Raw genomic sequence first — 55201 nt, 5'->3', positions numbered from 1 at the left:
TCAACCGGATCCGCGAGTGGGCGGTGCGGCAGACCTCCTGAGGCTCGCACTGCCATAGTGGGCACGTGGCGACCGAGACCTCGCAGACGCTCGACCGTGGCCTGCGGGTGCTCGAGGTCCTGGCCGAGAGCCCCGAGGGGCTGACCGTCACCGAGCTCTCCCACCGGCTCGAGGTCAACCGCACGGTCGTCTACCGGCTGATCAGCACCCTCGAGCAGCACGGCCTCGTGCGCCGCGACGCGCGCTCGCGGCTCTTCATCGGCCTGGGCGTGCTCCACCTCGCCAGCGGCGTGCAGCCGCTGCTGCGCGACCTCGCGCTGCCCGAGCTGCGCCGGCTCGCGGAGGCGCTCGGCGCGACCGCCCACCTCACGGTCGCCGACGGCGAGGAGGCGCTCGCGCTGGCCGTCGTCGAGCCGACCTGGACCGACTTCCACGTCTCCTACCGCGTCGGCGCCCGACACCCCCTGACCCAGGGCGCGGCCGGCAAGGCCATCGCGCTGGCCGACGTCGACGAGCCGGCGTACGCCGTGACCAGCGGCGAGCTGCAGACCGGCGCCCGCGGGCTCGCGGCGCCCGTGCGCGGCGTCGAGGGGCTGCGGGCGAGCGTGGGCATCGTGACGCTCGACGGCGCCATCGACGAGGCCGCCGTCGCGCCGCAGGTGATCGCCGCCGCGGCTGCGGTCGCCCGACGGCTCGGGTGACGCGGGCGCCCTAGGGGGTCGGCGGCTCCGGGGTCGGCCGCACGGCGGCCCGGGCCAGAGGCACCACCCGGTGGGAGATCTGCGTCGCCAGCGCGATCACCGTCGTCGAGCGGTCGATGCCGGGCTCGGTGAGCACGAGGTCGATCACCCGCTGGAGGTCGGAGTTGGAGCGGGCGACGACGCGCGCCCACATGTCGCCGGCGCCGGTGATCGTGTAGGCCTCCAGCACCTCGGGGATGCCCGCCAGGTGCGCGGCGACGGCCTCGTGGCCGCCGCGGTCGGCCGAGCCCTGGCGGATCTCCAGGGTCAGGAAGGCCGTGACGGGGTAGCCGAGCGCCTCGGGGGAGAGGTCGGGACCCCACCCGGTGATCACGCCGGCGGCGGCCAGCTTGTCCAGGCGCGCCTGCACGGTGCCGCGGGCGATGCCGAGGCGGCGACTCGCCTCGAGCACCCCCAGCCGCGGCTCCCCGGCGAACAGATCGATCACCTTGCCGTCGATCTCGTCCATCAGGCTCCCTTGGTTGGGCAGTCTGCTCGATGTTTCGGCGTACTGTTGCACATTGTGCCGTCGGTGGGCAGGGTTCGGACCATGACGACTGACATCGCCTCGACCGGCGGCGCCCTGACCGTGGACGAGATGAAGGCCGACCTCTCCCTCGAGCAGCTGCGCCAGCTCGTCGGCCTCGTGGAGTACGACGCCGACGCCGACCCGTTCCCGGTGACCGGGTGGGACGCGATCTGCTTCGTGGTCGGCAACGCCACCCAGGCCGCGCACTACTACGCCTCGGCCTGGGGCATGGACCTCATCGCCTACTCCGGCCCGGAGAACGGCAACCGCGACCACAAGTCCTACGTCTTGAAGTCGGGCTCGATCAAGTTCGTGCTGAGCGGCGCCGTCGCGCCCGACAGCGACCTCATCGCCCACCACGCCCGGCACGGCGACGGCGTCGTCGACATCGCCCTCGAGGTGCCCGACGTCGACCAGTGCATCGCCCAGGCCCGCCGGGCCGGCGCGACGGTGCTCGTGGAGCCGCAGACCGTGGCCGACGAGCACGGCAAGGTCCGCGTCGCCGCGATCGCGACCTACGGCGAGACCCGCCACACGCTCGTGCAGCGCACCGTCGACGGCGAGACCTACGCCGGCCCCTACCTCCCCGGCTACGTTCCCGTCGCGCCGCGCTGGGAGAAGAAGCCCGACCAGCCCAAGCGCCTGTTCCAGGCCCTCGACCACATCGTCGGCAACGTCGAGCTCGGGCGGATGGACGAGTGGGTCACCTTCTACAACAAGGTGATGGGCTTCGTGAACATGGCCGAGTTCATCGGCGACGACATCGCCACCGACTACTCCGCGCTGATGTCGAAGGTCGTCGCCAACGGCAACCACCGGGTGAAGTTCCCCCTCAACGAGCCGGCGATCGCCAAGAAGAAGTCGCAGATCGACGAGTACCTCGAGTTCTACAACGGCCCCGGCGCCCAGCACCTCGCGCTCGCCACCGGTGACATCCTCACCACCGTCGACGCCCTGCGTGCCAACGGCGTGGAGTTCCTCAACACCCCGGACTCCTACTACGAGGACCCCGAGCTGCGCGCGCGCATCGGCGAGGTGCGGGTGCCGATCGAGGAGCTGCAGAAGCGCGGCATCCTCGTCGACCGCGACGAGGACGGCTACCTGCTCCAGATCTTCACCAAGCCCCTCGGCGACCGGCCCACGGTGTTCTTCGAGCTCATCGAGCGCCACGGCTCGCTCGGCTTCGGCAAGGGCAACTTCAAGGCGCTCTTCGAGGCCATCGAGCGCGAGCAGGACGCCCGCGGCAACCTCTGACCGCGCCCGGCGCGCGGGGCGGGCGCTGGAGACGGCGCGGCCGCCGGTGGGAGACTCGGCGCCATGATGATCCGACCGGCCGAGCTGGCCGCGATCAAGGCCGGGACCGTGGACCTGGCGTTCCGTCGCTGGGCCCGGCCCCGCGTGGTGGTCGGCACCCGGATGCGCACGGCCGTCGGGGTCGTCGAGGTGACCTCCGTCGAGGAGGTCAGCGTGTCGAGCCTGCGCGCCGAGGACGCCCGCCGCGCCGGAGCACAGTCGCTCGCGGCGCTGAAGCAGGCGCTGGCGGCGCGCCCGGACGACCCGGCGTGGCGCATCGGGCTGGCGTACGCCGGTCCGGACCCCCGTGAGACGCTGCGCTCCACCGTGCCGGACGCCGACGAGATCGCGGCCATCAACGCCCGCCTCGACCGCCTCGACGCCGCCTCGTCCACCGGGCCGTGGACGCGCGAGACCCTCGACCTGATCGACCTCAACCCGACGGTGCGCGCCCCCGACCTCGCGGCCCGGGTCGGCCGCGAGACGGCCGACTTCAAGAAGGACGTGCGCAAGCTCAAGGAGCTCGGCCTCACCGAGTCGCTGGCGATCGGCTACCTGCTGTCCCCGCGAGGCGAGGCGGTGGTCGACGCCGGGCTGCCGGCACCGCGCGAGCGCGCCCCCCGCGAGGAGGGCACGCCGCTGCCGAGGAGCATCGGGGCGCCCGCGACCCGGGCGCTGCGCGGGGCGGGGCTGACCACGCTCGAGCAGGTGGCCACCCGCAGCGCTGACGAGCTGGCCGCGATGCACGGCGTCGGCCCGATGGCGATCACCCGTCTCGCGGAGGCGCTGGCCGAGCGCGACCTGGCGTTCGCCGACCGATAGGGGTCAGTGCGCGAGCAGCCCCACGCCGAGGGCGCCCATGACCACCGCGATCGTCGAGTCCAGCACGCGCCAGGCGGCCGGGCGGGCGAACAGGCCGCGCAGCAGCCGTGCCCCGTAGCCCAGTCCGAAGAACCACAGCAGGCTCGCGACGAGGGTGCCGGCGAGGAACCACCAGCGGTCGGTGCCGAAGCTGTTGGCCACCGTGCCCAGCATCAGCACCGCGTCGAGGTAGAAGTGCGGGTTGAGCCAGGTCAGCGCGAGCGTCAGGAGCACAGCGCGGCCCGGGGTGAGTGCGGTGCCCTCGCCCGCCTCGAGCCCCTTCGGCCGCCACGCGCGCATCGCGGCGTGCAGGCCGAAGGCGATCAGGTAGAGCCCGCCGAGCAGCTGGGCGAACGGCAGCACGCCCGGCCACCGCTCGAGGACGACGCCCAGGCCGGCCACTCCCGCCGTGATCGCCACGACGTCGGAGAGCAGGCAGGTCAGCACGATCGGCAGCACGTGCTGACCGCGGATCCCCTGGCGCAGGAGGAACGCGTTCTGCGCGCCGATGGCGACGATGAGAGCGAGTCCGGTCAGCAGACCGGCGAGAGCAACCTGGAACACGTGGTCAACGGTAGGTCGCGTGCGTGGTGCAATCCAGCGAACTATTCTGAGGAATCATTAGGATGTCTTGTTATGAAAGACATCACCCAGCTCGACCCTGTGGCTCTCCGCACACTCGCCGTCGCGGTGCGCCTCGGCACCTTCGAGGCGACCGCTCGCGAGCTGCACGTCACGCCGTCGGCGGTGAGCCAGCGCATCAAGGCGCTGGAGACCCGGATCGGCCGGGTGCTGCTCCACCGCGTCAAGCCGTTGGAGCCCACGGAGGCGGGCCAGGTGCTGGTGCGGCTGGCCACCCAGACCGAGCTGCTCGAGCGCGAGGCCGTCGCCGAGCTGGTGGAGGAGACCGGCGGCGGCACGACGTCGTACGCCTCGCTCCCGATCGCCGTCAACGCCGACGCGCTCTACGGCTGGTTCGTCGACGCGCTCGCCGAGGTGCAGTCGCGCCACCGGGTCGTCTTCGAGGTGGTCCGCGAGGACCACACCCGCACCGCCGAGCGGCTGCGGCGCGGCGAGGTCGTGGCGGCGATCACCGGTGAGCCCAAGCCGGTGCCGGGCTGCCGGGTGGTGCGCCTGGGCCGGCTCCGCTACGCCGCCGTCTCCACCCGCGACTTCCACGCCGCCCACTTCGCCGACGGCGTCGCCTCGGGCTCGCTGGGCGAGGCGCCGATCGTGGCGTTCGACCGCAACGACTCGCTCCAGCACGACTTCATCCGCCGCGTCACGCGGCGCCACCTCGCGCCGCCGGTGACCTACGTGCCGTCGGTGCGCGAGTTCGACCGGGCCATCCGGGTCGGCATGGGGTGGGGCCTGCTGCCCGAGTCGGACGTCGTCGACGAGCTCGACCGCGGCGACCTCGTCGAGCTCGTGCCGGGCCGCCGGCCCGAGGTGCCGCTGTTCTGGCAGCACTGGCGCCTCGGCTCCGCGCTGGTCGACGACCTGACCGACGCCGTGGTCGGCGCCGCCCGCGGGTGGATGGCCGGTTGAGGGCCGCACTCGATCGGATCCGGGATTCGGCTGACAGGCGACGGTGCCGGACCTAGGCTCCGAGCCAGATCGAGCACGGAGCTCATCACCGACCTGATCGGGGAAGGCCAGTGACACGTCGTCGAGCCGCAGGGCGTGCCGTCGCCGCCTGCGCGGGCCTCCTGCTCACCCTCGCCGCGTGCGGGGGATCGGGCGAGACCGCCGCGACCGACGGCGCCGAGGGCGTGCTGCTGGAGGACGAGCAGCTCGACGCGATCAAGGGCCAGGTCGACAAGATGGGCATCGTCGAGTGGCACGGCCAGCTGCTGACGAAGAACCCGGACAACGGCGGCAAGCGGATCTTCGACCTTGACGGCCGCTACAGCCCGTCCACCGGCTACAGCGAGCTCTCGATGGACTCCGCGATCGACGGCAACCGCCAGCAGGTCGACTACCTCGTCGTCGCCGGCCGCACCTACTTCAACAGCGAGGTCTGGGGCCCCAACGCCTCCGACTGCTGGGCCGACATCACCGGCGACGAGTCCCGCAGCTGGGGCCTGCCGACCGACCTCGACCCGACCTGGCCGGTCGTCGCGGCCCGGGCGATCCGGCTCGCCGGCGACGGCGTCGCGGTGGGCGTGCCGGCGCGCACGGTGATCACCGGGATGCCGCGCGGTCTCTTCCCGTCCGTGCCTCCCGCGCTCGACAAGATCGAGGCCGGCGCGGTCGTCACGCCGCACGGCCACCTGATCGAGGTCGGCGTCGACGTCGTGAACATGTGGAACGACGTCCCCGCCGCCGCGCGCTCCGCCATCGAGACCCGCAAGGCCGGCTGGTGGGCGATGACGATGAAGGAGTCGCAGAACGATGCGAACATCACGCCGCCCAAGCACGTCTTCGACCCGGTCGTGACGCCGCCCAGCCAGTGCAAGCGCGGCTGACCCCACGCCGGTTCGGGGGGATACTCCCGGCATGCCCACCTACATCGCCTTCCTGCGCGCGATCAACCTCGGCGCGAAGCGGAAGTTCCCCAAGGACGCGATCCGCGCCGCGACGGAGGCGGCCGGCGGCACCGACGTGGAGACCTACATCAACACCGGCAACGTCCGGCTGACGCACCCGGCCCGCTCGGTGGCCAAGGTGCAGGCGGTGCTGGAGCAGGCGTACGCCGCCGAGGCCGGCTTCGAGGTGCCGACCGTGGTGTTCACCGCACCAGACCTCGCCGCGCTCACTGCCCGGGGGGAGGAGCTGCACGCCCGCCACGACCCCGCGGGCCAGCACTACGTGTCGTTGTACGCCGACCCGCCGCCCGCAGCGGCCGTCGACGCGGTCCACGCCCTGGCTCACGCCGGCGAGACCGTGGTCGTCGACGGCCGCGCCGCCTACGTGCTGCTCGACGGCGACATCCACACCTCGAGGGTGATGGCGGCGAAGGAGCTCGCCGCGCTCGGCCGAGGGACCGCCCGCACCATCAAGGTGCTCCGCACGGTCACCCAGAAGTGGTGCTGAGACCGCTCGCGGAGCCGGTCAGGCGATCTCCACCCCGGCGCGCGCCAGCTCGGTGATCGCCGCGGCCGTGGACTCCTCGGCGACCCCGGCGCACAGCGCGGTGAGCACCCGGGTGGTGAACCCCTCGGCGATGGCGTCGAGCGCCGTCGCGCGGACGCAGTGGTCGGTGGCGATGCCGCACACGTCGACCTCGTCGACCTGCCGGGCCCGCAGCCACTCGGCCAACGGCTCGCCCGACGACGTACGCCCCTCGAAGCCGCTGTAGGCGGCCGCGTGCTCGCCCTTGTAGAAGACCTCGTCGAAGGGCTGGGGGTCGAGGTTGGGGTGGAACGCCGCGCCCTCCGTGCCGACCTTGCAGTGCACCGGCCACGAGTCGGTGAAGTCGGGCTTGGCCGACCAGTGCGGCCCGGGGTCGACGTGGTGGTCCTTCGTGGCGAGCACGGCGTCGTAGGCCGGGGCGTCCTCGGCCCGCGCGTGCCAGCGGTGGAGCAGGTCGTTGATGCCGGCCGCCACGTGGGCGCCGCCCGTGACGGGAAGCGAGCCGCCCTCGCAGAAGTCGTTCTGGACGTCGACGACGATCAGGGCTCGGGCCATGCCACGAGGCTAGCGGTCCCCGTCGTGGGAGCAGCCCTCCCGCCTCGCGGCAGGAGGGCTGCTCGCGGCCTCGGTCCCCACGGCCGGGCCGGCGCGACAGGGCGCATCCCTGTCCGCGTCGTTCAGCGGCGGGTGGCCGTGACGAGGCGGTACTCCCAGTCGCACACCAGGTGGCCGGACCCCTCGCGGCGGTCGTGCGACTCGGCGAGCGCGACCAGGTCGGCCCGGAGCGCGGCGCGCCCCTGGTCGTCCAGCCGGCTCGCCGCCGCGAACGTGGGCCCGTAGTAGGTGAGGAACAGGTCGGCGAAGGCTCCGGCGTCGGTGAAGCGCTGGGTCACCGTGGCGGTCTGCGACCGCAGGTCTCCCACCCCCTCGCCGAGCAGGCCGGCGACGACCTCCTCCGTGCCCCAGCGGGTCGCGGGCCGGGCGCCGGGCGGCGGCGCGGCGTGCGCCCCGACAGTGCGCAGCATGCCGCCCACGAACCCCTCCGGGGTCCAGCTCGCGAGCCCGATCCGCCCGCCGGGGCGGGTCACCCGGACGAGCTCGCGCCCGGCGGCGTCGGGGTCGGCGGCGAACATGACGCCGATCGCCGACAGCACGACGTCGAAGGACGCGTCGTCGTGCGGCAGGTGCTCGGCGTCGGCCTCGGTGAGGTCGACGGCGACGTCCTCCGCGGCGGCCCGGCGCCGGGCGATCTCGAGCAGCGCCGGGACGTAGTCGATGCCGACCGCCTCGGCGCCGCGGCGCGCGGCGGCCAGGGCGACGTGCCCCGTGCCGGTGGCGACGTCGAGCACCCGGTCGGCCGGGCCGACGCCGACGTGGTCGACGAGGTGCTCCGACACCGGGACGGTCAGGGCGGCGATCTTGTTGTAGTCACCGCTGCTCCAGACCTTCTGCTGCTTGTCGCGCAGCTCGGTGAGGTCCGGGCCGGGACTCGAGGTGCCGGTGCCGGTGGTGCTGCTGGTGCTGGTCATGCGGGTTCCTTTCGTGGTGCCGACCGGCGTCTCGGGAACGCCGGCGACGGACGTGGTGGCCGCCGAGACGTGCTCGAGCCGGAGCCCGGCCCGTCGCACCGCCTCGGCGACCAGGTGGGCCGAGTCGGCCTCGTAGAGCAGGAAGCACGTCTCGTCCTCGGGGACGAAGATCGACCTCAGGCAGCGCACGGCCCGGCCCTCCCGGGACAGGTCGGCGCCGGCCCGCTCCGCCAGCGCGACCTGATGCCGCGCGGCGGCGTGGTCGCCCTGAGCGACGTAGAGCTCGACGAGGTACTCGGCCATGTCTCCACCGTGCGCCCCCATGAGGGTCCGCGAAACTGTGGATGACCCGAGGAAATGGCCGGAGAGGAACCCCAGTCGACACGACCGACCGGCGCTGGTCGGCTCACTCCGGTCGGGTCACTCCGGTCGGGTCACGCCGGCGTCGAGCTCGGCGAGGCGGGGCGCGAGCTCCATCCGGGAGCGGATCTCGAGCTTGGTGTAGGTGTTGCGGAGGTGGAACTCCACGGTGCTGACGGTGACGACGAGGGCCCGGGCGATCTCCTTGTTGGCCAGTCCCTGCGCCGCGAGGTCCGCCACCCGGCGCTCGGCGGTCGTCAACCGGCCGGGGGAGCCCGGGCGCCTGGCGCCGACGCGCTCCAGCTCGCCGCGCGCGGCGTCGGCCCAGCCGGGGGCGTGCTGCGCCTCGAAGAGGCCGACCGCGCACTCCAGGGACGCGCGGGCCGCGCCCCACTTGCGCGAGCGGCGCTGCGCCCGGCCAAGGGCGAGCCAGGTGCGGGCGGCGTCGGCGACCAGCCCGCGGTCGTCGTAGCCCGACGCGATGCCGGCCAGTGCGGCGGCGTCGGCGTCCGACCACGCCCGGGCCAGCGCGATGGTCGCCGAGCCGCGGGCCGCGGCCTGCCGGGCCCAGTCGTGGTCCTGCAGGTCGGCGGCGTCGGCCAGCGCGTCGACGACCTGGCGCGCCTCGTCGAGGGACTCGGTGCTGCCGACCTCGGCGAGGGCCTCGACGAGGTCGGGGGCGGCCGGGAAGGCGCCGGGGTCGAGCACGCCCGCGTCGCGTGTGTGCGCCCACACCGCGCGCAGCCGGCTGGCGGCCTCGTCGGGCCGGTGGTCGAGCAGGTCGGCCACGCCCGCCGCCCGGGTGGCCTCCAGCCAGTCCCACTGGACGCCCGTGTCCTCCGCCTGGGCGACGGCGCGCTGGGCCCAGTCGCGCGCCGCCGCGGGGTCGCCGCGGCCGGCGGCGAGCAGGCTGCGGCAGCGCTCGTACATCGGCCAGTGCAACAGGCTGCTGTCGGTCGAGGCCGCCCACTCGTCGAGCAGCGCCTCGGCGGCGTCCCACCCGCCCAGGCGCAGCTCGAGCTCGCACAGGTGGAGCCGGGCGAGCGCGTAGGAGTTGGGCTCGCCGCGCTCGGCGGCGAGCCCGCGGAACGCCTCGAAGCGCTCGCGGGCCGGGCCCGGCTCGCCGCGCCACACGTGCTGCTGGCCGGCCACCCGGCCCGGGGTGCGGGCCAGGTAGGTCGACCGGCTGGCCAGCGCCTCGTAGCGCTCGAGGAGGTCGTCGAGCGGCCGCCCGCGCAGGGCCGAGGTCCACACCCGCGTGTAGAGCGCGAGGCGCTGGTCGCCGCCGGTGCCGGTCGCGGAGGCCTCGACGGCCTGGGCGGCGCGCGCGTCGGCGAGCGCGACGTGGCGCACCGCGATGACGGCCTCGTTCTCGGCGAGGTGGCACAGGACGCGCAGGCGCAGGTCGTGGTCGTCGCCGGCCTCGTCGAGGGCCTGTTGGAGCAGCGCGCGGATGTCGGCGTTGCCGCGCACCACGCCGCCGGTGAGCAGGACGTAGGCCCGGACCCGGTCGGCGCGGTCGGGCAGCGTCGCCGCGCGGGAGCCGAGCAGCGCGGTGAGGCGCTGCTTCTCCCCGGCCATGTGCAGCACCTTGGCCAGCACCATCACGCGTGCCGCGTCGGGCTCGCCGGCCGGTGTCAGGCGCAGGGCGTGGGTCGCGAGGTCGGCGGCGAGCCGGATCGAGCCGCGGGCGATGGCCCGCGTGGCGGCACCGTCGAGCCGCTCGGCGAGGAGGGCGTCGGGCTCGGTGGCGGCGAGGGCGAGGTGCTGCAGCATCCGGCAGGGGTCGTCGGCGACGACCGCGGCGAGGTCGGCGTGCAGCCCGCGCACCTCGTCGGGCGACGCCGCCCGCCGCGCCGCCTGCGCGAGGAGGGGGTGCGCCGAACGCACCCGCTCGCCGTCGAGGTCGACGACCCCTGCGGCGGCGGCCTGCTGGAGCGCGTCGGGCCCGAACAGCGCCTGCAGCCGGGGCGCGCGCAGGTCGGCGTCGAGGGCGAGCGCGAGCAGCAGCCGGCGCGTGGTGGGGTCGAGGTCGGCGACCCGCAGGCCGAGGAGGTCCTCGACCGCGTCGGGCACCGGGAGCTCGTCGCCCAGCGTCGCCGGGTCGCGCCGGGCCAGCAGCCGGCCCACCTCGAGGGCGAACAGCGGGTTGCCCAACGTGGTGTCGTAGACGCGACGGAGCAGGTGGTGCGGCAGCCGGAGCCCGAGCCGGGTCGCGAGGATCTGGCGGGTGCCGCCGAGCGTGGTGGCGCGCACGACGAGGTGCTCGACCCGGCCCTCGCGGAACGCCCGCTCGACCGCGGTCGGCGCTCCGGGGCGGCGGGAGAGCACGACGGTCACGTCGTCGGGGAGGCGGCGCGCGACGTAGGCGAGCGCGGTCAGGGAGGAGGCGTCGAGCCACTGCAGGTCGTCGACGGCGACGAGCAGCCGCTGGTGGCGGGCCAGCGTCCGCAGCGCGGACAGCAGGGCGAGCGAGACGACCTGCTCCGTGGGCGGCTGCTCGCCGGGGTCGGCACGGTAGAGCGCCACCGCGAGGGCGTGCAGCTGGGGCGCCGGCATCTCCAGCTCCTCGACCCCGACCTCGTCGAGCAGGTCGATGAGCCCCGCGAACGGCAGCTCCGTCTCGGACGCACTGGCCCGCGCCGCCAGCACGCGCAGGCCGCGGTCGCGCCCGCCGGCCAGCGCCTGCTCCCAGAGGCTGGTCTTGCCCACGCCCGGCTCGCCCTCGAGCACCAGGGCCCGCACCGGGGTCGGCTCCTGGTCGAGCACCCCGGCGATGACTGCGAGCTCGGCGGCGCGCGCGACGAGACCCATGGGGGCATGATCGCAGCCGTCGGCCCCGAGGGCATCGACAATTCGGGGCAGGTGGGGCGCTACCCGCCGAGGTGGACCGTGGGGATGACCGGCTCGCCCGCCGACATCATCGTGACGGCGCGCGGGAGCTCGGCGACCGACGCGCGGTGCCGGGCCCGGGCCTCGTCGAGCGTGGTCCGCCCGACGACCTCGCCGTCGCGCACCAGGGGGACGAGCAGCGGGCGGTCGTCCCCGTCGTCCCCCGGGACCTCGTCGATCCCGACGACCTCCGCCTGGGCGACGCCCGAGGGTCCGCGGCGGCGCAGGGCGTGCTTGCGGCCGCCGATGGACAGCTTGTCGGTCGACCGCTTGGCCACCGACACCAGCTCGCCGTCGGTCCCCTCACGCGCGACGAGCTTGTAGACGAAGCCGCACGTCGGGTGCCCGGAGCCGGTGACCAGCTGCGTCCCGACGCCGTAGGCGTCGACGGGGGCCGCGGCGAGCGCCGCGATGGCGTACTCGTCGAGGTCGCTCGTCACCACGATCCGGGTGTCGTGGGCGCCGAGGCCGTCGAGCTGGGCGCGCACCTCGCGGGCCAGGTCGCCGAGGTCGCCCGAGTCGAGCCGCACCGCACCGAGCCCGGTGCCGGCCACCTCGACGGCGAGTCGCACCGCCTCGGCGACGTCGTAGGTGTCGACCAGCAGCGTGGTGCCCACGCCGAGCGTCTCGACCTGCGCGCGGAACGCGTCGGCCTCGGCGTCGTGCAGCAGCGTGAACGAGTGGGCCGCGGTGCCGGTGGAGGGTACGCCGTAGCGGGCCCGGGCCGCGAGGTTGCTCGTGGCGTCGAAGCCGGCGACGTACGCCGCCCGGGCGGCCGCGACCGCCGCGTCCTCGTGGGTGCGGCGCGCGCCCATCTCGATGCACGGGCGGCCGTGGGCGGCCAGCACCATCCTCGACGCGGCCGAGGCGATGGCGGAGTCGTGGTTGTAGATCGACAGCAGGACCGTCTCGAGGAGCACGGCCTCGGCGAAGGTGCCCTCGACGACCATCAGGGGTGAGTGGGGGAAGTAGGCCTCGCCCTCGGCGTAGCCCCACACGTCACCGGTGAAGCGGTAGGAGGCGAGCCAGTCGAGCATGCCCGGGTCGACGATGCCCTCGAGCGCGGTGAGCGCCGCCGCGTCGAAGCTGAAGTCCTCGATCGCGTCGAGCGCCCGGCCGACCCCGGCGACCACGCCGTAGCGCCGGCCCTCCGGCAGCCGCCGGGGGAACAGCTCGAAGACCGCCCGGCGCTCGGCCGTGCCGGCCTGGCGCGCGGCCTGCACCATGGTCAGCTCGTAGTGGTCGGTCAGGAGCGCGGTCGACGCACGGGGGGAGCTGGTCACGACCCACACTGTGCCACGATGGGACCCGTGTCAGCCGCCAGTCCCGTAGAGGTCGAGCCGACCATCACCCCTGACGAGATCACCTTCCTGGCCAAGCCGTGGGTGACCCTCGTCTGGGACGATCCGGTCAACTTGATGTCCTACGTCTCCTACGTGTTCCAGAAGTACTTCGGCTACGACAAGGCCAAGGCCGAGAAGCTCATGCTCGAGGTGCACACCGACGGCAAGTCGGTCGTCTCGACCGGCACGCGTGAGGAGATGGAGCGCGACGTGCAGGCGATGCACGAGTACGGCCTCTGGGCGACGATGGAGAAGGCGTCGTAGTGCACCGGTCCCGCATCTCCGTGGTCATGATCGACCACCCCGAGGAGACCTACGACCCCGCGGCCGCGTTCTGGGCCGCCGCGCGGGGCGGTCGTCGTACGACCAACGAGGAACCCGCCTTCGAGTCGCTGGAGCGGCTGCCGGGCAACGTCGCGCTCGAGCTCCAGCGCACCGGCAGCGGCACCCCACCGCGCGTGCACCTCGACCTCGAGACCGACGACGTGGACGCCGAGGTGGCCCGCCTCGAAGCGCTCGGCGCCACCGTGCAGAGCCGACACGACACCTGGGCGGTGCTCACCGACCCGGGCGGGCTGGTGTTCTGCGTGGTCCCCGTGTGGACCGACCAGGCCGACTTCGACCGCCACGCGACCACGTGGGGGGGCCTGACGTGAGCGGCTTCGAGCGACACCGCAGGTCCGGGCGCGTCATCGCCACGTTCACCGGCTTCGAGGCCGACCTCCTGCGGTCACTGGCCTCGCAGATGGTCGAGCTGCTGCGCAACGAGCGCGCCGAGCCCGCCGCCCCGAGCGCCGACCCGTTCGACGCGATGATGGCAGAGTTCTCCGGCGCCACGACGATCCCCGACGACCCGGTGCTCGCCCGGCTCTTCCCCACCGCCTATCCCGACGACGAGGAGGCGGCCGCCGACTTCCGCCGCTTCACCGAGGGCGGCCTGCGCGACGGCAAGGCGGCCACGGCCGGCTCGATCATCGACACCCTGGAGGAGGCCGGGCTGCCGTCCGAGCTGGACCAGGACGGCCTTGTCATCGACGTCGAGCTCACCGACGCCGAGGCCGAGACGTGGATGCGCGCCTTCACCGACATCCGGCTCGCGCTGGCCACCCGGCTCGGCGTCGAGGCCGGCGACGAGCACTACTGGCACTCGCTGCCCGACGACGACCCGCGGGCGCAGGCCCACGACATCTACGAGTGGGTGGGCTACCTCCAGGAGACCGTGGTCGAGGCGCTCACCTCGTGAGCGGACGGTGAGCCGCCCGTGAGCCCGGTGCCCGACTTCGTCCTGGCGCTGCGCGAGAAGATCGGGCACGACCCGCTCTGGCTCCCCGGGGTCACCGCGGTCGTCCGCCGCGGCGACCAGGTGCTGCTGGTCAAGCGCGCCGACAACGGCCACTGGACGCCCGTCACCGGGATCCCCGAGCCGGGGGAGGAGCCGGCCGAGGCCGCCGCCCGGGAGGCGCGGGAGGAGACCGGCGTCCGGATCCGGGTGGACCGGCTGGCCTCCACCGGCGTGCACGGCGAGATCGTGCACGCCAACGGCGACCGCGCGTCCTACCTCGACCTCACCTTCGCCTGCACCTGGGTCGAGGGCGAGGCCCACGTGGCCGACGACGAGTCGAGCGAGGTGCGGTGGTGGCCCGTCGGTGCGCTGCCGCCGATGTCGGAGCTGATGACCGCCCGCATCGAGGCCGCCCTCGACGACGACCCCGAGGCACGGTTCGTGCGGCCGCCGGGCCAGCACGACGTCGAGCCGCCGCCGGTCCTCGCACCGCCGGTGCCCGTCCTCGGCGTCGACGCCTGCCCGGCCGGCTGGGTGGGGGTGGTGCTCGACACCGGGCTGCGCGCCTCCGTCTACGTCGCACCCGACATCGCCGGGCTCGTCGACCTGGTCCGCGAGCAGCACGACGTCGCGGTCGCGGCCGTCGACATCCCGATCGGACTGCCCGACGCGGGCGGCCGGAAGGCGGACGCGGAGGCCCGGCGCGCGCTGGTGGGGAAGGCGTCCTCGGTGTTCTCCACGCCGGTGCGGGCCGCGCTCGAGGCGGAGACCTACGAGCTGGCGCGCGCGGCCAACCTCGCCGCGACCGACGGGCGCACCAGCGTGAGCGCCCAGGCCTACGCGCTGCGGGAGAAGGTGCTGCAGGTCGACGCGTGGGTGCGCGGGCGGCCAGGCGTCCTCGTGATCGAGGTGCACCCCGAGCTGAGCTTCGCCCGGATGGCGGGCGCGCCCGTGCGGGCGCGCAAGAAGGACGCCGACGGCGTCCGCGCCCGGCGCGAGGCGCTCGCCGCCCACGGGGTCGTGGCGCCGGCGTGGTTCCACGGCGCGGGCTTCGGCGAGGACGACCTGCTCGACGCCTGCGCGGCCGCGTGGACGGCCGTGCGCCACGCGCACGGGGTCGCGGAGTCGTACCCCGAGGAGCCCGAGGTGTTCTCCGACGGGGTCCCGGCCGCGATCTGGGCCTGAGCGGCGTACGCCCACCCTGCCCGGGGCGCTGCTCAGCCCGAGTGGGTCAGCACGCCGTAGCGCTCGCGTGAGGCGAGGGCCCAGCGCGAGACGGGCACCGACACCAGCGCCACCGCGAGCATCAGCGCGGCCAGCACCAGCCAGCCGGTCTCGCCCATCTCGACGCAGAGCAGGGTCACCACGGGCGGGCCGACGACGGCGATCACGCTGAACCCCAGCCCGGCGAACCCCTGGTACTGGCCCTGCTTCTCGTGCGGTGCGAGACCCATCTGGAGCCCCCACTGGCCGCCGGAGCCGATCATCTCGCCGACGACGTGGACCAGCGAGCCGACGACCAGCACGACCACCGCGAAGGTGGCGTCGCCCCGGTCGGCCAGGGCGACGATGGCGAAGCCGGCGGCGATCCACACCGCGCCGCGCACCAGCGCGCGGGCGCCCGCCTCGACCGAGTCGGCGCGCCGGGACAGCCGGACCTGGAAGAGCGCGACGCAGGCGGTGTTGACGATGAGCAGGATCGCGACCATGACCGGCGGCGCGGAGGTGCGCTCGGAGATGTAGAGCGCCAGGCCGAGCTCCATCACGAAGAAGTGCAGCGAGAACAGCCCGGTCAGCGCCACCACGACGACGTAGGGCCAGTCGCGCAGCACCGCCAGGCGCGGCTCGCCCTCGACGCGGACGTAGGCCGGCAGGTCGGGCAGCCGCGTGGTGTTCCACGCCGCGAAGCCGGTGAAGACCGCGTTGAGGACGAACACCGAGATGTAGGCCCACGGCTCGTCCACGACGAGGGCCGCGCCGCCGAAGACCGAGCCGAGGCCGATCGCGGTGTTGGTCACCGCCCGGAGGTAGGCCTTGAACTGCACGCCGCGCCCACCCGTGGCGAGCTGGGCGATGACGCCCTGCTGCACGGACCCGGCCGAGCGCTCGAAGAACGTGAGGAGCGCCAGCAGCAGCGCGAGCTGCCACGGCGTGCGGGCCAGCACCGGGAGCGCGCTGGTGAGGGCGGCGCCGACCATGAACGCGGTCAGCACCCGCCGCGGCCCCCGGCTGTCGGCGAGCTGGCCGGCCGGCACCTGCACCACGATCCCCACCACGGCCGCGACGGCCATCGCGAAGGCGACCTCGGCGGCGGAGAAGCCGACCTGCCGGGTGAAGTAGAGCGCGCTGGTGGTCATCACGGCGCCGGCCCCGAACCGGTTGGCGAACGAGCCGAGAGCCAGCACCCGCAGGTCCCGCTCGAGCGGGATCCCCCTCCGGGTCAGCGGTGCGGGCGCGTGCGACGACGACATGACTCTCCTCGACAAAGTATCTCGACGTCGAGACTATGTCGTGAGACGCGGGCCGGCCGCATCGGCCTCGTGCCTACGCTTGGCTGCGTGCTGACCTTGGACCAGGAGATCTACGACGCGATCGTGGCGCACGCGCGCCGCGACCACCCCGACGAGGCCTGCGGAGTCGTCGCGGGTCCCGAGGGCAGCGACCGTCCCGAGCGGTTCGTCCCGATGGTCAACGCGGCCGGCAGCCCGACGTTCTACGAGTTCGACTCCAGCGAGCTGCTCGCGCTCTACAAGGAGATGGACGCCCGCGACGAGGAGCCGGTGGTGATCTACCACTCCCACACCGCCACCGAGGCCTACCCCAGCCGCACCGACATCAACCTGGCCAGCGAGCCCCACGCCCACTACGTGCTCGTCAGCACACGCGAGCACGGGAATAGTGAGGGCCCGGTGGAGTTCAGGTCCTACAGGATCGTCGACGGGGTCGTGACCGAGGAGGACGTCACGGTCGCACCGACGACAGAGACGCCAGAGACACCCGAGCAGACCGAGGAAGCGAGCACCCCCTGATGGCCATCGAGGTCCGGATCCCCACCATCCTGCGCACCTACACCGACGGCGCCAAGGCCGTCGAGGGATCGGGCGGCACGCTGTCCGCGCTGATCGACGACCTCGAGGGGAGCCACCCCGGCATCAAGGACCGCCTCGTCGAGGAGAAGGCCGGCTCGGTCGACCTGCGCCGCTTCGTCAACATCTACATCAACGACGAGGACGTCCGCTTCATCGGTGGCCTCGACGCCGAGCTCTCCGACGGCGACCAGGTCGTCGTGCTGCCCGCCGTCGCGGGCGGCTGCTGAGCCAGAGCGCTCAGCCCAGGATCCCGCGCTCGTAGGCCCTCGCCACCGCGGCGGCGCGGTCGCTGACGCCGAGCTTGTCGTAGGCGTGCACGAGGTGGGTCTTCACCGTCGCCTCGCTGACGAACAGCTCCTCGGCGATCAGCCGGTTGGAGCGCCCCCGCGCCACCAGCGTGAGCACCTCCCGCTCGCGCGCGCTCAGCACGCCCGACGCGGCCGGGCGGCGTACGTGCGAGGCCAGCCGCGCCGCCACGGCCGGGGACAGCACGGTCTCCCCGGCGGCCGTGGCGCGCACCGCGTCGAAGAGCGTCTCGGCGGGGGTGTCCTTGAGGAGGTAGCCCGTCGCCCCGGCCTCGATCGCCGCGACGGTGTCGCTGTCGGTGTCGTAGGTCGTCAGCACCAGGACCGCGGCCCGCGAGCCGCGCTCGCGCAGGGCGCGGACCGCGTCGACGCCGCCACCGCCGGGCATCCGCAGGTCCATCACGACCACGTCGGGGTCGGTCGCGACGACCCGCTCGACCGCCTCGGGACCGCTCGCCGCCTCGCCGACGACCTCGAAGCCGTCGACGCCGGCGAGCATGCTGCGCACGCCGTCGCGGACGACGGGGTGGTCGTCGACCACCACGATGCGCACCGTCATGCCGCCTCCCTCGCCAGGGCGGGGAGGCGGGCGGAGACCGCGGTGCCGCGACCCCGCTCCGACTCCAGCGCCAGGGCGCCTGCCAGCCGCGCGACGCGCTGGCGCATCCCGCGCAGGCCGAACGAGCTCGACGCCGTCGGGGCGGCGACGTCGAAGCCGACCCCGTCGTCGCGCACGTCGAGCACGACCTCGTCGCCGTCGTAGGACAGCGTCACCCCGACCCGGGTCGCCTCGGCGTGCTTGGCGACGTTGGCCAGCGACTCCTGCGCGATGCGCAGCACGGTCGCCTCCACCTCGGGGTGCAGCGGCACGGCGTCGCCGACGACGACCGCGTCCGCGCGCACCTCGTGCTCGGCGGACCACGAGGCCACCACGCCCGCCAGGGCCTCGGCCAGGGTGGTGCCGTCGAGGTCGCCGGGGGACAGGTCGAGCATCGAGCGGCGCGCCTCCGCCAGCGCCTGGCGGGCCAGGCCGAGGGCGCGCTGCTGGCGCTCGCCGCCGACCGACGCCTCGAGCTGGGTGACGATGCCCGCCAGGCTCTGGGCGATGGTGTCGTGGATCTCGCCGGCCAGCCGGGCGCGCTCCTCCTGCACGCCGGCCTCGCGCGCCTGGGCGACCAGCTGCTCGTGCAGGCTGCGGTTCTCCGCCAGCGCCTCCTCGAGCCCGGCGTTGAGGCGCTCGAGCTCGGCGGTGCGCTGCTCGGTGCGCAGCGACACCTTCATGAAGGCGGTGGCCAGACCGGCGTTGAGCAGGATGAGGGCGCCGAAGACGGATGCCTGGGCGGGATCCTGTGGGGGGAAGCCGCCGGACTGCGAGCCCGCCTGGGTGATCCCGACGACCACCATGCCGGCGTAGATCCAGCGTCCCTTGAGCGACTCGAAGGCGTCGAAGAAGCCGGCGACGCCGAAGATGCCGTAGAACGGGTTGAGCCAGCAGAGCACGAAGGCCAGCGCGGTGCGCCCCGCGTAGTGGATCGCGCTGGGTCTGGGCGTCGCGATCATCCACGCGGCGGTGAGGGCCGAGAGGGCGAGCGTCCAGCGGACGTCGGCCGCGCCCTCCCCGAGCGCCGGGGCGGCCGCGGTCGCGACGACGGTGGCGAGCCCGAGCAGTCCGAACGGCAGCCAGCGCAGCCACCGCTCGTCACTGCACTGCTCGTGCGCGAGGGCAGCGGCCCACCCGCCGCTCTGCCCGCGCGCCCCCTCGCTCACGGGGGTCATCCTTGCAGTCCCGGCGTCCCGGCTCACTCCCATCGGAAGAGTCGCACCGCGACGAGCGACAGGACGACGGTCCACCCGCCCACCACCGCGAGGTCGGCGACGTCGGGCGCGAGGCCCTGCAGCGCGTCGTTCAGCACCTCCGAGGCCGCGCCGAGGGGCGTGGCGACCACGAGGTCGCGGAGCCAGCCGCCCATGCTCTGGACGGGCAGCCAGACCCCGGCGGTGAACATCATCGGGAACAGCACGACCGTGCCCAGGGTCTGCGCGACCCGAGTGCTTCGCGAGACGGCGGTGACCACGGCGCCGATGGAGAACGACGCCGCGATCGCGAGCAGCAGCGCGACGACGTACCACCCCGGGGCTTGCGGCAGCGGCACGTCGTGCACGACCCGGGCGGCGCCGAGGGCGAGGACGACGGCGACGAGGACCGCGCCGGCGTGCAGGCCGATCTGCGCGCCCAGCAGCGCCCCGGGGTGCACGGGAGTGGTGCGCAGTCGCCGCAGCACCCCGCCCTCCCGGTAGGCCGTGATCACCGACGGCATCGCCATGATCGCCGCCATGATCATCGCCAGGACCACGCACACCGACGCGTAGAGGTCGATCACCCGCTGCCCACCGAGGGCGGGGTCGGGCTCGCCGTAGTCGGGGACCAGCCCGATGATCACGAGCAGGATCGTCGGGAACAGCAGGATCCAGAACAGCGAGCCCAGCTCGCGGCCGAACAGCACCGCCTCGGTGCGTACGACGGCCGCCGTGGCAGACGTGGCCGACGTGCGCGCCGGGCGGGTCGTCCCGGTGGTGGTGTCCGGCGTGGTGGAGGTGCTCATGCGGGGCTCTCCTCGAGGGTCTCGGTGAGCTGGAGGTAGGCGGTGTCGAGGGTGCCGTCGACGACGCGCAGGCCGTGCGGCGTCACGTGCTGGCCGGACAGGAGGTCGAGGACCTCGAGCGCGGCGCCGTCTCGCCCCTCCACGACGATCCGGTCCGACTCGGTCCGGACCGCGGAGACCGACGCGAGCTCGCGGAGCGACTCGAGGTCGAGCGGGTGGTCGGTGGTGAAGGAGGTGACCGTGGCGGCGCTCGCTCCGGCGATGAGCGCGTCGGGGGTGTCGAGCGCCCGGATCCGGCCGCCGTCGATGATGGCGATCCGGTCGCACAGCTGCTGCGCCTCCTCCATCGAGTGCGTCACGAGCAGCACGGTGACCCCGTCGGCGCGCAGGTCGCGCACGATCTGCCACACGTCGCGCCGCGCGCGGGGGTCGAGGCCGGTGCTGAGCTCGTCGAGGATGACCACGCGCGGCCGGCCCACCAGGGCCAGGACGATCGACAGGCGCTGCTGCTGGCCTCCGCTCAGGTCGCGGAACCTCGTGCGCAGCTGCTCCTCGAGCCCGAGCCTGCCGAGGAGGTCGCCCGACGGCAGCGGGTCGTCGTAGAGCGCGGACCACAGCCGCAGCGCCTCGTCGACGGTGATCTTCGGCTGTAGCCGGCTCTCCTGCAGCTGGACGCCGAGCAGCCGGGTGAGCGCGGCGCGCTCCGTGCGCGGGTCGAGGCCCGCGACGCGCACGGTGCCCGCGTCGGGCACCCGCAGCCCGGCGACGCACTCGACGGTGGTGGTCTTGCCGGCCCCGTTGGGGCCGAGGACGCCGAGCACCTCGCCCTCGGCGACCTCGAGGGAGACGTCGTCGACGGCGAGGGTGTCGCCGTAGGCCTTGCGCAGGTGCGAGATCGAGATCATGGCCCCAGCCTCGTCGTCGGCGCCGTCTCGCACATCGGGCAACCGGCGCCTCCGGCCATCCACCGATCGGTGGATGTCATGCTGGACGCATGCGCTTCGACAGCCTCCTGGAGTCGGTCGGCGGCACGCCCCTCGTCGGGCTGCCCCGGCTCTCGCCGAGCCCGGACGTCCGGATCTGGGCCAAGCTGGAGGACCGCAACCCGACCGGCTCCATCAAGGACCGGCCGGCGCTGAGGATGATCGAGCAGGCGGAGAAGGACGGCACGCTGCGGCCGGGGTGCACGATCCTCGAGCCGACCAGCGGCAACACCGGCATCTCCCTGGCGATGGCCGCCAAGCTCAAGGGCTACCGCATCGTGTGCGTCATGCCGGAGAACACCTCCGAGGAGCGGCGCCAGCTGCTGCGCATGTGGGGTGCGGAGATCGTCTCCTCGCCCGCTGCCGGCGGGTCCAACGAGGCCGTGCGCGTCGCCAAGCAGGTCGCGGGGGAGCACCCCGACTGGGTCATGCTCTACCAGTACGGCAACGAGGCCAACGCGCTCGCGCACGAGGAGGGCACCGGCCCCGAGCTGCTCGCCGACCTCCCCGAGATCACCCACTTCGTCGCCGGCCTCGGCACCACCGGCACCCTGATGGGGGTCTCCCGCTTCTTCCGCCGCGCCAAGCCCGACGTGCGCATCGTCGCCGCCGAGCCGCGCTACGGCGAGCTGGTCTACGGACTGCGCAACCTCGACGAGGGCTTCGTCCCCGAGCTCTACGACGCCTCGCTCATCGACTCGCGCTTCAGCGTCGGCCCGCGCGACGCCGTACGCCGGGTGCGCGAGCTGCTCGAGCTGGAGGGCATCTTCGCCGGCATCTCCACCGGTGCGATCCTGCACGCCGCGCTCGGGCAGGCAGCCCGCGCGGTCAAGGCGGGGGAGCGCGCCGAGATCGCGTTCGTGGTGTGCGACGGCGGCTGGAAGTACCTGTCGACCGGCGCCTACGAGGGCACCGTCGACGAGGCCGAGGACCGCCTCGACGGCCAGCTCTGGGCCTAGGAGCACGCTCCCGCATCGCCGCCCGGCCCGTGACGGAGGCCTCTGGTGGCTACCGGCTCCCCTCCTTACCGTCAGGGCATGAACGCGCCCGCCCACCTCTCGGGACGCTCCGTCGAGCCCCCCGGCCGCACCGCGTCGCCCAAGAGCCACAAGCGCGACAGCCGTCCCGCCCGCGCGAAGGGCAGCCCGATGCTGATCGTGCTGATGATGATCGTGGTGCTTCCCTCGGTGCTGCTCGCCGACCACTGGGGCGCCGGCGCGGCGGGGATCATCGGCGGCCTGACGGGCATGTTCTCGCTCGTGGCGTTCATGGGCGGTCCGCTCCGACCCGACCTGCGGGTCGCTGCGGTGCTGGGCCCGCTGCTCGTCGTCGCCGCGGCCGTCCCCCGGCTGGTCGCGGAGGCGTCCCGCCCGGCGGCGATCGCCCTCGTGGTGCTGCTGACGTTCGTCGCGGCGCTGCTGCCCCTGGTCGGTGCCCGCTTCGCCAACGCGGGGATGGGCCTCGGGATGACCACCATGTTCGGCTACGGCTACGCGCCGATGGGCGGGGCCGACCATCGGCAGGTCTTCGCCGCCGCCATCGCGGGTGTCGTCGTCGCCCTCCTGCTGCGCATCCTCATGGGCATCGCCGACCCGTCCAAGCCGACGCGCGAGCAGGTGGCCGCGGTGCTGGTCGCCGACGACGTCGCGGGCGCCACCGCCACGGCGTTCAGCACCTGGCTCAGCGACGGCAGGCAGCGCTGGCTCGCCGACTCCCTCGAGGCGGCCTCCGACTACCGGCTCGCGGTGCGCGCCGCCCAGGTGGACGGGCTGGCTGCCGACGATGTGGCCGGGCTCCGGGCCCGGGCCGAGGAGCTCGCGGGGGAGCTGCGGGCCAAGCCGGGTCGTGACAAGGGCGGCACGGCCGACACGTCGGGCGAGGACGCCGCGACCGCAGCCGTCGGGGCGCCGGCGCCGCGGCCGGTGCCGTCCGCCACGGACGGGCCCCTCGCCGACGCCGTCCGGGCGCTCGACACCATCGAGCGGGCCGTGCGCGAGCGCGACACTACGCCCGTCGAGCTCGAGCGCACCCGGCGCCACGAGCTCCAGGACGCACTGCTGCACCCCTCGGCCAGGCTGACCTCGATCCAGCTCCGCCACGCGCTCCGCACGGCGCTCGCCGTGCTGCTGATGCTGATCATCACCTCGGGCCTCGAGCGCGGCGACCCGCTGGTCTCGACCTCGCTGCTTGCCACCTTCAGCATCCTCCAGGCCAGCTGGAGTGACACGGCGACCAAGACCCGCAACAAGATCGTCGGCGTGGTCGCCGGCTCGCTCACGGTCGCGGTGGTGCTGCTGGTCGTGCCGTCCGACCTGCTCGTCGCCGTCGCGGCGATCTCCCTGTGCCTGGGGCTGTGGTACGTCGTGACCCGCCCGGCGCTCGGCAACGCCTTCATGGTCGTGGTCAGCGTCGGGTTCAACTCGGTCAGCCGCGACCTCGACCCCGTCGCCCTCCTCGTGCAGTACGTCGGGCTCACCGCCAGTGCCGTGCTGGTCGGGGTCGTCCTGGGGTTCACCGTCATCCCGCGCTTCCGGCCCGCGCCGCTGCGGCGACGCATCGAGACAGCCGCCGAGGCCACCGCGACCGCCCTCCGGGCCTCGTCGGACGGCTCCCGGCCGATGGGAGCGGAGGTGATCACGCTGTTCCGCGACGCTGCCCGTACGCAGGACGACCTGGTGCCCGACCGCGAGGACCTCGACGAGCGGCAGCGCGCCGAGCTCGACACGCTCCGCACCGTGCTGGGCGACCTGACCGTCCTCGCCGGCGCCACCGACCTCGCCCGCGACGAGGTCGACCGGGTGGTGCGCGCGCTGAGCCCCGAGGGGACAGCGGCCCCGGGTGCGCCGACAGTGTCGCTCCCGGGCGACGAGCGGACCTCGCCCACCCCGGCATCCTCGACCCTGTGGGAGCTGGCCCAGCAGGCCGGCTCGGCCGAGCGCTACCTCCTCGAGACGCTGCCGGCCGGCGCCTGAGCCCGACGGCGCTGATCGTGGCGGACGTCAGCGGGTGTTGGCCGCGATGGCCACGACGGCCGTCGCGGGCGAGCCGACCACGAGGTCGGATGAGGCGCCCGTGAGCCCGACCTGCACCGTCTCGCGGGCCTCGGTCTCGCGGTCGTCGAGGATCCGGACGGGCACGCGCTGCTCCACCTGCCCGGCGGCGAAGTCGAGCTGACCCTGCGCGGCCAGGAAGTCCTCGCCCGCGGTGGCCGTGCCGGCCTGGACGGCGTAGGTCACGCGCACCGGCGTGCTCGGCGCCGACTGCAGCCGCACGGGCACCCACACCGTACGCGCGCGCTCGGTGGCGCGGTGCCGGATGCCGCCGAGGCGCACCTCGTTGAGGCTCAGCCACTGGATGCGCCGGGTGAGCCAGTCGCGGAGGAAGTCGACCTCGGCCTGGCGGTCGAGCCCGCGGTGGGTCCAGTCCAGGTCGCCCGTGGCGTGCCACCGGTCCCAGTCGGCCTCGGCGGCGGGAGCCAGCGTCGCCGCCGCGGCGGAGATCTGGGAGACGACTTCGCGCACCCCCGGCTTGAGCCGGGCCCAGCGGCTCTTGACCCGCTCCGAGAACGCCGGGTCCTGGAGCATCCGCGTGATCCAGTGCCGCCCGAGCCGGGTGTGCCAGGTGTCGGGCTCGCTCGAGGCGCGCCACCGCGTCCCAGCGCTGAGGTCGAAGTCCCAGACGGGGCCGAAGACGAAGCGCTTGCCCGGCACCCAGCTGAAGTGCACGCTCGACTGGAAGTTGGAGTCCTGGTTGGCGAAGAGCTCCTGCACGATGTACCAGTCGATCATCCTGCCGACGTCGACGTGGGCGGCGTACCCACGCTCGGGGTCGGCGAAGTCGGGACCGTAGAGGACGTCCTCGAAGCGCGACACCGCGCGCCGGACCTCGCGGCGCTGTCGCTTGGTGACCTCGTCGGGGTCCTTGAACGCCACGGGCGTCCCGCGCCGGGTGCGGAAGCCGGGCTCGTCGTCGCGCAGGTAGCGCTGGTTGACCTCGAGCAGGTAGCCGTCGTCGGGCAGGTCCACGCGACCCGCGCCGGCCTCGACCTGCTCGGTGAGCAGGTAGAGGCCCTGGGGCTGGCCGTTGAGGACGACCTCGACGAAGCGGAACTGCGGCGTCCACCGCAGCCGCGTCTGCGCGGCTACGGCGAACGCGGCGGCCGTGCGCAGCGAGCTGCGGTCGCCGTAGCCCGCCAGCAGCACCCACTCGTCGAAGGCGCGCGTGCCGACGAGCGCGGCGTCCTGCTCGAGCTTGAGCTTGTAGGGCTTCTTCGCCCAGCCCCAGGTCGAGTTGCCGCGCCCGCGGACCTCGGTGACCCGCGTGACGCCGTCCAGCGTCACCGTGCCCGGCACGTAGTCCTCACGACCGACGGCGACCCCGCCGGTGTCGATGACCAGCTGCGAGGGGGCGGCCGGCGGCCAGCCGACCGCGGCGGCGGTGCCGTCCGGACCTGCGGCCCGGGCGGACGCCGGTGTGAGCGCCAGCGTCGACGCCGTGACGGCGAGAGCGACCACCGTGGAGAGCTTCTTCAGGACGGACACGACGTCTCCTCTGCCCGGTGCGCGGGCGGTCAGTGGTCAGGCAGGTGGACGTGAGACGTCGAGGTCGAGGCGCAGGTTGTGCTCGCTTCCCGGCACGGCGCCGAGGTCGAGCAGGTCGAGCGCGAGGTTGGCGAGGTCGCCGTTGCGGACGGGCTGGACGGACTGCCGGTAGGTGGTGCGCCGCATGCCCGGGTCGAGGTAGTCGTCGGCGTTGAGCTCGTAGAGGTCCGCCCCGGCCTCGACGCCCGGACCGGCCACCATGAAGGGCACCCGATAGTTGGCGAGCCGGCGGGGGTCGGAGTGGCTCGCGCCGAGTCCGCCGTGGTCGCTGGTCAGGATGATGGCGGTGCGGCCGACGAGCTCGGGGTCGGACCGCACGGCACCGACGATGACCCCGAGCAGCCCGTCGACCTTCTCGACGGCCCGCAGGTAGCGCGAGGACATGAAGCCGTGGTCGTGACCCGCCGAGTCGGGGAGCGAGAGGTGCACGAACCGGAAGGCGCGCTCGTGGTCGCGCAGGTCGCGCCGGACCGACCGGGCGAGCCGGGTGTTGTCGAGCTGGATGCGGGTGGTGTCGATGCTCCGCGGCCAGCTGCGCTTCCACAGGGAGAACTTCGTCTTGCTCGCGAAGAGCGCCGTCGAGCCCCCTGCGGCCTTGACCTGGGTGAAGACCGACTCGACCCGCTGCCCGGCCGCCGACTGGACGGTCGCCGGGCGGCGCCGGTCGTCGTTCCACGTCACGCCGTGCCCGCCCGTGCTGGCCTCGACCCGGCGGCCGGTCACCATGCCGGTGTGGTTGGGCAGCGTGATGGTGAGCTCGCGCTCGGTGCGGGCGTTGAGCGTCGAGGCGCCGGAGTCCATCAGGTCGTGCAGGTGCGGGGTGCGCTCTCGCCCCAGCTTGGCGAGGGCGTCGGTGTTGAGCCCGTCGACCGAGATGGCGACCACGGAGTCGATGGCGTCGTCGGCCGACACCCGCGGCGTGGGCGGCGGCAGCTCGCCGTCGGGGACCGCGGCCGGGGCCGACGCCGGGCACACCGCGAGGGCGGTGCAGGCGAGCAGGGAGGCGAGCACGGAGCGCAGGGTCACCGGGCGACCCTAACCCGGAGGGAGGGGGTGTGACGGGGCCGACGCACGTGATCGCGTGACCGACGCCAGCCCGAGCGCCTAGCCTGCTGCCTGTGCCGACGCCCCCCGCGAGAGAGACCGCAGACGCCCCCATCGGCATCTTCGACTCCGGCTTCGGCGGGCTCACCGTCGCCCGCTCGGTGATCGACCAGCTCCCGCACGAGTCGGTCACCTACCTCGGCGACACCGCCCGGCAGCCCTACGGCCAGAAGCCCATCGGCGAGGTCCGCGAGTATGCCCTCGAGTGCCTCGACCACCTCTACGAGCAGGGCGTCAAGGCACTGGTCATCGCGTGCAACTCAGCCAGCGCGGCGATGCTCCGTGACGCCCGCGAGCGCTACGACGTCCCGGTCGTCGAGGTGATCCTGCCGGCGGCGCGACGGGCCGCGGCCGCCACCCGCAACCAGCGGGTGGGCGTCATCTGCACCCGGGCGACCGCGAGCTCGATGGCCTACGACGACGCGTTCGCCGCCGCTCCCCACCTGGACCTCCACATCCGGGCCTGCCCGCGGTTCGTCGACTTCGTCGAGCAGGGCGTCACCGGCGGCGACGAGCTCCTCGCCGCCGCGCACGACTACCTCGACCCGCTCGCGGACGCCGGCGTGGACACGCTCATCCTCGGCTGCACCCACTACCCGCTGCTCACCGGCGTCATCTCCTACGTGATGGGCGACGAGGTCACGCTCGTGAGCTCGGCGGAGGAGTGCGCCAAGGACGTCTACAAGATGCTGGCCGGCACGGGCCTGATGCGGCCCGACGGGGAGCCGACCTACACGTTCTCGACCACCGGCAGCCCCGACGACTTCGCCACGGTCGGGCGCCGCTTCCTCGGCTCCGAGCTGCTCGGGGCGACGCAGTTCGCCGGAGGTCGGGCGTGAGCCCGCACCCGCTGCGGCTCACCGTCGTGGGCTGCTCGGGCTCCTATCCCGGTCCCGAGTCGGCCGCGAGCTGCTACCTGCTCGAGGCCGAGCAGGACGGCCGCACGTGGCGGATCCTCCTCGACCTGGGCAACGGCGCGCTCGGCCAGCTCCACCGCTACGTCGACCCGCTGAGCATCGACGCGGTGTTCCTCAGCCACCTCCACGCCGACCACTGCCTCGACCTGTGCGGCTACTACGTGATGCGCAAGTACCACCCGACCGGTGCACAGCCGTCGATCCCGGTGTGGGGCCCCGACGGCACGGCCGCGCGGATGGCACGCGCCTACGACCTGCCCCTCGAGCCGGGCATGACCGAGGAGTTCGACTTCCGCGTCTACGGCGACCGCGACGACGGTGACCGCGCCGAGGTCGAGCTGGGCCCGTTCCGGGTCGAGGCTCGCCGGGTGGTCCACCCGGTCGCCGCCTACGCACTCCGCGTCACCGCCGGAGGCCGCACACTCGTCTACTCCGGCGACACCGCTCCGTGCGCCGAGCTCGACGAGATCGCAGCCGGCACCGACCTGCTGCTCGCCGAGGCGTCGTTCCGCACCGGGGACCCCAATCCCGCCGACCTCCACCTCACCGGCGCCGACTGCGCCCGCACCGCCGCACGTGCCGGCGCCGAGCGGCTCGTGCTCACCCACGTCCCGCCGTGGCACGACCCGGCCGACGCCGAGGCCGAGGCCCGCGCCGCGTGGGACGGCCCGGTCGAGCTGGCCCGCGCCGGGGCGACGTACGACGTCTAGACGAGGCCCGCGTCGTGCACGACCATCGCCACCTGCACGCGGTTGGTGCACTCGAGCTTGGTGAGCAGGCGTGAGACGTGCGACTTGACGGTCGGGATCGACAGGTAGAGCTCCGAGGCGATCTCGGAGTTGCTGAGCCCGCGGCCCACGCACACGGCGACCTCGAGCTCACGCTCGGTCAGCACCGTCAGCCGGTCGGCGGCGGTGGAGGTGCGCGCGCTCGGCGAGCTCCCGCGCAGCCGCGAGACCAGGCTGCGGGTGGCGGACGGTGACAGCATCGCGTCGCCCGCCGCCACGGTGCGGATGGCGCCGACGATGTCGGCGGGCGCGGTGTCCTTGAGCAGGAAGCCGTCGGCGCCCGCCGCCACGGCGCGCAGGACGTGGTCGTCGGCGTCGAAGGTGGTCAGCACGACCACGGCCGGCGGCGACGGACGCGAGTGGAGCACCTGCGTGGCCTCCAGGCCGTCCATCACCGGCATCCGGATGTCCATGAGCACCACGTCGGGCTCGTGCTGGGCGACCTGCGCCAGGCCCTCCTCGCCGTCGGCGGCCTCGCCCACGACCTCGAGGTCCGACTGGCCCCCGAGCATGAGGGTGAGCGCAGAGCGCACGAGCGGGTCGTCGTCGACGAGCAGCACGCGGATCACGGCGCCCACGGTAACCAAGCCTCCAGGACGAACGTCGCCCCCTCCGTGCGCTTCTCGAGCCGGCCGCCGCGCAGCTCGGTGCGCTCGCGCAGCCCGACGAGCCCGAGGCCGGCCCCCGGCGCCGCGCTGGGACGCTCGCCCAACGGGTTGCTCACCACCACCGTGATGCCGCGCTCCTCGTCGCCCGCGGAGCGGATCCGCACCTGCGCGCCGGGCGCGTGCTTGCGCACGTTGGTGATGCCCTCCTGCACGATCCGGTAGACCGTGCGACCGGTGGCGGGCGGGACCGCGGCGGTCGTGTCCACCTCGTCGTCCCAGTCGACCTCGAGGCCGAGTGAGCGCGCCTCGTCGATGAGCGCGGGGACGTCGTCGTACGTCGGCTGCGGGCGGGCGGTGGGCGGACTCGGGTCGTCCTGGCGCAGCACGCCCAGCACCCCGCGCAGCTCGTGGAGCGCGTCGTTGGCCTGGCGCTGGATCTCGCCGAGGCCCTCGCGGAGCTGGTCGGCGTGGAGGTCGGCGCGGAAGGCGAGGGCTCCGGCCTGCATGGAGACCTGCGTGATGCGGTGCGCCACCACGTCGTGCATCTCGCGCGCGATGCGGGCCCGCTCCGCCGAGCGGGCCTTGCCGACCCGCAGCTCCTGCTCGTGCTCGAGCCGCTCGGCGCGGTGGCGCAGGTCGCCGAGCAGCTCGCGTCGCGACCCGATGTAGAGGCCCCACCCCATGACCCCGGCGTTGACCGCCACGTTGACCAGGGCGGTCACCACGAGGTCGTCGCCGCGGACCGGCGCGACCGTCGCCCACGCCTGCGCCGCGACGATGCTGGTGCCGCCGACCAGCAGCACCTCGCGCCAGCGTCGGCGGGTGGCGACCGACAGCGCCGCCAGGGTGGCGGGCCCGGCCGCGATGCCGGAGAGGGCGCTCAGCCCGGCGACCGCCAGCGCGACCTGCACCGGGGCCTGCCGGCGGAAGTGGACGAGGACATAGGAGGCTGCGCCGAGCGCGAGCTCGACGCCGAAGAGGAGGCGGTGCTCGCGCCACTCGGTCGCCGCCACCACCTGCCAGACGGCCGCGGAGAACACCAGGCAGGCGGCGTAGCGCCATGTGTGCGACACCCACGTGAGCTCGGGTTGGGTGTCGGGGCGTGGCGTCACGGCGCACAGGTTAGCCAGCGCTGGCCCTACTTTGGTCGGCTTCACGATGCGACCTGGGACCGATGCACGCGACGCCTCCACAACGCAAGGTGGGACTCCCCGGCCGGGTGGAGCGATCCGCGCGGACGCGGGGGCCGGCTCCCGCAGACGGTCCCCCGGGGGACGGGGCCTCGGATCAGGGCCCCGGACCGGGTCCGGTAGCACACGGGGGTGACCGGACCCGGCTCGGCCACGTCTAGGGTCGGGGCCATGACTTCTGCTGCCCGCGCCGACGGCCGCGCCGACGACGAGCTCCGCCCGATCACGATCACGCGCCACTGGCTCGACCACGCCGCGGGGTCGGTCCTCGTCGAGTTCGGCGGCACCAAGGTGCTCTGCGCCGCGTCCGCCTCCGAGGGCGTGCCCCGCTGGCGCAAGGGCTCGGGCCTGGGGTGGGTGACCGCCGAGTACGCGATGCTGCCCGCCGCGACCAACACCCGTTCGGACCGCGAGTCGGTCAAGGGCCGCATCGGCGGTCGTACGCACGAGATCTCGCGCCTCATCGGCCGCTCGTTGCGCGCCGTCATCGACTACCAGGCCCTCGGCGAGAACACGATCGTGCTCGACTGCGACGTCCTCCAGGCCGACGGCGGCACCCGCACCGCCGCGATCACCGGGGCCTACGTCGCCCTGGCCGACGCCGTGGCGCACCTGCGCGAGACCGGCGCCCTCGCCGGGGAGCCGCTCACCGGCTCGGTCGCCGCCGTCAGCGTCGGCATCATCGACGGAGTGCCCCGCCTCGACCTGCCCTACGAGGAGGACGTCCGCGCCGAGACCGACATGAACGTCGTGATGACCGGCGAGGGCGCCTACGTCGAGGTGCAGGGCACGGCCGAGGGCGCCGCCTTCGACCGCGCCGAGCTCGACGCGCTGCTGAGCCTCGCCGAGAAGGGCTGCGCCGACCTGACCCGCCTCCAGCACGAGGCGCTGGCCCGGTGAAGGTGTTCCTGGCCTCGGCCAACGCCAAGAAGATCGTCGAGATGCAGCGGATCCTGGCCGAGCACGCGCCCGGGATCGAGGTCCTCGGCATCGGTGACGTCGAGGGCTACGTCGAGCCCGTGGAGGACCAGCCGAGCTTCGAGGGCAACGCCCTGCTCAAGGCGCGCGCCGGTGTCGCCGCCACCGGTCTGCCGTCGATCGCCGACGACAGCGGGCTGTGCGTCGACGCCCTCAACGGCATGCCGGGGGTGCTGTCGGCCCGGTGGTCGGGCCAGGACAAGTCCGACGCCCGCAACAACGAGCTGCTGCTCGACCAGCTCCGCGACGTCCCGGACGAGCGGCGCGGCGCGCACTTCACCTGCGCCGTGGCCTGGGTGATGCCCGACGGGCGCGAGCGCGTGGTCGAGGGCCGCATGGACGGCCGGATCACCCGCGAGGTGCGGGGGAGCGGCGGCTTCGGCTACGACGTGGTCTTCGTCGCCGTCGAGCACGAGGCCGACGACCTCACCTCCGCCGAGCTCGAGCCGGGGGAGAAGGACCGGATCTCGCACCGGGGGCGGGCGCTGCGCGCCCTGGCGCCGCAGGTCGCGTCCGACCTCTCAGGCGACTGAGTCGGCATCGAGGGCTGCGCCCTCCCGGGCGCCGCCGACCTGCCGGCTGACCCACGCGCCCCACAGGGCGGCGAAGGCGAACATCACCAGCGAGTAGACGGCCGCCGGCACCGAGATCTCGACCTCGTCGAGCACCTCGACCGCGACGAAGATCGCGAGCGTCGCGTTGTGCACGCCGACCTCCATCGAAGAGGCGATCGCCTGCGGCCCGGTGACGCCCAGCGCCTTCGGCACGTAGTAGCCCACGACCAGGCTGATCGCGCAGAAGAGCGCAGCGATGACGCCGACGTCGGCGAGGTAGTCGCCGACGTCCTCGCGCTGGTCGAGCAGGATCCCGAGCACCAGCACGGCGAGGATCACCGCGGAGCCGATCCGCACGGGCTTGTCCATCCGGCGGGCGAAGGCGGGCGCGCGGTCGTTGACCACCATGCCGATGCCGACGGGCAGGAGGATCAGCGCGAACACCTTGACGATCTCGACCAGCGGCATCGAGACGTCGTCCTGCCGGTCGTAGTAGGCGATGGCGAGCCCGGTGATGAGGGGGAGCGTCACCACGGCGATGACGGTGTTGATGGCCGTCAGCGTGATGTTGAGGGCGACATCGCCGCGGAAGAGGTGGCTGAACAGGTTGGCGGTCGTGCCGCCCGGCGAGGCGGCGAGCAGGAGCATGCCGATGCCGAGCAGGGCCGGCAGGTCGAAGAGCACCACCAGCGCGAAGCAGACGAGCGGCAGCAGCAGGACCTGGCAGGCCAGCGAGACGGCCACCGCCCGCGGTGCCCGGCCGATGCGCTTGAAGTCGCCGACCGTCAGGTCGAGCCCGAGGCCGAACATGATGATCGCCAGGGCGACGGGCAGTCCGACGGTGGTGAGCGCGGAGTCCATGCGCGGACCCTAGTGGTGACGTGGCTCACACCGCAGCCACTCGCGCATCGCGCGCGGATCGTGGTGCGCCCGGTGAGAGTCGAACTCACACTGTCACGGACCTAAACCGTGTGCCTCTGCCTGTTGGGCTACGGGCGCTGGACCGAATCAGGCCAACCCTAGGTCCCGACGCAGCTTGGCGACGTGGCCGGTGGCCTTCACGTTGTACTGCGCCAGCTCGACCGTGCCGTCCTCGTCGATCACGAAGGTCGAGCGGATCACGCCCTCGACCTCCTTGCCGTAGAGCTTCTTGGTGCCGAACGCGCCGTAGGCCCTGTGCACGGCCAGGTCCTCGTCGGAGAGCAACGTCAGCGTCAGCGCGTCGCGCTCGCGGAACTTCGCGAGCTTGGCGGGGGCGTCCTTGGACACGCCGAGCACCTCGTATCCCTCGCCGCGCAGCGACTCGAGCGACTCGGAGAAGTCGCAGGCCTGCGTGGTGCAGCCGGGCGTCATCGCGGCGGGGTAGAAGTAGAGGATCACCTTCCGGCCGCGCAGGCCCGACAGCGAGATGGGCTCGCCGGTGTCGCTGGGGAGGGTGAAGTCGGGTGCGGCGTCGCCGGGGGAGAGGCGGTCGGGCATCGGGGGCTCCTGTGCGCTGGTCGGCCCGGACCGCGGCCCGGGTGTGGTTGTTGCAAGACATTTGCAATAAGGTCGAGGGTGTCGGAGCGGCATCGGGGGATCCGCGCCGGACACCACTCATCCAACCAGTCGCGGCCAGTGCCACCCACGGCCGCCATCCATCCGAGACACCCACCAGCAGGAGCGACCCGTGCACGTGCCCGACGGTTTCCTCGACGCCCCCACCTCGGTGGCCACCGGGGTCGTGGCGGCCACCGCGGTCGCCCTGTCCCTGCGCGGTGCGCGACGCGAGCTGGACGACCGCACGGCGCCGATGGCCGGGCTGGTCGCGACCTTCGTGTTCGCCGCGCAGATGATCAACTTCCCGGTGGGCGCGGGCACCAGCGGCCACCTCATGGGCGGTGCTCTCGCCGCGGTCCTGGTCGGGCCGTGGACCGCGGTGCTGTGCCTGTCGGTGGTGCTCCTGGTCCAGGCCCTGCTGATGGCCGACGGCGGCATCACCGCGCTCGGCACCAACATCACCCTCATCGGCATCGTCACCGTCGCCGTCGGCTGGGTGGTGTTCGTCGGCCTGCGCCGCGTGCTGCCCAAGCGCCTCGGCATGGTCGCGCCCGCAGCCGCGGTCGCCGCCCTGGTCAGCGTGCCGGTCGCGGCCCTCGTCTTCACCGGCCTCTTCGCCGTCGGCGGCAACATCGAGGTGGACCTCGGCGCCGTCCTCACCGCGATGCTGGGCTGGCACACCGTCATCGGCCTCGGAGAGGCCGTCGTCACCGGCCTGGTGGTCGCGAGCGTCGTCGCGGCCCGCCCCGACCTCGTCCACGGCGCCCGACCACTGCTCGTCGAGCGCGAGCTCGAGCTGCGAGACGGAGTCCACCGATGAGCACCCGCCGCTTCTTCGCCGTCGCCCTGGTCGTCAGCCTGCTCGTCGCAGGCGTCGCGAGCTACTACGCCAGCTCGCACCCCGACGGCTTGGAGTACGTCGCCGAGCAGACCGGCTTCATCGACTCCGCGGAGGACTCCGCTACCGCCGACAGCCCTCTCGCCGACTACCAGACCTCCGGCGTCGACGACGCCCGGATCAGCGGTGGGCTCGCCGGCGTGATCGGCGTGGTCGTGATGCTGCTGCTGAGCACGGGCCTGTTCTGGCTGGTGCGCCGCCGCGGGCCCGACGGGCCCGACGCCGCGCCCCGGGAGGCGTCCCACGACGACACACCCTCGACGCGCACGCCGGGGTCCTGATGGGTGCCGGGCACGGGCACCGGCTCCACTTCCACGGGCACAGCCCGGTCCATCGCGCGCCCGCGCACCTCAAGGTGCTGGCGCTGCTCGGCTTCATGCTCGTGGTCGTCGCCACCCCGCGCGAGGCCTACCCGCTGTTCGCGGTCGAGGCCGCGGTCCTGCTGGGCGTCATCGCGCTCTCCCGGGTGCCGCTGCGCTACCTGCTGCCCCGCATGGTCGTCGAGCTGCCGTTCGTGGTCTTCGCCGTGCTGATGCCCTTCATCGCCCACGGGCCGCGCACCGAGGTGCTGGGGGTGAGCGTCTCCGAGCCCGGGCTCGTCGCCGGCGTCGCGCTGCTGGTCAAGGGCAGCATCGGCGTTCTCGCCTCGCTCACCCTCGCCGCCACCACCGAGCCGCAGGACCTGCTCCGGGGACTGCAGCGGCTGCGCGCGCCCGACCTGATCGTGCAGATCATGGGCTTCATGATCCGCTACCTCGACGTCGTCACCGACGAGCTCACCCGGATGATGACGGCGCTGCGCTCGCGCGGCTGCGACCCCCGCTCGCCGCGCCACTGGCCGGTGCTGGCACGTTCGCTGGGCGCGCTGTTCATCCGGTCCTACGAACGGGGCGAGCGCGTCCACCTCGCGATGCTCTCGCGCGGCTACGACGGGAAGCTGCCGTCGTGAGCACCCCCGTCCTCGACGTCCGCGGGCTGGCGTTCGCCTACCCCGACGGCCACCAGGCGCTCTTCGGGGTCGACCTCCACGTCCACCGGGGCGAGCGGGTCGCCCTGCTCGGTCCCAACGGCGCGGGCAAGACCACCCTCGTGCTCCACCTCAACGGCATCCTCACCGCGGGCCGGGGTTCGGTCACGGTCAGCGGGCTCCCGGTCGCCAAGCAGCACCTCCTCGAGATCCGGCGCCGCGTCGGCATCGTCTTCCAGGACCCCGACGACCAGCTCTTCCTCGGCACCGTCCGCCAGGACGTCGCCTTCGGGCCGGCCAACCTCGGGCTCAAGGGCGCCGAGCTCGACCGCCGGGTGATGGACGCGCTCGACCGGGTCGGCATGGCCGACTTCGTCGACCGGCCGCCGCACCACCTGTCCTACGGCCAGCGCCGCCGCGTCGCGGTGGCCACCGTGCTGGCGATGGAGCCGGAGGTCCTGGTGCTCGACGAGCCCTCCTCCAACCTCGACCCCGCCTCGCGCCGCGAGCTCGCCGACATCCTCCGCAGCCTCGACGTGACGGTGTTCATGGTCACTCACGACCTGCCCTACGCCCTCGAGCTGTGCCCGCGCAGCGTCGTGCTCAGCGAGGGGGTCGTGGTCGCCGACCGGCCGACGTTCGACGTCCTCACCGACGACGAGCTGATGGCCGCCCACCGGCTCGAGCTGCCGTGGGGGTTCGACCCGCGTCGCATTGATAGCCTTCCCGGGTGACCCAGGACATGAGCGCGCTCGAGCGCGAGATCGAGGAGACGCGCGAGCGGCTGGCCTCGACAATCGACCAGCTCGCCTACCGTGCCCACCCCAAGACGATCATCGGCCGCCAGGTGACGACCCTGAAGGCGCACTTCGTCGACCTCGACACGGGCGAGCCGCGCACCGACAACATCCTCCAGGCCGCCGGCATCGTGGTCGGCGTCGTCGTCCTGCTCGGCATCGTCCGGAAGGTCGCGCGCTGAGCGCCGTGCCGGGTGTGGGGGGCAGCGCCCCGATCAAGATGCTCCACGACCGCATCCTCGTCGAGGTCGACCAGGAGGCCGGGGAGCGCCGGTCCACCGGCGGCATCGTCATCCCGGCGACCGCCGCGATGGGCGCACGGCGACTGGCCTGGTCGCGCGTGATCGCCGTGGGCCCCCACGCCCGCGCCGTCGAGATCGGTGACCGCGTGCTCTTCGACCCCGAGGACAAGGCCGAGGTCGAGGTGCAGGGCGAGGTCTACGTCGTCATGCGCGAGCGCGACGTCCACGCGGTCGCCGCGGAGCGCCTCGAGGGCGGCTCCACCGGGCTCTACCTCTAGCCCTCCAGCCCGTCCCCTTCTCCGCCAGCCAGGAGCGCCCGATGGCCTACTTCGTCAAGCAGTCCCACCGCGCCCCCGCGGTCACCTCGCCCGTCCCGGTCGACGAGTCGCTCCCGCGCGCGTGCATCATCGGCGCCGGCTCGTCGGGCATCGCCGCGGCCAAGCAGCTCTACCTCGCCGGAGTCCCGTTCGACTGCTTCGAGAAGGGTCGCGACATCGGCGGCACCTGGGTCCTCGACAACTCCAACGGGCAGTCGGCCTGCTACGACACCCTCGAGATCAACACGTCCTGCCCGCGGATGGCGTTCTCGGACTTCCCGATGCCCGAGGACTACCCGCCCTACGCACGGCACGACCAAGTGCGCGCCTACTTCGAGCAGTACGTCGACCACTTCGGCTTCCGCGACACGATCACGTTCGACACCACCGTCCAGGACGTCTCCCGCTCGGCCGACGGGCGCTGGGACGTGCGGATCTCCGGACCCGGCGGCACCGAGACCCGCACCTACGACGCGGTGCTCGTCGCCAACGGCCACCACTGGGACCCGCGGTGGCCCGAGCCGGCCTATCCCGGCACGTTCGACGGAGAGCAGATCCACGCCCACGACTACCGCTCCGGCGAGCAGCTCGCCGGGCGCGACGTCGTCGTGGTCGGCGCCGGCAACTCCGCGATGGACATCGCGGTGGAGTCGTCGCTCGTGGCGCGTACGACGACGTGGTCGGTGCGCCGCACGGAGTGGGTGCTGCGCAAGTTCCTCCTGGGCCGGCCGAGCGACCAGGTCGCCCTGCCGGGGTGGCTGCCGTGGTGGGTCACGGCGGCGCGCCTGCGGCTCGGCGCCGCCTACGCCGGCAGCATGACGAAGTACGGCCTGCCGGCCCCGACCCACAAGCCCGGCCAGTCGCACCCCGTCCAGTCCGACCGGATCCGCGAGCGACTCGACGCCGGCGCGATCACCGCTCGGCCCGGCATCGAGCGACTCGACGGCGACCGGGTGGTCTTCGTCGACGGCACCGACGCGCCGGCCGACCTGATCGTCTGGGCGACCGGCTACCGGGTCAGCTTCCCGTTCCTCGCCCCCGACCTGGTGTCCCCACACGACAACGACCTGCCGCTGTGGAAGCGCACCGTCCACCCGGACCTGCCGGGCCTCTACTTCATCGGCCTCGTCCAGGCCATCGGCGCGGTGATGCCGATCGCCGAGGCGCAGTCGGCGTGGATCGCGGACACGCTCGCCGGTCGCTACGTCCCGCCGGCCGGCGACGTCGTACGCCGCCAGATGGACGCCGAGCACCGTCGCGACAAGCGGCAGTTCTACGCCTCGCCGCGCCACACGATGGAGGTCGACTTCGACCACTACCTGTGGGACCTCGACCGCGAGCGCAAGGCCGGTCGGGCGCGGGCCGCGACGCGTACGCCGTCCCTCGGCTCGGCCGCTGGGCCGGCGGCCTCCGCGTCCGTCGCGGCTGCCGCGCCGACGTCAGGCGGTGGGGGAGTGCGCCGCACGCTCGCCCGCGTCCTGCTGGGCGCGGCCCGCTGGCGGGCCGTGGGCGAGGTGCCCCAGCGCGCCGTCCTCGTCGGCGCCCCGCACACCTCCAACTGGGACTGGGTGCTCACCATCCTCCTGGCGTGGCGCTACGGCATCGACATCCGGCTGCTCGTCAAGAAGGAGCTCTTCGTGGGCCCCCTGGGCTGGCTCCTGCGCCGCACCGGCGCCGTCGCGCTGGACCGGAAGAACCCGTCGGCGACCATCAAGGCGCTGCTCGCCGAGGCCGAGGGCGACGACCCCTGGTTGCTCGGCCTCGCCGCGGAGGGCACCCGCTCGCGCGGGGAGTACTGGAAGTCGGGGTTCTACCGGATCGCCCGCCAGACCGGCCTCCCGATCACCCTCGCGTTCATCGATGCGCCGTCCCGCACGGTCGGCTGGGGGCCGACCTTCCACCCGACCGGCGACGTCCGCGCCGACATGGACCTGGTGCGCGCCTTCTACACCGACAAGACCGGCATCCGCCCCGACGACTTCACGCCGCCCCGCCTGCGCGAGGAGGACTGAGGACCCATGCCGTTGTACCCCCCAGAGGGGTGTGATCGGCTCGCCCCGATCGCGCGCCCCCGCTAGGTTGACCGTTCAACCGAAGGGAGCATGCGAAATGGCATTTCTGCTGTGGATCCTTGCCGTCATCCTCGTGGTGTCCGGCATCGTCTCGTTGATCAGGGGTCAGATGCTCTGGGGCATCGTGCTCATCATCGTCGGGCTGCTCGTCGGCCCCGGTGGAGTCAGCCTGTTCACGTAGCAGCCCTTGCGGGAGAGCGTGCGAGGAGTCGGTCCGTCAGGACCGGCTCCTCGCTCCCATTTACGGGGCGTTCGCGTCCGCTGTCGGAGTCCCCGCTCGAGCGGGGACTCCGACACTTGGAGGGGGTTGCAACGGCCTCCAGGTGTCGGACTCGCCCACCAAGTTCGCGTTACGTCAACGCGTCTCGTTGGCGCGCCCGAGTGGGGTCCGGTCGCCGCTGCCCCCGCACCGAGTCCCACAGCGAGGCGGCATCACGCGAAGAGTGCGTCGCCGTAGCGCAGCACCACCACCAGGACCAGTCCGAGCAGCCACGCGACGACCACCATCGCGTCGAGTCGTGCGCTCACCGCCTCCTCGAGCGCTCTCTGGGCCCGCGGCGGAAGCGGGAGGTGTCCTGCCCGGATGTTGATCCGCGTCATCTCGAAGAAGACCAGCGTGGTCGCGACCGTGACCAGCAGACACCACGGGCACAGCGCGCCGATGGCGAAGAGCCCCTGGTAGAACAGCCAGTACGCCAGGACGACGCCGAGCGCGTACACCGCCTGGGCGCAGAGCATGAACCACCGGGGGAACCTGACCCCTCCAAGGCTGGCGACGGCCAGCGTGATGACCACGGGCTCGGCGACCAGGCCCAGGTAGGCGTTGGGGAACCCGAACAGCGACGCCTGCCACGAGCTGCCCACGGTGCCGCAGCTGATGACGGCGTTGATGTTGCAGCCGAACTCCGCGCTCGCGTTGGCGGCCAGCTCGAGCGCGTCGACAGCGAGGACGAACGAGGCGACCAGGCTCACGACCGCCCCGGCCAGCATCATCGCCCAGTCGCCGCGGTCGGACGCGACACCCGCCCGGGGCGCGCTGCTGCTGCTCCCGCGGCCGCGGGGGATGCGACTGCCGGCGGCGGCGGAACGCGAGGCGGTCATCGGTCCGACCGCCCCGCGGCTGCCCGCACCGCCTCGGTGAGGTCACCGGGCGCGTAGAGGTTGCCGTCGAAGACGACGCCGTCCACCCGGACGGTCGGGGTGCCCGTGATGCCGTCGGAGTCGAACGCGTGCTGGGTGACGTCTGCGACCCACGTGGCGTACGCGCCTTCGGCGAACCGGGCCGCGGTGTCCTGCGGCACGCCGGCCGCTACGGCCAGGTCCGCGAGCTCGTCATCGGTGTGGCCGGCGCCGCCTTCGATCGGCTGCGAGGCGAACAGCGCGGCGTGGAAATCGAGAACGCGGTCGGGTGCTGAGTCCGCGACGGTGGCGACGGCGTTGGCGGCACGCGTCGAGTACTGGGTGCCCGAAGACGCACGGTCGAGGAACGACAGGGGCCGCAGGTTGAGCTGTACGACGCCTTCCTCGACCAGGGCGTCGAGCTCGGCGCCGTTGGCGGCCTCGAAGTCCGCGCAGTACGGGCACAGGTAGTCGTAGAACACGTCGACGATGACCGGGGCGTTGCCGCTGCCGACGGGGATCGCGGGACCCTCCGTGTTGCGCGGCGTCGTCGACGAGGTGTCGCGAGCGGTGTCAGCTGCGGTGCTCGGGCCTCCCGCGCGTCCGGATGCGCCCACCACCACGACGACGACGGCGACCAGCAGGACCGCGACGATGGCCCCGCCGGCAGCCTGTAGTTGTCGGCGTCGGCGCTCGCGCTGCTGCTGCTCGCGCGCCAGGCGCTCCCGAGCCGTCGTGGGTACCGCGTGCCCGTTCACCTGCGCCTCGCTCTCGCTGCCGGCGGCTCCCGGGTGGGAAGCGGTTGCGCCGGACTGTCGCCCCGGGTCCGCCGGTGTCGTTGCCGAGTCGGCGGAACGGACGGCCGCGTCCCCGGCGGATCGACGGGGCTGCGGAGGCGGCTGCCGTTCGCATCCCCCACTCTGACGGGCCGACGAGTTGCACCCACAAGCACAAGGTCCCGACCTGGGCGCCCGAAGGTCCCGACCTGGCTGCGTCCGCCGAACAGCGGCCGCGCGGGACCGGTGACGGCGCACCCTCCCGTGCCAACGGGCGAGCAGGTGCACGAAGAGCTCGCGACGCAGAACGGCAGAGGCCCTTCCGGATCTCTCCGGAAGGGCCTCTGCTGTGTTCGGTACGCCATCAGGGACTCGAACCCCGAACCCGCTGATTAAGAGTCAGCTGCTCTGCCAATTGAGCTAATGGCGCGCGCGGTGAAGCGAGTAGAACTCTACCCCGTGGCCATCGGCACGCGAAATCGAGGTGGCTCAGACCTCGGCCAGGACCGCTTGAGCGGCGTTGTGCCCGCCCAGGCCCGACACCGCTCCGCCGCGTCGCGCGCCGGAGCCGCACAGCAGGACGGTGTCGTGCTCGGTCTGTACGCCCCACTGCCGGGCCGGCGTGTCGAGGCGGGAGCGGTTGGGTGCCCAGGGCCACTCCAGGTCGCCGTGGAAGATGTGCCCGCCCGGCATGGCGAGGTCCTGCTCGACGTCCTGGGGCACCTTCGCCTCCACGCACGGCCGGCCGTCGGCGTCCGTGGCGATGCAGTCGGCGAGCGGCTCGGCCAGCACCGCGTCGATCGAGGCGAGGGCCCGCTGGACGGCGACGTCGCGGGCGCCGGGATCGGCGTCGAAGAGCCCGTCGGGGGTGTGCAGGCCGAAGTAGGTCAGGGTGTGCGCCGAGCCGGCCCGGTCGCCGAGGATCGAGGGGTCGGTGAGGCTGTGGCAGTAGACCTCGCCCGGCAGCGGGTCGGGCACCGAGCCGCCGGCCGCGGCGGCGTACCCCTGCTCGAGGAGCGAGTAGTCCTCGGCGAGGTGCAGCGTGCCGGCGAACGCGACGGCCGGGTCGACGCCCGACCTGAGGGCGGGCAGCCGGTCGAGCAGGACGTTGATCTTGAGCTGAGAGCCCGACGGCTTGGTCTCGGCGTCCTCGCCCTCGCCGAGCAGGATCCGCAGCACCCAGGGCGCGACCCCGGACAGCACCCGCCGACCGGTCACCGCGTGCTCGCGCTCCCCGTCGTGCCAGGTGACCTCGGCGCCGTCCGCGCCGGGGGTGATGGAGCTGACGCCGGCCCCGGTCACGATCTCGGCACCGGCCTCGACGGCCGCCCGGGCGAGGGCGTCGGTCACCGCGCCCATCCCGCCGATCGGCACCCGCCACTCGCCCGTGCCGTTGCCGATGAGGTGGTAGAGGAAGCACCGGTTCTGCACGAGGGAGGGGTCGTCCATCGACGCGAACGTGCCGATCAGCGCGTCGGTGGCGACCACCCCGCGCACCGTGTCGTCGGCGAAGCGCCGGGTGATCGCGCGCCCGAGCGGCTCCTCGACGACGTCGGCCCAGGTGCGCTCGTCGACCCGGTCGCGCAGCTCGCGCTCGAGCGGCAGCGGCTGCATCAGGGTCGGCGCGACGACGCCGGCGAGCCGGCCCACCTCGTCGTAGAAGGCCTGCCAGGCGGCGTACTCGTCGTCGCCGCCCGTGAGCTCGCGGAACGACGCGCGCGTCGCCTCGCCCTCGGGTCGCTCGACGAGGAGCCCACCGTCGCGGCCCGCGCGCGTCCAGGGCGTGTACGACGCCGTGGTGCGCGAGGCGAGCCGGACGTCGAGGTCGAGGTCGGCCATCAGCTGCTGCGGCATCAGGCTCACCAGGTAGGAGTACCGGGAGAGCCGGGCCGGGTGACCGGCGAACGGCTCGACCGACACGGCGGCGCCGCCGATGTGCCCGAGCCGCTCCAGCACGACCACCGAGAGGCCGGCGCGGGCGAGGTAGGCGGCGCTGACGAGGGCGTTGTGCCCGCCGCCGACGACCACGACGTCATAGCTGCCGGTGCCCTGGTCCACCGCACCAACGTAGTCCCCCGGGCGCTCCGACCGGCGGCCGGCCGTGCCCGCCGCGGGGCGCCAGCAGCAAGGCCCTTCGCCGCCGGGGTGGGGTCCAAGGACCCTTCGTCCCGCGTCCCGCGCGGCGAAGAGTGGAGGCACAGCACCAGTCGAGGAGGACGTCATGACCGAGCAGCTCACCGCCACCCGCGGACCCAGGATCGTGGTGGGGGTCGGGCCCGAGGACGTGGAGTCCGCGCTGGCGTTCGCGGCCGCCGAGGCCGTACGCGCAGGGTGCGGGCTGCACCTGTTGCACGCCCTCGACCTGGCGCCGGCCGGTCCGGAGGCCTGGCTGGTCGCCGCCGATCTCCAGGCCTGGGGCGTCGAGCACCTCGCCGACGCCGTGAAGCGGGCCGAGGGCCTGGTCGACGGAGCGGTGCCCGTGACCCACGAGCTGGTCCGTGGCACGGCGGTCGGCTCGCTGGTCGAGGCCGGACGGTCGGCGCGGATGGTCGTGCTGGAGCACCGGCACCTGTCGCGGCTCTCGCGGATCGTCAACCGCACGGTCGCCGGCGGCGTCGCCGCGCACCTGCGGGTGCCGGTCGTGGCCGTGCCGAGCGGGTGGCGTCCCGACGGGGCGCAGCGCGTCGTGGTCGCGGGAGTCGACGTGCCCGAGCGCTCCGACGAGGTGCTGCGCGCGGCCCTGGCCGAGGCGCACGCGCGCGGCGCGCAGCTGCGGGTCGTCCACGCGTGGTCCCTGCCGCGCCCCTACGAGGGGGTCACCAGGGCCGAGGAGGTCGGGCGCTGGTCGGACTCCGTACGGGCCGAGGTGCTGTCCGCGCTGGACCGTGTCGGCGACCTCTCCGCGGCGACCGACGCGGAGGTGCGCATCGAGCAGGGCCGCGCGGCCGACTGCCTGGTGCGGGCCTCACTCGACGCCGAGCTGCTGGTCATCGGTCGCCACGACCCGCTCGTGCCGATCGGGTCGCACGTCGGACCGATCGCGCGCGCGGTGCTCCGGGAGTCCGGTTGCCCGGTGCTGCTCGCGACCCCGCGATCCCACCCGGCGGCCTACCACCCGTGAGGTCAGCGGCCGAGGAGCCGTGAGAGGAACCCCTTGCCCGCCCCCGCGGCGGCCTTCTCCTCCGCGGTGTGCTGGCCGTTGCACCACTGGCCGGCGGGGACGCCGGCCCTGACCTGACCGATGTGCTGGCCGCAGCCGGCCCACGTGGTCTTGCCGCAGGTCTTGCAGCGGACTGCTCGACACATGTCGTACCTCTTCCTCGGTGAGGGATGGGTGGGTCAGACGAGGGCGGGGAACGCCGTCACTTCTCCACCACGACCTCGCGCCCGGACGCCAGCCAGCCCTTGGTCCCGCCGGCCACCGACACCGCGTCGAAGCCGCTGGCCACCAGCAGGTCGGTCATCGCCTTCGACCGGTTGCCCGAGGCGCAGATCACGTGCACGCGGGCGCCACGGTCGAGCTCGCCGAGGCGGGACGGGAGCTGGCCCATGGGCACGGAGAGCGCCCCCGGCACGTGGCCCTCGACGTACTCGCTCGTCTCACGGACGTCCACGGTGACGCCGCTGTCGCGCTCGGCGGCGTACTCCTCGACGGTGATCTCGGGCGTGCGGTGCGACATGCGGTCCTCTCAGGGTGCTTCGTCCACCGCCGATTTTATCGCCGTGGGACAGGCGCACCGAAACCGAGAGATACCCCCCCGGGTGGTACGCACTCGCGGCTGGTCGCGACACCGCGCCTCGGCGGGAGTCGTAGGGTCGTCCGCCGAGGAGAGGAGCGTCGGTGAGGGAGAAGCGGAGGACGAGGTGGAGGGAGCGCGTCGACGACCGGCTCGCTGACCCGATCTGGTGGAACGACGTCCTGCAGCTGTTCAAGACCGTGCTGGCGGCGGTCGCCGCCTGGGTCATCGCGGCGAGCGTCCTCGACCTGCCCCAGCCGTTCCTGGCGCCCTGGTCCGCGCTGCTCGTCGTCCACGCCACCGTCTACCGCACGTTCTCGAAGGGGATGCAGCAGGTGGCGGCCACCGTCGTCGCCGTGCTGCTCGCGACGCTGGTGGGCGAGGCGTTGGGGCTGAGCACCTGGGCCGTCACCCTGCTGCTGGTCGTCGCACTCGTGCTGGGGGCCGTCCCGTGGCTGGGCGCCGAGGCCACCACCATCGCGACGACGGGCCTCGTGGTGCTCACCACCGGCTTCGATGACGACGCGATGCTCGTCGCGCGCCTGCTCGACACCGCGATCGGGGTGGGTGTCGGCCTGCTGGTCAACGTCCTCGTCTGGCCGCCCCTGCGCCGGCACACCGCGGCCAAGGCGCTCGAGCGCGTCGACGAGAGCATCGGTGAGCTGCTCGTCGACATGGCGGGCGGTCTGGGCGACGGGTGCCAGGACGAGGACGTCACGGGCTGGGTCGACCGCACCCGCGACATCGACGCCGACCTCGACCAGGCCTGGGCGCTGGTGCGGCAGGCCGAGGAGAGCGCCCGGATGAACCCGCGCCGCTCGGCGCGCCCGATGAGGAACCCGGAGGAGTGGCACGAGCTGCTGCGCCGCATGGAGCAGGCGGTGGCCGAGACCCGGAGCCTGGCGCGCACCCTCGGCGGCCAGCGGGCCCACCGCGAGACGTGGGGGGACTCCTTCGCCGTCCCCTGGATCTCCATGCTCGGCGACGCCGGCCGGGCGACCAGCTCCGCCGACCCCGCGGCGCTGCTCGACGTGCGCCGCCGGCTCGTGGAGTTCACCGAGAAGCTGCGCTCCACCGAGCGCTCGCCCGAGTGGCCCGTCTACGGCGCGCTCATCATCAACCTGCGCAACATCGTCGACGCCATGGACCAGGTCGCGGAGGCGAACCCGATCGGCGGACCGCCGCTGCCGCTGCGGATCCCGCAACGTCGCGCTTGACCTTGCCGCAGGGGCAGGGCACACGCTCGGGCAGCCGGCGGCGCAGGGTCGCCGGCAGGAGAGGAACGATGATGCTGTCCATCGGCGAGTTCGCTCGGGAGACCGGGCTCAGCGCCAAGGCGCTGCGCCTCTACGACGAGCTCGAGCTGGTCACGCCGGCCGAGGTCGACGACCGCACGGGCTACCGCCGCTACACCGCCGACCAGGTGGACCACGCGCGCCTGGTCGCCCGCCTGCGGGTGGCCGGGGTGCCGTTGCGCACCATCGCGGCGGTCGCCGGTGCGACCACGCCCGAGGTGGCGGCGGCCGAGCTGTTGTCCTACTGGCGGCAGGTCGAGGCGGACACCGCGTCGGCCCGCAGCATCGTCGCGTCGCTCCTCGCCCAGATGAGAGGACGTCACGCCATGACCGACACGACCGAGACCACCACGCGGATCCCGAGGTCCGCCCACCGCGCCGGGCGCGGCGCGCGCGACGCGCAGCTCGACGAGGTCCATCCCCGCACCCACCGGCTCGCGGCGCAGGTCGCGGGGCAGCGGCTCTTCGCCGTGGCCGACGGCTTCGGCGACGCCGACGGCGCGGCAGGGGTCGCCCTCGACGCCCTGGCCGCCCTGGACGCCGCGCCCGCCGGCCCCGACCCGCTCGGGGCCCTGGACGCGGCGGTCCGCACCGCCGCCGACGCCGTGGCCCGCCGCGCCGACGACGGCGCGCCGGGCAGCGGCACCACCCTGACGGCGCTGCTGCTCGTCGGCGACCGGGCGCTGGTCGCCCACGTCGGCGACTCGCGCGCGTACGCCGTCGGCGGGGAGGGACTCGTCCGGCTCACCCACGACCACACCGTCGTGCAGTCGATGCTCGACCAGGGACGCCTCAGGCCGGAGGAGGCCGGCGACCAGCCGTCGCCGGCCGTCCTCAACCGCGCCCTGGGGCACGGCACGCCGACCGCGCCCGACCTGTCCGTGCGCCCGGTCGCCCCGGGGGAGCGGCTGGTGCTCACCACCGACGGCGTCCACGCGGTGCTCGAGCCGCGACTGCTGGCCGAGCTCCTGACCGCACCGGGGGAGCCCGACGAGGTGGCGGCGTCGGTGGAGGCGGCCGTCCTGGCCGCCGGGGCGCCGGACAACTACGCCGTCGTCGTGGTGGAGGTCTGAGCGGGCCGCCCCGTACGACGATCGAGCCCCCGACCGGATCCGGTCGGGGGCTCGATCTGCATGGGGTGAGTAACGGGACTTGAACCCGCGACATCCGCCACCACAAGGCGGCGCTCTACCAGCTGAGCTATACCCACCATGCCCCTCAGCTCGCGCTGTGGACGACGAGAAGTGTAGGGCACTCAGTCCGTGGAGCCGGAATCGGCGTCCGCGTCCGGGCCGAGGCCGGTGAGCTGGCCGCCGTGACGGGCCGCGATCTCCCGGGCGCTCGCGCTGTCGGGGCCGGGCGGGGGCACGAAGACGGCCTCGCGGTAGTAGCGCAGCTCCTCGATGCTCTCCTGGATGTCGGCGAGCGCGCGATGGTTGCCGCGCTTGGTCGGGGCCGCGAAGTAGGCCCGGGGATACCAGCGGCGCGAGAGCTCCTTGATCGAGGAGACGTCGACGATGCGGTAGTGGAGGAACGACTCGAGGCCGGGCATGTCGCGGGCGAGGAACGCGCGGTCCGTGGCCACGGTGTTGCCGGCCAGCGGCGGCCGGCTCCCGTCGGGGCAGTGCTCCTTGATGTAGGCGAGCACCTCCTGCTCGGCGTCGGCCAGCGTGGTCCCGGCGGCGAGCTCGTCGAGCAGCCCGGACTTCTCATGCATCGAGCGGACGAACTCCACCATCTGGTCGAGGGCCTCCTGGGAGGGCTTGATGATGACGTCGACGCCCTCGCCCAGCACGTTGAGCTCGAAGTCCGTGACGAGGGCCGCGACCTCGATGAGCGCGTCGGCGCCCAGGTCGAGGCCGGTCATCTCGCAGTCGATCCACACCAGTCTGTCGCTCACGACGTGTCACCCTACTGGGGGGTTCTCAGGGACGACTCAGCCTCACCTCCTAGGGTCGTGGCCGTGAAGGACTGGTTCGGCCTCGTCGCTCGCCTGGCGACGGGAGGCGTGTGGGTCGCGGCGGGGGCGCTCAAGCTGCCCTATCCCGCCGAGAGCGTGCGCGCCGTGCGGGCCTACGACCTGCTTCCCGAGGCGATCGTCCCTGCCGTCGGGCACCTGCTGCCCGTGCTCGAGGTGGTCATCGGCCTCTGCCTGATCCTGGGCGTGCTGGTGCGCGGCAGCTCCGTCGTCTCCGCCCTGCTCTACCTGGCCTTCATCATCGGGATCTCGAGCGCGTGGGCGCGCGGGCTGTCGATCGACTGCGGCTGCTTCGGCGGCGGGGGCGAGATCCCCGACGCCGCTGCGAAGTACCCCCGCGAGATCGCCCGCGACGTCGTCCTGATGGCGCTGAGCGGGTGGCTCGTCGTCCGCCCCGCGTCCCGGCTGGCGCTCGACAACGTGCTGTTCGCCTCGACCGCCGATCCCGGCACCCACCCCCCGACCGATGACACCTCCGACCACGAAGGAAGCCTCGATGGCGCAGAAGAAGACCACGCACAGGACCGCTGAGGAGAAGGCCGCCACCGCGGCCAAGCGGGAGGCGCGGCGGGCGCGGACCGAGCGGGCCCGTGCCCAGGCCGAGGAGCGACGCAAGAAGGCCAAGCGCAAGGAGCAGCTCACCCGCTTCGGGCTGATCGCCGGTGTGCTGGTCCTCGTCGTGGGCGGCTACTTCCTGATCAGCAACCTCGGCTCCGACAAGCCCGACACCGCTCCCGCTGGCGCGAGCGACGACTACGGTCTGGTCCTCGGTGAGGACGACGCCCCGAAGTCGATCGTGGTCTACGAGGACTTCCTGTGCCCCTTCTGCGGCCAGCTCGAGCAGACCGTCGGCGACCAGCTCGACGAGGCCGTCGAGGCCGGCGAGGTCAAGGTCGAGTTCCGGGCGCTGCCGTTCCTCGAGCGGATCAGCGACTTCTCCCCGAAGGCGGCCAACGCCCTCGCCGTGGTGCTCGACACGTCCGGACCCGAGGTCGCCAAGTCCTTCCACGACCTGCTCTACGACAACCAGCCCTCGGAGTCGGGCCCGTTCCCCGACGACGACCAGCTCGTCGCGTGGGCCGTCGAGGCCGGTGCCGACGAGGACGCCGTGCGTCCCGGCATCGAGGACATGGCCTTCGAGGGCTGGGTCGACGCTGCCGGCGAGGCCGCGTCGAAGGCCGGGATCAAGTCCACGCCGACGGTGCTGGTCGACGGCAAGAAGGTCGAGGGCCAGACCCTCGCCGAGATCGCCGAGGCGATGGTCGGGCCCACCAGCTGACCCGCGCCCTGCGACACTGCGGGGCGTGAGCCTCCAGTCGTTCGTCGCGGGCCTGCCCAAGGCCGAGCTGCACGTGCACCACGTCGGGTCGGCGTCGCCGCGGATCGTCTCCGAGCTCGCGGCGCGCCACCCCGACGCGGGGGTGCCGTCCGACCTGGAGGCGTTGCGGGAGTTCTTCACGTTCCGCGACTTCGCCCACTTCATCGAGGTCTACCTCTCCGTGGTCGACCTCGTCCGCACACCCGAGGACGTGCGGCTGCTGACCTACGAGGTCGCCCGCGACATGGCCGAGGGCCAGAACCTTCGCTACGCCGAGCTGACCTGCACCCCCTACACCTCCGTCCTGCGCGGCGTCCCGATCGAGGCCTACACCGAGGCGATCGAGGACGCGCGGATCGCCGCCGAGCGCGACTTCGGGCTGGTGCTGCGCTGGATCTACGACATCCCGGGGGAGTCCGGTCTGCCGGCCGCCGATGCGACGCTGCGCTACGCGCTCGAGCACCGCACCGATGCGCTCGTCGGCTTCGGGCTGGGCGGACCCGAGGTGGGGGTGCCGCGGGCGCAGTTCCGCGAGCACTTCGACACCGCACGTGCCGCCGGGCTGCGGTCGGTGCCGCACGCGGGTGAGACCACCGGGCCGGAGACGGTCTGGGACTCGGTGCGGCTGCTCGGCGCCGAGCGGATCGGTCACGGCTGCTCGGCCGCGACCGACCCCGACCTGCTCGCCCACCTCGCCGACACCGGCGTGGTGCTCGAGGTGTGTCCGACGTCCAACGTCGCCACGCGCGCCGTCGACCGCATCGAGGACCATCCGCTCCGCACGTTCGTCGAGGCCGGCGTCGTGGTGACGATCAACTCCGACGACCCGCCGATGTTCGCGACCACCCTCAACCACGACTACGAGGTGGCCGCGCGCCTTCTCGACCTCGACGAGCGCGGTGTCGCCGCTCTCGCGCGGGCCGCCGTCGACGCCTCGTTCGCGCCGGCGGACGTCAAGGCGCGCATCGGCGCGGAGATCGACGCGTACGCCGCCCGGTAGCGGCCCGCCAGCTCCACCCGCAGGGCGGCGCGGGCAAAGGTGAAGGCCCCGCTACCTCATACGTGGCGGGGCCTGGCGACCACTCTGGCGGAGCCGGGCGGCATCCGCGGGGAGGCCGCCGGGCGTGTCGGTGACCTGTGGCGCCCCCGGCAGGACTCGAACCTGCAACCCACGGATTAGAAGGCCGTTGCGCTATCCGTTGCGCCACGGGGGCTGGGCGCGGTCAGTATCCCAGTAGCGCACGGCCCGCGCTCCGCAAGGTGGTTGCGGAGCGCGGGCCGTGGTGGCGGCAGACGGTCAGGCAGCGGCGGGCGTGACGTCCCTCGCGTCGGTGTCGGCGTCCTCGCGCCACGCCTCGCGCCCGCGGGGGGCGTCGTACGTCGACTGGTCGAGGATGCCCTCGCGCTTGGCGACGATGGTCGGGACCAGCGCCTGGCCGGTGACGTTGACCGCGGTGCGGCCCATGTCGAGGATCGGGTCGATCGCCAGGAGCAGGCCGACGCCCTCGAGCGGCAGGCCGAGCGTGGACAGCGTCAGCGTGAGCATCACGGTGGCGCCGGTGACGCCGGCCGTCGCGGCGGAGCCGATCACGGAGACGAACGCGATCAGCACGTAGTCGGTGATCGAGAGGTCGAGGCCGAAGAACTGCGCCACGAAGATCGCCGAGATCGCGGGATAGATCGAGGCGCAGCCGTCCATCTTGGTGGTCGCGCCCAGCGGCACGGCGAACGACGCGTAGGCGCGGGGCACGCCGAGGTTGCGCTCGGTGACCGACTCGGTCACCGGCATGGTGCCGATCGAGGACCGGGACACGAAGGCGAGGGAGATCGCCGGCCAAGCGCCGGAGAAGAACTGGCGCACCGAGAGGCCGTTGAGGCGCAGCAGGGCGGGGTAGACGCCGGCGATGACGATCGCCAGCCCGGCGTAGATCGCGACGGTGAACATGCCGAGCGAGCCCAGGGCGTCCCAGCCGTAGCTGGCGACGGCGTTGCCGAGCAGGCCGACGGTCGCGATCGGGGCGAGCAGGATGATCCACCACAGCACCTTCTGGACGACCGCCAGCGCGGAGCGGACGAAGGCCAGGAACGGCTCCGCTGCCTCGCCGACCTTGAGGGTCGCGATGCCGACGGCGATGGAGACCACGAGGATCTGCAGCACGTTGAACGACAGCCCCACCGAGCCGTCGTCGGACGCCGAGCCCTCGAGACCCAGCACGTTGGCCGGCACCAGGCCGGTCAGGAAGTCGAGCCACGAGCCCGTGCTCGACGGCGCCGCTGCCGCCTCGGAGGTGACGCTGGTGTGGTCGCCGGGCTGCAGCACCAGGCCCAGCACGATGCCGATGACGACCGCGATGAGGGCGGTGATGGCGAACCACATGAGGGTGCGCCACGCCAGTCGGGCGGCGCCCGCGACGTCGCGGAGGTTGGCGATCGAGGCGACGATCGCGAGGAAGACCAGCGGAGGCACCACCGCCCGCAGGAGGGTCACGAACGTGCCGCCCACGGTGGAGAGGGTCTCGGTCAGCCAGTTGGGGTCGACCTCGCCGGTGCCGGCGTCGACGCCGTCGGCGCCCATGCTGCGGGCCACGAGGCCGAGGACCACGCCGAGCACCAGTCCGATCAGGACCTGGGTGCCGAACGAGGGGAGCCGTAAGCGGGTGCGCTTCTTGTCGGCCGTAACAGAAGTAGTCATACTGAAAAGATAGCCTTTCCGAGAGGCAGCCCGTCGACGCGGGCGCCGGGACCGGGTGGTGCGGGAGACGGTCTGAGGGCGCGCGGTCAGCGACAGAGGGCGCTCTGGGTGCGCGCCAGGTCCACCGCGCGACGCTGCGTCAGCAGCTCGCCGACGGTCGCGGGGACGAGGAGGGATGGGCGCACGAGAGGCACAACCCCGCCCGGCGTCCGTCGATTCCCGTGACCCGCCTCACACCGTCCGTCCAGGCCCTGAGCGCGCCCGCTCACCGCGACAGCAGCGTGATGACCTCGTAGTGCGTGGTGTGCGGGAACATGTCGAGCACCCGCGCCTCCACGGGCCGCAGCGACGGCATGAGGGCGAGGTCGCGGGCCAGGGACTGCGCGTTGCACGAGGAGTAGACGACGTGGCGCACCCCGCAGGACTCGAGCCATCCGGCGAGCTCGGCGCCGATGCCGCGCCGGGGAGGGTTGACGACCACCAGGTCGGGCACGGTGCCGGCGGCGAGTGCGTACGCCGTCGCGTCGGCCGCGACGAACCGGGCCGGGGCGCCCGACGCGGCCGCAGTGGCGCTCGCCGCCCCGACCGCGTCGGCGGAGGCCTCGACGCCGAGCACCTCGCGGCCCTCGGAAGCGAGGTGGAGCGCAAAGCCGCCCACGCCGCAGTAGAGGTCCCAGACCGTGCGGACGTCGGGCAGGTCGCTCACCCAGGCGCGGGCCTGGTCGTACAGGGCCTCCGCGACCGGGGTGTTGGTCTGGAAGAACGACCGCGGCCCCAGCCGGAGCGTCACCCCGGTGGCCAGCCGCATGGGCAGCACCCCGGCGTCGGTCAGCACGATCTCGCGCTCGCCCTCCAGCACCGCCTTGTGCTCCGGCTGGACGTTGACCGTCACGACCCGCAGCGCCGGCACCGCCTCGAGCAGCGTGGGCAGGCGGGAGCGGATGCGTGCCTCCAGTGCCGTGGACCGCATCACGAGCCGGAGCATCGTCTCGCCGTCGGGCGACTCGGTCAGCAGCACGTGCTTGAGCTCGCCGCGGCGCGTCGCGACGTCGTACGGCGTCAGCCCGGCCTCGGCGATCCAGGCGGCGACGCGCTGCAGGCTCGCGCGCAGGCCGTCGGAGTGCAGGCCGCAGTCGCGCAGGTCGACGCCGGCCAGGTCGCGGTCGAGGATGCCGAGGGTGGGCGCCTCGACGGTGCCCCCGACCACCATCTTGGCCTTGTTGCGGAAGCCGACGTCCGCCCCGGCCACGGTCGGCAGCCACCCCCCGGCGTCGACCAGCGAGCGCGCGTGGGCCTCCTTGTCGGACAGCTGGCGCTCGCGCGGGATCCCGAGAAGGGTGCAGGAGCGACAGCGGAAGGCGTCGTAGTGGTGGCAGCGCGGCACGCCGTCGACGACGCGGAGGCTGGGCGCAGGCGGCGGGTCAGCCACCGATGCGGGAGCCCATCCACTCCTCGACGTCGGCCGAGGTGCGGGGGAGCGAGGCCGAGAGGTTTCGGTGACCGTCGGCGGTGACGAGGATGTCGTCCTCGATGCGGATGCCGATGCCGCGCAGCTCCTCGGGGACGAGCAGGTCGTCCTCCTGGAAGTAGAGACCAGGCTCCACGGTCAGCACCATGCCCTCGGCGAGGTCGCCCTTGGGGTAGATGTCGGCCGAGGAGCGACCGCAGTCGTGGACGTCCATGCCGAGCATGTGCGAGGTGCCGTGGAGGGTCCACCGCGAGTAGAGCTTGGACTCCGGGTCGAGCGCCTCCTCCGCGGAGACCGGCAGGAGTTGGAGGTCCTCCAGGCCGTGCGCGAGCACCTCCATCGCGGCGTGGTGGGCGGCGAGGAACGCCGCGCCCGGGCGTACGGCGTCGATGCCGGCCTGCTGCGCCTGCTGCACGAGGTCGTAGAGGTCGCGCTGGAGCGGCGTGAAGCGGCCGTCGACCGGCAGGGTGCGGGTGACGTCGGCGGTGTAGAGGTTGCGTCCCTCCACGCCCATGTCGAGCAGCACCAGCTTGCCGGGCTCGATCGCGCCGGTGTTGTCGATCCAGTGCAGGGTCGTCGCGTGGGACCCGCCCGCGCAGATCGAGTCGTAGCCGATGTCGTTGCCCATCGCGCGGGCGCGGCGGAAGAACGTGCCCTCGATCCAGCGCTCGCCGAACTCCAGGACGCGGTCCCACTCGCGCACCGAGTCGTCGAAGCCGAGGGCCGTGATGTCGCACGCCTCCTGCAGCTCGCCGATCTCCCAGTCGTCCTTGACCAGGCGCAGCTCGTCGGCGACGCGGGCGAGGTCCTCGTCGCGGGTGAGGTCGCGGGTCTTGCGGTCGTCGTCGAAGGACGGCAGGTCCTTGACGTGGCGGACCTCGATGCCGAGGGAGTCGGAGATCTCCTGCGCCGACGGCCGGCGGCCCGCCCAGAGCTCGCCGTACTGGCGGTCGCGGAAGAACTCGTCGGTGTCGCGCTCGGAGCGGGGCCGGGCGTAGAGCACCGACTCGCCGTCCTCGATCACCAGGACCGCGTCGGAGGTCTGGTTGCCGGAGAAGTAGGTGTGGGCGGTGTCGGGCCGGAACCGGTAGTCGGTGTCGTTGGCGCGGACCTTGTAGGTGCCGGCGGGCAGCACGAGCCGGTCGTCGGGGAAGGCGTCGGCGAGCCGCGCGCGACGGGCGGCGGCGAGGTCGGCCACCGGGTGGCGCGGCATGTCGAGCGCCCGGTCGCCCCAGCCCTTGCGCATGAAGGCGGCGTAGGCGGCGGGGACCGCGGGGTCGTGCGACTCGGTGCGGGGGTGCTCGTCGGCGTCGGCGGTCTGGACGCTCTCGGCGGGGATCTCGGCAGTCGGCTCGCTCACGCGGCCACTCTACGCCGGGCCGGGGCGTCGACCCGACCGCGCGCCGTCCCTCCCGACGGGTGCGCCAGCACCGGCGGACGGACGCTGCTCCGTTAGGGTCGAGTCCATGCAACGAGGCCGTCGCGACAGTGTCGCGTTCACCGTCGTGGTGGCTGCGTTGGTCCTCCTCGGGGGCCTCCTCATGGCCGCGGTCATCGCACTCTCCGGCGCTCCCGGGTCCCTGGCGCTGGCGGCACTCCTCGCCGCGATCCCGGTCGGCCCGCTGGTCGGCTGCTTCATGTGGCTCGACCGCTACGAGCCCGAGCCGCGCAACCTGCTCCTGGCCGGCCTGCTGTGGGGCGCGTTCGCCGCCACGGGAGCGGCGATCGTCTTCCAGGGCATCAGCTTCGCCGGCGGCGCGAGCGAGCCCGAGACGCTCAGCGTCGTCGCCCCTGTCACCGAGGAGCTGGCCAAGGGCGCCTTCCTCTTCCTGCTGCTCTGGTGGCGGCGCCACGAGCTCGACGGCGTCCTCGACGGCATCGTCTACGCCGGGATGGTCGGCATCGGCTTCGCCTACACCGAGAACATCCTCTTCCTCGCCGCCGCCTACGACGGCACCGACGGCCTCGGCCCCGGCGGCACGACGGCGCTCACCGCGACGTTCGTCGTGCGCTGCCTGATCAGCCCCTTCGCCCACCCGTTCTTCACGGCGTTCATCGGCATCGGCGTCGGCCTGGCCATCGCGTCGCGGCGGACGTCGGTGCGGCTCCTCGCGCCGCTCGTGGGGCTGCTGCTCGCGGCCTTCCTCCACGGGGTCTGGAACACCTCGACGCTCACCGGCACGGGCGACTTCGTCGTCGTCTACGGCACCTTGATGTTCCCGGCGTTCGTCGGGGTCGTCGCCTTCGCCGTCTACCGCCGCCGCTCCGAGCGCCCGATGCTCGCGCTCGCCCTCCAGGACGCCGCCGACCGCGGGCTGCTCCCCGCCACCGACATCCCGTGGCTGGTCGACCTGCGCGCCCG

General features: G+C 73.4%; 60 protein-coding genes and 4 tRNA genes (2 of these 64 only partly in view). 34 read left to right on the top strand and 30 right to left on the bottom strand.

Annotation, left to right across the window (positions count from 1 at the left end; translation table 11 throughout):
• Together JX575_RS13910 and JX575_RS13905 are read left to right on the top strand one after the other, a co-directional pair.
• On the top strand, nt 1-41 hold the 3' end of the coding sequence (locus JX575_RS13910; RefSeq protein WP_222129562.1) for a DEAD/DEAH box helicase. It extends 1714 nt beyond the left edge of the window; the window shows 41 of its 1755 coding nt (coding positions 1715-1755); its start codon lies off the left edge, out of view; the stop codon is at nt 39-41.
• A 24-nt stretch (nt 42-65) separates the two neighbouring features.
• A complete protein-coding gene (locus JX575_RS13905; protein WP_186340711.1) occupies nt 66-701 on the top strand; it encodes a helix-turn-helix domain-containing protein in 636 nt (211 codons plus the stop codon).
• 10 nt (nt 702-711) lie between these two features.
• On the opposite strand, the gene JX575_RS13900 is transcribed toward JX575_RS13905, so the two are convergent.
• Nucleotides 712-1209 carry an Lrp/AsnC family transcriptional regulator gene (locus JX575_RS13900; RefSeq protein WP_186340712.1) on the bottom strand — a complete coding sequence of 166 codons (498 nt, stop codon included), beginning with the start codon at nt 1207-1209 and terminating at the stop codon, nt 712-714.
• 81 nt (nt 1210-1290) lie between these two features.
• On the opposite strand from JX575_RS13900, the gene hppD reads away from it, so the two are divergent.
• Both hppD and JX575_RS19690 read left to right on the top strand, forming a co-directional pair.
• The gene (hppD, locus tag JX575_RS13895; protein ID WP_186340713.1) at nt 1291-2523 is read left to right on the top strand and encodes a 4-hydroxyphenylpyruvate dioxygenase; all 1233 of its coding nucleotides are present in this window, start codon (nt 1291-1293) and stop codon (nt 2521-2523) included.
• 63 nt (nt 2524-2586) lie between these two features.
• Entirely contained in the window at nt 2587-3384 is a 798-nt protein-coding gene (locus JX575_RS19690; RefSeq protein ID WP_186340714.1) for a hypothetical protein, read from the top strand.
• Between the two features lie 3 nt (nt 3385-3387).
• Here JX575_RS19690 and JX575_RS13885 read toward each other — a convergent pair whose 3' ends face one another.
• Entirely contained in the window at nt 3388-3987 is a 600-nt protein-coding gene (locus JX575_RS13885) for a LysE/ArgO family amino acid transporter (protein WP_186340715.1), read from the bottom strand.
• A gap of 72 nt (nt 3988-4059) precedes the next feature.
• Here JX575_RS13885 and JX575_RS13880 point away from each other — a divergent pair, with 72 nt between their 5' ends.
• The 3 genes from JX575_RS13880 to JX575_RS13870 all read left to right on the top strand — a co-directional run bounded on the left by JX575_RS13880 (nt 4060) and on the right by JX575_RS13870 (nt 6459).
• Nucleotides 4060-4971 carry a LysR family transcriptional regulator ArgP gene (locus JX575_RS13880; protein ID WP_186340716.1) on the top strand — a complete coding sequence of 304 codons (912 nt, stop codon included), beginning with the start codon at nt 4060-4062 and terminating at the stop codon, nt 4969-4971.
• Between the two features lie 110 nt (nt 4972-5081).
• Entirely contained in the window at nt 5082-5891 is an 810-nt protein-coding gene (locus JX575_RS13875) for a hypothetical protein (RefSeq protein WP_186340717.1), read from the top strand.
• Between the two features lie 31 nt (nt 5892-5922).
• The gene (locus tag JX575_RS13870; protein WP_186340718.1) at nt 5923-6459 is read left to right on the top strand and encodes a DUF1697 domain-containing protein; all 537 of its coding nucleotides are present in this window, start codon (nt 5923-5925) and stop codon (nt 6457-6459) included.
• A gap of 18 nt (nt 6460-6477) precedes the next feature.
• Here JX575_RS13870 and JX575_RS13865 read toward each other — a convergent pair whose 3' ends face one another.
• The 4 genes from JX575_RS13865 to JX575_RS13850 form a co-directional block, all read right to left on the bottom strand.
• Nucleotides 6478-7053: a nicotinamidase gene (locus JX575_RS13865; RefSeq protein ID WP_186340719.1), complete on the bottom strand. Its 576-nt coding sequence runs from the start codon at nt 7051-7053 to the stop codon at nt 6478-6480.
• Between the two features lie 122 nt (nt 7054-7175).
• Nucleotides 7176-8330, bottom strand: a complete 1155-nt coding sequence (locus JX575_RS13860) for a methyltransferase domain-containing protein (protein WP_206054401.1) — start codon at nt 8328-8330, stop codon at nt 7176-7178.
• Nucleotides 8331-8447: 117 nt separating this feature from the next.
• Nucleotides 8448-11201 carry a LuxR family transcriptional regulator gene (locus tag JX575_RS13855; protein ID WP_186340720.1) on the bottom strand — a complete coding sequence of 918 codons (2754 nt, stop codon included), beginning with the start codon at nt 11199-11201 and terminating at the stop codon, nt 8448-8450.
• Nucleotides 11202-11260: 59 nt separating this feature from the next.
• Entirely contained in the window at nt 11261-12562 is a 1302-nt protein-coding gene (locus tag JX575_RS13850) for a nicotinate phosphoribosyltransferase (RefSeq protein WP_186340721.1), read from the bottom strand.
• Between the two features lie 18 nt (nt 12563-12580).
• Between JX575_RS13850 and clpS the strand changes: the two genes are divergently transcribed.
• From clpS to JX575_RS13830, 4 genes are read left to right on the top strand one after another with little or no spacing between them, the layout of a single operon-like run.
• Nucleotides 12581-12886: an ATP-dependent Clp protease adapter ClpS gene (clpS, locus tag JX575_RS13845; protein ID WP_186340722.1), complete on the top strand. Its 306-nt coding sequence runs from the start codon at nt 12581-12583 to the stop codon at nt 12884-12886.
• Nucleotides 12887-12912: 26 nt separating this feature from the next.
• Nucleotides 12913-13278 (top strand): VOC family protein, encoded by a 366-nt coding sequence (locus JX575_RS13840; RefSeq protein WP_206054400.1) that lies wholly within the window; start codon nt 12913-12915, stop codon nt 13276-13278.
• Entirely contained in the window at nt 13275-13865 is a 591-nt protein-coding gene (locus tag JX575_RS13835; RefSeq protein WP_186340724.1) for a DUF2017 domain-containing protein, read from the top strand. The genes JX575_RS13840 and JX575_RS13835 overlap by 4 nt, the downstream gene beginning before the upstream one ends.
• 18 nt (nt 13866-13883) lie before the next feature.
• On the top strand, nt 13884-15089 hold the full coding sequence (locus tag JX575_RS13830) for a DUF429 domain-containing protein (protein WP_186340725.1): 1206 nt from the start codon (nt 13884-13886) through the stop codon (nt 15087-15089).
• A 32-nt stretch (nt 15090-15121) separates the two neighbouring features.
• Here JX575_RS13830 and JX575_RS13825 read toward each other — a convergent pair whose 3' ends face one another.
• The gene (locus tag JX575_RS13825) at nt 15122-16375 is read right to left on the bottom strand and encodes an MFS transporter (RefSeq protein WP_186340726.1); all 1254 of its coding nucleotides are present in this window, start codon (nt 16373-16375) and stop codon (nt 15122-15124) included.
• A gap of 108 nt (nt 16376-16483) precedes the next feature.
• Here JX575_RS13825 and JX575_RS13820 point away from each other — a divergent pair, with 108 nt between their 5' ends.
• A complete protein-coding gene (locus JX575_RS13820) occupies nt 16484-16933 on the top strand; it encodes a M67 family metallopeptidase (RefSeq protein WP_277395327.1) in 450 nt (149 codons plus the stop codon).
• Nucleotides 16933-17220 (top strand): MoaD/ThiS family protein, encoded by a 288-nt coding sequence (locus JX575_RS13815; RefSeq protein ID WP_186340728.1) that lies wholly within the window; start codon nt 16933-16935, stop codon nt 17218-17220. The genes JX575_RS13820 and JX575_RS13815 overlap by 1 nt, the downstream gene beginning before the upstream one ends.
• A 10-nt stretch (nt 17221-17230) precedes the next feature.
• On the opposite strand, the gene JX575_RS13810 is transcribed toward JX575_RS13815, so the two are convergent.
• From JX575_RS13810 to JX575_RS13795, 4 genes are read right to left on the bottom strand one after another with little or no spacing between them, the layout of a single operon-like run.
• Nucleotides 17231-17857 carry a response regulator transcription factor gene (locus JX575_RS13810; protein WP_186340729.1) on the bottom strand — a complete coding sequence of 209 codons (627 nt, stop codon included), beginning with the start codon at nt 17855-17857 and terminating at the stop codon, nt 17231-17233.
• Nucleotides 17854-19065: a sensor histidine kinase gene (locus JX575_RS13805; protein WP_222129521.1), complete on the bottom strand. Its 1212-nt coding sequence runs from the start codon at nt 19063-19065 to the stop codon at nt 17854-17856. Before JX575_RS13805 ends, JX575_RS13810 begins: the two co-directional genes overlap by 4 nt.
• Nucleotides 19066-19097: 32 nt before the next feature.
• A complete protein-coding gene (locus tag JX575_RS13800; protein ID WP_186340731.1) occupies nt 19098-19901 on the bottom strand; it encodes an ABC transporter permease in 804 nt (267 codons plus the stop codon).
• Complete coding sequence (locus tag JX575_RS13795) at nt 19898-20806, bottom strand: ABC transporter ATP-binding protein (RefSeq protein ID WP_186340732.1); 909 nt, start codon at nt 20804-20806, stop codon at nt 19898-19900. The genes JX575_RS13800 and JX575_RS13795 overlap by 4 nt, the downstream gene beginning before the upstream one ends.
• Nucleotides 20807-20895: 89 nt before the next feature.
• On the opposite strand from JX575_RS13795, the gene JX575_RS13790 reads away from it, so the two are divergent.
• Both JX575_RS13790 and JX575_RS13785 read left to right on the top strand, forming a co-directional pair.
• Nucleotides 20896-21843, top strand: a complete 948-nt coding sequence (locus tag JX575_RS13790) for a cysteine synthase (protein WP_186340733.1) — start codon at nt 20896-20898, stop codon at nt 21841-21843.
• A gap of 78 nt (nt 21844-21921) precedes the next feature.
• Nucleotides 21922-23856, top strand: a complete 1935-nt coding sequence (locus JX575_RS13785) for an FUSC family protein (protein WP_186340734.1) — start codon at nt 21922-21924, stop codon at nt 23854-23856.
• Nucleotides 23857-23883: 27 nt separating this feature from the next.
• On the opposite strand, the gene JX575_RS13780 is transcribed toward JX575_RS13785, so the two are convergent.
• The gene (locus JX575_RS13780; protein WP_186340735.1) at nt 23884-25425 is read right to left on the bottom strand and encodes a CotH kinase family protein; all 1542 of its coding nucleotides are present in this window, start codon (nt 25423-25425) and stop codon (nt 23884-23886) included.
• 36 nt (nt 25426-25461) lie between these two features.
• Nucleotides 25462-26511: an alkaline phosphatase family protein gene (locus tag JX575_RS13775; protein WP_186340736.1), complete on the bottom strand. Its 1050-nt coding sequence runs from the start codon at nt 26509-26511 to the stop codon at nt 25462-25464.
• A gap of 92 nt (nt 26512-26603) precedes the next feature.
• On the opposite strand from JX575_RS13775, the gene murI reads away from it, so the two are divergent.
• Together murI and JX575_RS13765 are read left to right on the top strand one after the other, a co-directional pair.
• Entirely contained in the window at nt 26604-27428 is an 825-nt protein-coding gene (gene murI / locus JX575_RS13770) for a glutamate racemase (RefSeq protein WP_186340737.1), read from the top strand.
• A complete protein-coding gene (locus JX575_RS13765) occupies nt 27425-28216 on the top strand; it encodes an MBL fold metallo-hydrolase (RefSeq protein WP_241005165.1) in 792 nt (263 codons plus the stop codon). Before murI ends, JX575_RS13765 begins: the two co-directional genes overlap by 4 nt.
• On the opposite strand, the gene JX575_RS13760 is transcribed toward JX575_RS13765, so the two are convergent.
• On the bottom strand, nt 28213-28863 hold the full coding sequence (locus tag JX575_RS13760) for a response regulator transcription factor (RefSeq protein WP_206054399.1): 651 nt from the start codon (nt 28861-28863) through the stop codon (nt 28213-28215). The two genes, JX575_RS13765 and JX575_RS13760, sit on opposite strands and share 4 nt — an antisense overlap.
• On the bottom strand, nt 28860-30014 hold the full coding sequence (locus JX575_RS13755) for a histidine kinase (RefSeq protein WP_241005164.1): 1155 nt from the start codon (nt 30012-30014) through the stop codon (nt 28860-28862). Before JX575_RS13755 ends, JX575_RS13760 begins: the two co-directional genes overlap by 4 nt.
• Nucleotides 30015-30263: 249 nt before the next feature.
• Here JX575_RS13755 and rph point away from each other — a divergent pair, with 249 nt between their 5' ends.
• Both rph and rdgB read left to right on the top strand, forming a co-directional pair.
• On the top strand, nt 30264-30992 hold the full coding sequence (gene rph / locus JX575_RS13750; RefSeq protein WP_186340738.1) for a ribonuclease PH: 729 nt from the start codon (nt 30264-30266) through the stop codon (nt 30990-30992).
• A complete protein-coding gene (gene rdgB / locus JX575_RS13745) occupies nt 30989-31603 on the top strand; it encodes an RdgB/HAM1 family non-canonical purine NTP pyrophosphatase (RefSeq protein WP_186340739.1) in 615 nt (204 codons plus the stop codon). Before rph ends, rdgB begins: the two co-directional genes overlap by 4 nt.
• Here the strand turns inward: rdgB and JX575_RS13740 are convergent.
• The 3 genes from JX575_RS13740 to bcp all read right to left on the bottom strand — a co-directional run bounded on the left by JX575_RS13740 (nt 31592) and on the right by bcp (nt 33103).
• Complete coding sequence (locus tag JX575_RS13740) at nt 31592-32485, bottom strand: bile acid:sodium symporter family protein (RefSeq protein ID WP_186340740.1); 894 nt, start codon at nt 32483-32485, stop codon at nt 31592-31594. The two genes, rdgB and JX575_RS13740, sit on opposite strands and share 12 nt — an antisense overlap.
• 61 nt (nt 32486-32546) lie before the next feature.
• A tRNA-Leu gene (locus JX575_RS13735) sits at nt 32547-32623 on the bottom strand.
• A gap of 9 nt (nt 32624-32632) precedes the next feature.
• Nucleotides 32633-33103 carry a thioredoxin-dependent thiol peroxidase gene (bcp, locus tag JX575_RS13730; protein ID WP_186340741.1) on the bottom strand — a complete coding sequence of 157 codons (471 nt, stop codon included), beginning with the start codon at nt 33101-33103 and terminating at the stop codon, nt 32633-32635.
• A 190-nt stretch (nt 33104-33293) separates the two neighbouring features.
• On the opposite strand from bcp, the gene JX575_RS13725 reads away from it, so the two are divergent.
• From JX575_RS13725 to JX575_RS13690, 8 genes are all read left to right on the top strand, one after another.
• Nucleotides 33294-33983 carry an energy-coupling factor ABC transporter permease gene (locus JX575_RS13725; RefSeq protein ID WP_186340742.1) on the top strand — a complete coding sequence of 230 codons (690 nt, stop codon included), beginning with the start codon at nt 33294-33296 and terminating at the stop codon, nt 33981-33983.
• On the top strand, nt 33980-34342 hold the full coding sequence (locus JX575_RS13720) for a PDGLE domain-containing protein (protein ID WP_186340743.1): 363 nt from the start codon (nt 33980-33982) through the stop codon (nt 34340-34342). The genes JX575_RS13725 and JX575_RS13720 overlap by 4 nt, the downstream gene beginning before the upstream one ends.
• Entirely contained in the window at nt 34342-35010 is a 669-nt protein-coding gene (cbiQ, locus tag JX575_RS13715; RefSeq protein ID WP_186340744.1) for a cobalt ECF transporter T component CbiQ, read from the top strand. Before JX575_RS13720 ends, cbiQ begins: the two co-directional genes overlap by 1 nt.
• Nucleotides 35007-35762 (top strand): ABC transporter ATP-binding protein, encoded by a 756-nt coding sequence (locus JX575_RS13710; RefSeq protein ID WP_186340745.1) that lies wholly within the window; start codon nt 35007-35009, stop codon nt 35760-35762. The genes cbiQ and JX575_RS13710 overlap by 4 nt, the downstream gene beginning before the upstream one ends.
• On the top strand, nt 35759-36007 hold the full coding sequence (locus JX575_RS13705) for a DUF3618 domain-containing protein (protein ID WP_186340746.1): 249 nt from the start codon (nt 35759-35761) through the stop codon (nt 36005-36007). The genes JX575_RS13710 and JX575_RS13705 overlap by 4 nt, the downstream gene beginning before the upstream one ends.
• A gap of 38 nt (nt 36008-36045) precedes the next feature.
• Entirely contained in the window at nt 36046-36345 is a 300-nt protein-coding gene (locus JX575_RS13700; RefSeq protein WP_186341225.1) for a co-chaperone GroES, read from the top strand.
• Between the two features lie 41 nt (nt 36346-36386).
• A complete protein-coding gene (locus JX575_RS13695; RefSeq protein WP_186340747.1) occupies nt 36387-38396 on the top strand; it encodes an NAD(P)-binding domain-containing protein in 2010 nt (669 codons plus the stop codon).
• Between the two features lie 97 nt (nt 38397-38493).
• Nucleotides 38494-38637, top strand: a complete 144-nt coding sequence (locus tag JX575_RS13690) for a GPGG-motif small membrane protein (RefSeq protein WP_186340748.1) — start codon at nt 38494-38496, stop codon at nt 38635-38637.
• 251 nt (nt 38638-38888) lie between these two features.
• Here JX575_RS13690 and JX575_RS13685 read toward each other — a convergent pair whose 3' ends face one another.
• The 4 genes from JX575_RS13685 to JX575_RS13670 form a co-directional block, all read right to left on the bottom strand.
• Nucleotides 38889-39557, bottom strand: a complete 669-nt coding sequence (locus JX575_RS13685) for a vitamin K epoxide reductase family protein (RefSeq protein ID WP_186340749.1) — start codon at nt 39555-39557, stop codon at nt 38889-38891.
• The gene (locus JX575_RS13680; RefSeq protein ID WP_186340750.1) at nt 39554-40333 is read right to left on the bottom strand and encodes a thioredoxin domain-containing protein; all 780 of its coding nucleotides are present in this window, start codon (nt 40331-40333) and stop codon (nt 39554-39556) included. Before JX575_RS13680 ends, JX575_RS13685 begins: the two co-directional genes overlap by 4 nt.
• A gap of 375 nt (nt 40334-40708) precedes the next feature.
• Nucleotides 40709-40781: transfer RNA gene (locus JX575_RS13675), tRNA-Lys, on the bottom strand.
• A gap of 59 nt (nt 40782-40840) precedes the next feature.
• The gene (locus tag JX575_RS13670; protein WP_241005163.1) at nt 40841-42409 is read right to left on the bottom strand and encodes an NAD(P)/FAD-dependent oxidoreductase; all 1569 of its coding nucleotides are present in this window, start codon (nt 42407-42409) and stop codon (nt 40841-40843) included.
• 163 nt (nt 42410-42572) lie between these two features.
• Between JX575_RS13670 and JX575_RS13665 the strand changes: the two genes are divergently transcribed.
• Complete coding sequence (locus JX575_RS13665; protein WP_186340752.1) at nt 42573-43472, top strand: universal stress protein; 900 nt, start codon at nt 42573-42575, stop codon at nt 43470-43472.
• 2 nt (nt 43473-43474) lie between these two features.
• On the opposite strand, the gene JX575_RS13660 is transcribed toward JX575_RS13665, so the two are convergent.
• Nucleotides 43475-43657, bottom strand: coding sequence for a hypothetical protein (locus JX575_RS13660; protein ID WP_186340753.1), 183 nt, complete (start codon nt 43655-43657; stop codon nt 43475-43477).
• Between the two features lie 56 nt (nt 43658-43713).
• Nucleotides 43714-44031, bottom strand: a complete 318-nt coding sequence (locus tag JX575_RS13655) for a rhodanese-like domain-containing protein (RefSeq protein ID WP_186340754.1) — start codon at nt 44029-44031, stop codon at nt 43714-43716.
• 161 nt (nt 44032-44192) lie between these two features.
• Between JX575_RS13655 and JX575_RS13650 the strand changes: the two genes are divergently transcribed.
• Nucleotides 44193-45305 (top strand): aromatic acid exporter family protein, encoded by a 1113-nt coding sequence (locus tag JX575_RS13650; RefSeq protein ID WP_186340755.1) that lies wholly within the window; start codon nt 44193-44195, stop codon nt 45303-45305.
• A 68-nt stretch (nt 45306-45373) separates the two neighbouring features.
• A complete protein-coding gene (locus JX575_RS13645) occupies nt 45374-46456 on the top strand; it encodes a MerR family transcriptional regulator (RefSeq protein WP_186340756.1) in 1083 nt (360 codons plus the stop codon).
• Between the two features lie 61 nt (nt 46457-46517).
• Here the strand turns inward: JX575_RS13645 and JX575_RS13640 are convergent.
• Nucleotides 46518-46593 (bottom strand) — tRNA-His (locus tag JX575_RS13640).
• Between the two features lie 45 nt (nt 46594-46638).
• A complete protein-coding gene (gene orn / locus JX575_RS13635) occupies nt 46639-47283 on the bottom strand; it encodes an oligoribonuclease (RefSeq protein ID WP_186340757.1) in 645 nt (214 codons plus the stop codon).
• 63 nt (nt 47284-47346) lie between these two features.
• On the opposite strand from orn, the gene JX575_RS13630 reads away from it, so the two are divergent.
• Genes JX575_RS13630 through JX575_RS13620 form a run of 3 tightly spaced genes read left to right on the top strand, consistent with a single transcriptional unit; the run spans nt 47347 to nt 49679 of the window.
• Nucleotides 47347-47892 (top strand): MauE/DoxX family redox-associated membrane protein, encoded by a 546-nt coding sequence (locus tag JX575_RS13630; protein ID WP_241005162.1) that lies wholly within the window; start codon nt 47347-47349, stop codon nt 47890-47892.
• Nucleotides 47858-48640: a thioredoxin domain-containing protein gene (locus tag JX575_RS13625; protein ID WP_186340759.1), complete on the top strand. Its 783-nt coding sequence runs from the start codon at nt 47858-47860 to the stop codon at nt 48638-48640. The genes JX575_RS13630 and JX575_RS13625 overlap by 35 nt, the downstream gene beginning before the upstream one ends.
• A gap of 25 nt (nt 48641-48665) precedes the next feature.
• Entirely contained in the window at nt 48666-49679 is a 1014-nt protein-coding gene (locus JX575_RS13620; protein WP_206054398.1) for an adenosine deaminase, read from the top strand.
• A gap of 138 nt (nt 49680-49817) precedes the next feature.
• Here the strand turns inward: JX575_RS13620 and JX575_RS13615 are convergent.
• The 4 genes from JX575_RS13615 to JX575_RS13600 form a co-directional block, all read right to left on the bottom strand.
• Nucleotides 49818-49893: transfer RNA gene (locus JX575_RS13615), tRNA-Arg, on the bottom strand.
• 83 nt (nt 49894-49976) lie between these two features.
• Nucleotides 49977-51371 carry a dicarboxylate/amino acid:cation symporter gene (locus JX575_RS13610; protein WP_186340760.1) on the bottom strand — a complete coding sequence of 465 codons (1395 nt, stop codon included), beginning with the start codon at nt 51369-51371 and terminating at the stop codon, nt 49977-49979.
• A gap of 265 nt (nt 51372-51636) precedes the next feature.
• Nucleotides 51637-52800 carry a 23S rRNA (uracil(747)-C(5))-methyltransferase RlmC gene (gene rlmC / locus JX575_RS13605; protein WP_241005161.1) on the bottom strand — a complete coding sequence of 388 codons (1164 nt, stop codon included), beginning with the start codon at nt 52798-52800 and terminating at the stop codon, nt 51637-51639.
• The gene (locus JX575_RS13600) at nt 52793-54199 is read right to left on the bottom strand and encodes an aminopeptidase P family protein (protein ID WP_241005160.1); all 1407 of its coding nucleotides are present in this window, start codon (nt 54197-54199) and stop codon (nt 52793-52795) included. Before JX575_RS13600 ends, rlmC begins: the two co-directional genes overlap by 8 nt.
• Before the next feature lie 106 nt (nt 54200-54305).
• Here JX575_RS13600 and JX575_RS13595 point away from each other — a divergent pair, with 106 nt between their 5' ends.
• Nucleotides 54306-55201, top strand: the 5' portion of a protein-coding gene (locus JX575_RS13595) for a PrsW family intramembrane metalloprotease (RefSeq protein ID WP_186340761.1). The gene runs 223 nt beyond the window's last position; only the first 896 of its 1119 coding nucleotides appear in the window; its start codon is at nt 54306-54308; the stop codon falls past the right edge of the window.

It is taken from the genome of Nocardioides sp. zg-1228 (genome assembly GCF_017086465.1).
Classification (GTDB): domain Bacteria; phylum Actinomycetota; class Actinomycetes; order Propionibacteriales; family Nocardioidaceae; genus Nocardioides.
Note: the sequence above shows the minus strand (reverse complement) of the source record. Positions and strands in the feature narration are given on the sequence as shown.

What these genes read in the sequence shown, in the direction of transcription:
- JX575_RS13900 (WP_186340712.1), bottom strand. Translation starts at nt 1,209, where the DNA reads ATGGACGAGATCGACGGCAAGGTGATCGATCTGTTCGCCGGGGAGCCG.
- hppD (WP_186340713.1), top strand. Translation starts at nt 1,291, where the DNA reads ATGACGACTGACATCGCCTCGACCGGCGGCGCCCTGACCGTGGACGAG.
- JX575_RS19690 (WP_186340714.1), top strand. Translation starts at nt 2,587, where the DNA reads ATGATGATCCGACCGGCCGAGCTGGCCGCGATCAAGGCCGGGACCGTG.
- JX575_RS13880 (WP_186340716.1), top strand. Translation starts at nt 4,060, where the DNA reads ATGAAAGACATCACCCAGCTCGACCCTGTGGCTCTCCGCACACTCGCC.
- JX575_RS13870 (WP_186340718.1), top strand. Translation starts at nt 5,923, where the DNA reads ATGCCCACCTACATCGCCTTCCTGCGCGCGATCAACCTCGGCGCGAAG.
- JX575_RS13865 (WP_186340719.1), bottom strand. Translation starts at nt 7,053, where the DNA reads ATGGCCCGAGCCCTGATCGTCGTCGACGTCCAGAACGACTTCTGCGAG.
- JX575_RS13860 (WP_206054401.1), bottom strand. Translation starts at nt 8,330, where the DNA reads ATGGCCGAGTACCTCGTCGAGCTCTACGTCGCTCAGGGCGACCACGCC.
- JX575_RS13855 (WP_186340720.1), bottom strand. Translation starts at nt 11,201, where the DNA reads ATGGGTCTCGTCGCGCGCGCCGCCGAGCTCGCAGTCATCGCCGGGGTG.
- clpS (WP_186340722.1), top strand. Translation starts at nt 12,581, where the DNA reads ATGGGACCCGTGTCAGCCGCCAGTCCCGTAGAGGTCGAGCCGACCATC.
- JX575_RS13840 (WP_206054400.1), top strand. Translation starts at nt 12,913, where the DNA reads ATGATCGACCACCCCGAGGAGACCTACGACCCCGCGGCCGCGTTCTGG.
- JX575_RS13825 (WP_186340726.1), bottom strand. Translation starts at nt 16,375, where the DNA reads ATGTCGTCGTCGCACGCGCCCGCACCGCTGACCCGGAGGGGGATCCCG.
- JX575_RS13815 (WP_186340728.1), top strand. Translation starts at nt 16,933, where the DNA reads ATGGCCATCGAGGTCCGGATCCCCACCATCCTGCGCACCTACACCGAC.
- JX575_RS13810 (WP_186340729.1), bottom strand. Translation starts at nt 17,857, where the DNA reads ATGACGGTGCGCATCGTGGTGGTCGACGACCACCCCGTCGTCCGCGAC.
- JX575_RS13800 (WP_186340731.1), bottom strand. Translation starts at nt 19,901, where the DNA reads ATGAGCACCTCCACCACGCCGGACACCACCACCGGGACGACCCGCCCG.
- JX575_RS13795 (WP_186340732.1), bottom strand. Translation starts at nt 20,806, where the DNA reads ATGATCTCGATCTCGCACCTGCGCAAGGCCTACGGCGACACCCTCGCC.
- JX575_RS13790 (WP_186340733.1), top strand. Translation starts at nt 20,896, where the DNA reads ATGCGCTTCGACAGCCTCCTGGAGTCGGTCGGCGGCACGCCCCTCGTC.
- JX575_RS13785 (WP_186340734.1), top strand. Translation starts at nt 21,922, where the DNA reads ATGAACGCGCCCGCCCACCTCTCGGGACGCTCCGTCGAGCCCCCCGGC.
- rph (WP_186340738.1), top strand. Translation starts at nt 30,264, where the DNA reads ATGACTTCTGCTGCCCGCGCCGACGGCCGCGCCGACGACGAGCTCCGC.
- JX575_RS13740 (WP_186340740.1), bottom strand. Translation starts at nt 32,485, where the DNA reads ATGGACTCCGCGCTCACCACCGTCGGACTGCCCGTCGCCCTGGCGATC.
- bcp (WP_186340741.1), bottom strand. Translation starts at nt 33,103, where the DNA reads ATGCCCGACCGCCTCTCCCCCGGCGACGCCGCACCCGACTTCACCCTC.
- JX575_RS13720 (WP_186340743.1), top strand. Translation starts at nt 33,980, where the DNA reads ATGAGCACCCGCCGCTTCTTCGCCGTCGCCCTGGTCGTCAGCCTGCTC.
- cbiQ (WP_186340744.1), top strand. Translation starts at nt 34,342, where the DNA reads ATGGGTGCCGGGCACGGGCACCGGCTCCACTTCCACGGGCACAGCCCG.
- JX575_RS13700 (WP_186341225.1), top strand. Translation starts at nt 36,046, where the DNA reads ATGCTCCACGACCGCATCCTCGTCGAGGTCGACCAGGAGGCCGGGGAG.
- JX575_RS13695 (WP_186340747.1), top strand. Translation starts at nt 36,387, where the DNA reads ATGGCCTACTTCGTCAAGCAGTCCCACCGCGCCCCCGCGGTCACCTCG.
- JX575_RS13690 (WP_186340748.1), top strand. Translation starts at nt 38,494, where the DNA reads ATGGCATTTCTGCTGTGGATCCTTGCCGTCATCCTCGTGGTGTCCGGC.
- JX575_RS13685 (WP_186340749.1), bottom strand. Translation starts at nt 39,557, where the DNA reads ATGACCGCCTCGCGTTCCGCCGCCGCCGGCAGTCGCATCCCCCGCGGC.
- JX575_RS13665 (WP_186340752.1), top strand. Translation starts at nt 42,573, where the DNA reads ATGACCGAGCAGCTCACCGCCACCCGCGGACCCAGGATCGTGGTGGGG.
- JX575_RS13660 (WP_186340753.1), bottom strand. Translation starts at nt 43,657, where the DNA reads ATGTGTCGAGCAGTCCGCTGCAAGACCTGCGGCAAGACCACGTGGGCC.
- JX575_RS13655 (WP_186340754.1), bottom strand. Translation starts at nt 44,031, where the DNA reads ATGTCGCACCGCACGCCCGAGATCACCGTCGAGGAGTACGCCGCCGAG.
- JX575_RS13645 (WP_186340756.1), top strand. Translation starts at nt 45,374, where the DNA reads ATGATGCTGTCCATCGGCGAGTTCGCTCGGGAGACCGGGCTCAGCGCC.
- JX575_RS13625 (WP_186340759.1), top strand. Translation starts at nt 47,858, where the DNA reads ATGGCGCAGAAGAAGACCACGCACAGGACCGCTGAGGAGAAGGCCGCC.
- JX575_RS13610 (WP_186340760.1), bottom strand. Translation starts at nt 51,371, where the DNA reads ATGACTACTTCTGTTACGGCCGACAAGAAGCGCACCCGCTTACGGCTC.